This window comes from Rhodopirellula sp. J20-39 (assembly GCF_057365095.1).
In genome coordinates this window covers 1,027,574-1,085,244 of sequence record NZ_CP195123.1, presented here as the reverse complement: position 1 = coordinate 1,085,244, position 57,671 = coordinate 1,027,574, and the positions used below count along the sequence as shown (strand labels likewise).

Genomic DNA, 57,671 nt, shown 5'->3' with positions numbered 1-57,671 from the left:
TCGCTGCAATCACAGGCCAGGATCGACCGGTGTGTTTGCCTTCTTCGTAATACTCTCGCATCAAAGCGAGATTACGAGTGTTCGCTTTGAAAAACAAATCGAACACATTCCCCGCCACTGGAACTGTGCCGACGATGGCATCAACGATCACGTTGCCCAACATTCGAACTACCAATCGGAAGCTGGCACCATTTTTCGCCATTGTCGCGATCAGCAGACCGGACATCATTAAGCTGATTCCGTCACCCGCACCGGGTAATAAACCCAACAAGAAGTCGCCACCAAAGCGGATCTTCGTTCCTGGAATATGAAACTTGGTGTCCAACAAGTCAGTGAACCGGTCCACCCATCGCATTGGCGGCAACACAACCTTGTTGGCTGGATGCAGCCCGGGTACCGAATGGGATTCGCTAGACTTCAAAGCAAAAGACCTTCAAGAAATTGACAGCGAGACAAGTACTTGGCAGCCCGCCTTTACTTGGCAACCCGCCCTGTCGCTTCGTCGACCACCTGAAGATCAATCTTACCGAAACCACTAGGCAGCCCGTGCCACCGTCTTCGTCGCATGCATCTCGTCAACAACGGCACAAACATGCTCTACGCCAATCGCCCGCATCGCGCGATTGTCTGCGGCCCGTCGATGCCGTCGACTTCCCGATTCGTACTGCAACTGCAGTGCCACTTGCCCATAGGGACCGCTATCACCGGGCTTAGTCGCACCATACAAACCAATCGTCTTGGTCCCAACGGCAACGGACATATGCAGCGGCCCCGTATCACCACTGATAAACAAGTCCGCTGTTTTGATTAGCGCGGCGAGCGTTTTCAGTGACGTATCGGGTGCAAGCGAGACCGTTCCCTCGGAAAGCTCGACAATTTGCTCCGCCATCAACCGCTCTTCGAAGGTGCCCCAAACGACCAAACTGTGATAACCATAGCGATCCGCCAGATAACGTGCTGTGGACGCAAATCGATCAGGCTCCCAAAGCTTTGATGCCCAAGCACCACCCGGATTTAAAATCGCTACCTTCGATGACTTAATTTTGGATCGGAAATCATTCGCCCATTTTAGATCTGACTTTTCAATCGGCAATTCCCACTGAATCTTGGGATGGTGGATTCCCAACGGCGTGAGCAATTCCAACGCTCGATCCGTTTGGTGATGAAAGACCGGCGAGACCTTTTCGTTGTTGAGCATACCGCTCCAATCAAAAAAGTGCTTTCCACTGAATCCAATCCGCCGCGACGCACCACTCAGGTAGCACGCCAACGAAGAGCGAACACTGCCCTGGCAATCGATGGTGAGATCAAACTGCAAGTCTCGCAGGTGCTTTCGCGTTTCGGTCATCGATGACAACGATCGGTACCACCCCGATCGCAATTCAATGACCGTATCGAGAGCACGATGATGCTGAACGACGGGCACCACCTTCGACTCGACCGCCCAGCCGATGAAGGCGTCGGGGAAAGCTTCGCGAATGCAGCACACCACTGGCATGGTCAAAATTGCATCACCGATCGCACTAAGCCGAGAAACCAAAATCCGCGGTGCTTCCATCGGCGGCGCATCGGTGTCCCCTCGAAAGACCGACAAGCTAGGCGAAGATTTATCTTTAATCGACATTCGAGTGAATCTCCCGATACGTTCGTGCCAGCACCAATTGCACTGGCCCCTCATCTGTTGCCCTGGCGACGCGAGCAAAGGCGGCAGCTTTTAAACCGACCGCTCCTACCTACGCGACGTTCCAGGTTTCCCCTCGATAAAGAAAGCGAACCGGCGAGGTCTAGCTCAATCCGGATGCCACCGTCCGTTTGGCCCTGGTTAACTGATTTTCTCCACAATTCGAACGACGCTGAAGACGATAACATCGGATCGATATTGACAGTTTGGCTAACCAATTCGTATCCCCGGATCATCGGCGGATGATGTTGTTCGCTTAGATTCCGTTTCAAACACACCTCAAACTGTCGCGAACCGAACCATGGCGTTTTCCACCCTATTCGTTGAAGCCCAACGCAATCAAATGACCGCTCGCCATCCTCGACTCACCCGCTGCCTTGCCGCCGGTGTGTTGCTGCTAGGTACATCCGTGGGCTGCGGACAAAAAGAAGTCGCTAACAACGCACCGGCAACCGCCACCGCTCAACTCGCTCCCGCTGGCTCAGCCGAAGACGCCGAAGCCGTTGTCAGTCAGTTTCTCGATCGAATCCGTCGTGGGGGCGAAAACCATGACGCGATGTCGCTGCTAACCGACCGAGCACAAGCCGAACTGAAACGAGTTGGCCAAGTCGTCCAACCGATCGGATCGCCAGACGCCCGTTTCACCGTCACACGCAGCACCCCAATGCCCGTAGACCCAGCGGCCGGAACGAACGCCGCCAGCGGTCGCCTGGTTCACTGCATCTGGAGCGAACCTAACACGTCAGGTGACGCATCAGCCGCCGATGCATCCGAAAGCTATCAAGTCGTCTGGTCCGTCGTGATGCAAGGCGGCGAGTACAAAATTTCCGGTCTGATCCTCGAAATGGAACCTAATCAACCACCATTGGTTCTGGATTTCGAGAACGGCGACCTGATGGCTCAAGTGCTCGGAGGCCAACCTGAGGCTCGAACCGCACAAGGCCCGAATTCCACAGGCCCGAACGCGACAACACCAAGCGCCGCACGCTGATCCGGATAATTCCGCGATTTTTGAGCCCGCTGTTTGGACGTCCCAACGCCTTTACAGCGGTTTACCGCGGACGTGAAACAGCCGTGGTGCGACCAGGCCCCGCCAACCCGGGAACCACAGGCGCCCTTAAGTGGACCAAAAGACGCCATTCCTACCCTTAGGCGACTTGCCGGCCCGCTATAGGGACGGGTACACCCGTCCAAGTGCGTCCGGTCAGATCGAGTTCCTCCCCGACATGCCTAGTTGGAAGTTGTAATTTTGGGAACTCTAGGCAATTGACATCGGGTGACCTGGAGTTACTGTAACCCCGAACTCAACTCAGGCGGCAAAATCTCCGCAAATCCCCTTTTCTCACATTCGCATGGAGAGGGAACTGAGAATCGAGTTGGGAGCTGCGACAGCGTGTTGCGACTCCTAGTGAATCGAATCACAGGGGTGGACGGAATACACCTTTTTTAATTAGGTGTGCGAATACGGATCGCACCGAACACTCCGAACCTTTTGGGAGATGTACATGAATCGGAATTTGGTGAAAGGAACGGCCGCCTTCGCATTGGTCTTAGGCGCTTCGTTAATCTTCAGTGGTGCTGCTCAAGCCGGTGGTTGTGGTGGCGGCTTGTTCAGCAAGTTGTTCTCCAAGAACTGTGCTGGCGCTTCGTCGGGCGGCCTCTTCTCAGGTTTGAAGTCCCACGGTTGTGGTGGCGGCTTGCTTGCGAAGTTGAAGGCTAAGAAGGCTAGCTCATGCTGCGAACCAGTTTGCTGCGAACCAGCACCAGCTCCTTGCTGCGAACCAGCTCCAGAACCATGTGGTTGCGAAGCTGCTCCAGCTCCAGCCTGTGGTTGCGAAGCTGCACCAGCACCAGCTTGTGGCTGCGAAGCTGCTCCAGAACCAGCTTGCGGTTGCGAAGCTGCACCAGTTGCAGTCGAAGCAGCTCCTTGCTGCGGTGGCAGCGCTGCTCCAGTAATGGAAGGTTCCGTCATGGAATCGGCTCCAGTTAGCAGCGAAGGCTTCGAACTAGCTCCAGGCGAAACTTTGGTTCCTGGTAGCGTTTCGACCGGTGCTAGCGAAGCTGCTCCAGCAGCCGAAGCTGCCCCATCGGCTGGCGACGCTGTTCCTAGCAGCAGCGACCAAGCTCCTGCCGCTCCAGCTGCAGATCCTGCAGCAGACGCTGCCGCTGAAGAAGATGCTCCACCAGCACCTCCAGCTCCAACGCCAGATGCCAACACCGACATCTAGTCTGTGTTGAGTCTCTAGCGACTTAAATAAGAACCCTGTCTGATTCATCAGGCAGGGTTTTTTCATGCGCGGTTGAAATACCCCGAGCGAAAATGCGCCACTGAACACGCTAACAAACGCCGAAGAGCGAACCGGTCCAGCCCAGCAACGAGGGCCGCAATGAAACAAGCGTTCTGGCTCAAACCAGCCCAAACCGAGACAAAGCAACCATCAAACGCGTGAAGACCGCCGCGTGACCGCTTCCAGCCCGCCTGCTATTTCCACGTCTTCAGATCTGACCTAGAGATCCGATGCCAAACAGTGGCGGTTTGCCATGCTGATGCCACTGACGATGGCCCCGACGATGCCAACAAAGCCTTGATCGGTTCCGCACAGAAAGACGTTCGGCAAGTGCGTTGCGCCATCGAGCTGCTTATCGGGCGCACCATACACAGCACCGTTATCGTGCCAGGTGAAGCGACGAATCGTCTTGGGTGTAAAGACGTCTGTATCGATCACATTGGATCGAAAATCGGGCATGAATCGAACCGCCGATGCAACCGCCGAATCGTACTGCGTGATCTTCTGGGCTTGATATTGAGCCTCGGGAAGCTCACACCAACGATCGTGGTTTGCCAGCGTCGTGATCCGCACAATGCCGTCGGGCAATTGCCCTTCGTCATTGTCGTAGATGTAATTGTTCGGACTGCAAATCACACCGGTCCGTGCGTCACACAACGAGTCATCAGGTCGCTTCCAGTGGAAGTTTTCCGAATCGTTATAGAAGACAATCGTGCGATCGAAACCCAATTCCTTTGGATCCCGATCCAGCACACTAATGGACTCGATAAACGACAGCTTGCCGGCTTTGGCAACCTCGGGTGTCGTGATGTCGTCACACATCCGCATGGTTTCAATGTTGCCCGCGGACGACAGAATACGCTTCCCTTGAATCTCCGTTCCGTCATCAAGAACGACACCAACGGCCCGCCCGTTGTCGACGTGAATGTTTGACACACCGTGACGAAGCTTGAGTTCGCCGCCGAGACCGCGAAACTTCCGCACCAGGTTCTTCAAAATGACGCGGACACCCTTATACGGACGGCCGAAGCCTTCCAAATAACAGGCGCGGAACATGATGCAGAACTGGCCGAAGTCCATGTCGTTTTCACGAGCGTTGCCGTACCACATCAGCGGACAAATCAACATCTCGATCAACAAGGGATCGGTCAGATGCTCCGCCATCACTTCACGGGCACTGCGCATGAAGTCAGGGGCTCCCCCATCCATGTCGGAGTAGTCCAACAACGATGCACACAACGACCGGAAACCGTCGATCTGATCCGGGAACCGCTTCGTGATTTCGCTCTCGAGCATTTCAATATCGTTATTGAAGTCAAGCGAAACGCCGGGAAATCGAATCGACGAGCCGATCTGTTCGGCCAACTTGAAATCTTCCCAACCAAAACGGAGCTGCCGGATTAGCTTGGCCAGCGGGCCCCGCTTGTCGCCCTTGCGAGCAAAGTTGGTCATCGCATGCAGCCCGACGTCGTAATCGCGGCCGCCCATGCGGTAGAACGAATTCAATCCACCAATCGTGTAGTGGCGTTCGAGAATACAGACACGTTGGTCAAAGTGCGCCAGCCGAATTCCGGCCGCCAAACCGCTCATTCCCGCGCCAATGATGATGGTGTCGTACATATAAGCGATCAGCAAAAAGGGCCACAGGACCCCAGTGAACCGTCACTGTGGTCCTGTGGCCCTGATCTACCTTTCACACTCCTAGAGGTCTTTCATCTTGGGTTCAAGATAAGTCACCGTCGAATGCATGCTCGCCAGGTTGCCGTAGTCTTCTTCAGGAATCTGAACACGGTGACGTTTACGCAATTCCATCACGATATCAAGAAAGTCCATCGAATCGAGTTCGAGTTGATCACGGAATGCTTTCTGGTCGTCTAACCCGTCGAGATCCTCATCAGGAGAGATGTCGTCAAGAATGTCGATGATTTCAGCGCGGATTTCAGCGGGGGTCATGGATAGTGCGAGCAGGAGGAATTTTCTAGGAACACAAAAGTATTAACGTGGGGCAATAGTTTCGGCCCCGACGGGCTGTCGCACAAGCCCATCAAAGAAAGTTGCTAAAAGTAGCAGGTGGGAAACGCGGGCCACTCAGCCCGAATCACTAAACCCGGCCGACAATCACGACCGAATTGATGCCCAACATCCCGAACGAATTGTTCAAAACGTAGTCGACCTGAGGCTTGTCTTGAGGCTCGTTGAGCACCAAACCAGGCAGATCACAATTCGGGTCGAGATCATCTACGTTGATCGTCGGATGCACCACGTTGTCATGAAATGCCGCCAAATTACCGGCCAATTCCAACGCACCGGCCGCGCCCATGGCGTGACCGATGTAGCTCTTGGTGTTGTTGATGCGAGTATTCTTGCATTCACCAAAGACCTGACGAAGTGCCAAACACTCTTGCGAATCGCCACTCATCGTGCCCGTCGCGTGGGTGCTGACGATATCGATTTGATCCGCCGCTAAACCCGCTCGCTTCAACGCCATATTGACGCATTGGGTTTGCCGCTCGGGATTGGGCAGCACGAAATCGGTCGCGTCAGTGTTCATCGCGTAGCCGACCAGCTCGCCGTAAATCTCGGCCCCGCGAGCTTTCGCGTCACTGAAGCGTTCCAGCGTGTACAAACAACCTCCTTCGGCAACAACGATCCCGTTACGTTTCTTGTCAAACGGGCGTGACGCCTGTGTTGGATCCTCGTGAGTCGCCAACGCGTTTTGACTATTGAAGCTAGCGAAAATACCAAACGTGTGAATCGACTCGCTCGTCCCACCGGCGATCGCCAGATCACACTCACCAAGACGCAGCATTTGTGCCCCCTGGATGATGCCCGCGTTGCCCGCCGCACAGGCGGCTCCGATCGTGTAGTGAGGCCCGGTGACGCCCAGATTCAGTGCGATCTCGCCCGCTGGATTGTTGGCAACGGTCCGCGGATTGTGGTGGTGCGACCAACAACTGGTGTCGTAATCGAAGCCTTTGATCACAAAGATCTCGTTCTCGGTCTCCACGTTGCCGTGCTCGGTCACACCAACGTAGATCCCCACTCGCGAACGATCGACATTTTCCCAATCCAAGCCGGAATGGGCGATCGCTTCATTCGCGGTGTAGACCCCGACACTACCGGCACGGGTACCACGCCGAACGTCTTTTTTGGACTGATATTTCTTGACGTCGAAGTCGCAAACGCCAGCCAAAGTCTTGCCGAAATAGCGGATTTCATACGGCTGCACCCCACTACGTTTCTCCAGCAATGCTTGGCGAAAAGACTGCCAATCATTGCCGTTAGGGGCTGTCAGACCGATTCCAGTGATGACAATCCGCTGGTCATCGGGAAGCTGCGATGTGAGTGTGGGGGCGATCACGATACTTTGATTCCAAAACCAACGGACACAGGGAGTGTTCGTTCGATGAGTGTGCAATAGGACAGCAAAACGTAGCGTTCCAGCTCGATTTCCTCAACGCCCACGCGGGTTTTTGTGGTTCCCCATCTTCGGTTGCTGCCATCGTACAATCCTGCCATGACAACCTCCGTCCCACCGCCGAGCAGCCCCTCTGGCCCCAGAAAAAGGCTGCGATGGTCACTGCGATCGATGTTGATCAGCGGCACGATTTTGGCCCTGGTGGCGGGTAACGCCCTGTCGATCTGGCGGCTGCAGCGGACGCAAGGGGAACTGCACCGGCTTCGGCGACAAGTCGGCAACCTAGGCGAGGTTCCCGCCGATCAACTGGCCGCCGTGCGCGTCCCGACCGACACGCCACTGACGTACCGCTTCCGGGTTCACACGCCGTCACCCGCCAATCGGTGGAGCCAAAGCGTTCCTTCCGCATCACGCTACCGGATTGCTTACAGCACGCTGCTTCCTCAAGGGAAAACGCAACCCGAATGGTATTCAGCGATTGGCGTGCCCCCCGGGGAATCCATCGTCACGATCCGGATTGCAGAAGATCCCCGCGACGAACGCTGGAAAATCTCTACACTGGTGCGCAGCGACCATTCGAACCAACGAATGGGGACGATTTTGCCGGACGACCACACACTCGTCTTCCGCCAATCCCACGATGTCATTAGTACAGGCATCGCTCGAGATCGTGTCATCGTTGCCGCGGATCAATCCATTCGGCTGCTCGATGAACGTTGGCTCGTTGGCGAACAATCGCTTTTGCTATTCGGCGACAAGGCTCCGTCTGAAAACCAGATCGGTGTCTACGCCGAACTACAACCGGCCGACCAAACACTTCCCTAACACTCTAAGCACTTCATTTCGACCATGGCAAAAGACTTCCTCAAAGACGCCGCTGACGAGTACGACGTAGTGGTCATCGGTAGCGGTCTGGCCGGAATGACGTCGGCAAACATCTTGGGTCGCGCCGGGCACCGAGTGTTGCTACTTGAACAACATTACAAACTAGGCGGACTCGCGACGTGGTTCTTGCGACCCGGTGGTCACACGTTCGACATTTCGCTGCACGGTTTTCCCTATGGCATGGTCAAATCATGTCGTCGGTACTGGAGCCGCGATATCGCTGATCGCATCGTTCAGCTCAAAAACATTCGGTTCGACAACCCACAATTTTCGCTGACAACCACCTTCAACCGCGAAGACTTCACACGTCTGTTGGTTTCAAAGTTTGGCATCGAAGAGCCAACCGTCAACGAGTTCTTCGACACCGCCCGCGGCATGAACTTCTATGACGACCAATCGACCACCACGCGTCAATTGTTCGACCGTTTCTTCCCCGGACGCGACGATGTCGTCCGCTTGTTGATGGAACCGATCACCTACGCCAACGGCTCCACGCTGGAAGATCCGGCAATCACTTATGGGATCGTGTTCAGCAACTTCATGAACAAGGGCGTCTTCATCTATGAAGGCGGAACCGACGATCTGATCGCCCGCATGAAAAAGGAACTGACGGCCAACGGCGTCGACATTCGCATCAATTGCCCAGTGGAAGAAATTGAAGTTTCCAACAGCCCGATCAACGGCACCCGAGTGTCGGGAGTCAAGGTTCACGGACGCTCGATCAAATGCCGCGCCGTGGTAAGCAACGCTAACCTGCGTACCACCATCCTGAAGATGATCGGTACCGAAAAGCTGGACCGCGATTTCGTTGAACAAACCCAAGCTGTTCGACTGAACAACTCCAGCACCCAGGTCTACATGGCGCTCAAGCCAGGCGAGGAGATCGACGAATCCTCCGGCGACCTCTTCTTCACGTCGACGTCCAAAGAGTTCCGCACCGACCTGCTACTAAGCCGAGACATCACCTCACGAACCTTCAGCTTCTACTACCCACGAACGCGCCCAACCAAAAAAGAACGATACGCAATCGTCAGCAGTACCAATGCAAACTGGTCCGACTGGGCGGATCTGAATGAGGAAGACTACGCCGCCAGCAAACAAGACCTAGTCGACACCACGATCGATGCACTGGAGAAGTACATCCCCGGCATCCGCAACAAAATCGACCGCGCCGAGGCGGCTACACCTCGCACGTTCAAGCACTACACGATGCACGAATCCGGTGCAAGCTTTGGTACCAAGTTCGAAGGACTTGCCGTCAGTCGGGCCCTCTCGCAACAAATTACCGGCATGTACCACGCCGGAAGCGTCGGAATCATCATGAGCGGCTGGTTAGGCGCGATCAATTACGGCGTGATCGTCAGCAACGAGGTCGATCAATTACTGGTTAAAGAATCCACGGCGGTCTAGCGACGCAAGGAAGATAATTTTCGTTCACTCGCTCGCAAGACGTTCGGCGCCTCACGTCCGAATTTTTAGGAACGAATCAGAATCTTGCTGGTCTGACTTGCAACAAAGCGGCATCGATTGTGACTATGATGGGCGTCCCTTCCAAACCGGCAATCCCACCCCGTTTTGCAATCCATTGCAGGAGCCACCGTTGCTATCCAACCACTCCATTGACCGTCGTCGCATGTTCCAAGCCGCAGCCGCTTCCGTCGCTGCTGCGAGCGTTTTAAGCCAATCCGAAGCCGCATCGGCATTGGACGCGACAACCGCACAAGCGTCAGCTCAAACTGACAGTCAAACACTCAAGAAGACCGCGGTCATCCTGTTCCAAGGTGACTCGATCACCGATGCTGGACGCGACCGCAAGAATCAATCCGCCAACGCCCCCCGATCTCTGGGACGAGGCTACCCGCTGTTGATCGCTAGCGAACTCTTGCGAGACCAAGCCAGCCAAAACCTACAGATTCACAACCGGGGCATCAGCGGCCACAAAGTCCCTGACTTGGCCAAACGCTGGCAAGCCGATTGCATCGACCTAAAGCCCGATGTCCTTAGCATCTTGATCGGCGTCAACGATATCTGGCACAAGCTAAACGGTCGTTACGACGGCACGGTTGAGGATTACGAAAACGGCTACACGGAACTCATCAAAGAAACCCAATCCAAGCTGCCCGAGACCCGAATCGTGATCTGCGAACCGTTCGTCCTGCGATGCGGCGCGGTCAAAGACAACTGGTTCCCCGAGTTCACTGAGCGGCTTGAAGCAGCCCGACGAGTCGCCTCAAGCTTGTCTCTTGAACGCGTGCCGTTCCAAGAAATGTTTGACGAGGCCGTCAAGGTTGCCAAACCAAGCTATTGGGCAGGTGACGGTGTTCACCCCAGCCTAGCTGGCCACGCGTTGATGGCGAAAACATGGCGTGAAACTCTAAACATCTAGAGCCACCAGTAGCCGACGCCAACCACAAGTCGCAAGCCAGTCGCATAGGCACTGGCTGGAACTATCTTTGGGTGTCTAACAACAACCGGTGCTCCGAGGACAACACATCCTCGATCGGGGTCAGTTGGTCTGCTGACACATCCCGATGCAGGACGTCTGAATAGAAATCGAGCGTGCACTCCTGGCACGTTGCCGCCCAATTTCGGACCAGGTCCGAAGCCGGACGCTTGCAATCGAAGATGCCTGACTGGTTGGCTTGCCTGGCCGCGTTGACCCGGTCGCGAGTCGGCGGGTGCGTGTCGAACCGCTCTTCTCGTTCGTTTTGCTTCTGATCGGCAATCCGACGAATCACATCGATCGGCATGGTTTTGCCGATGTGAAGCATGAGCCGAGGAATGTTGTTCACCAGCACCCCGGTGCCGAGATAAAGCTCTCGCAGATTGTCGATCGTGATCGCATGAGCGACTCCGTACCTCTGCAGCATCGCCGAGGATTCAATAAAGTTCTTGGTGCCCGCCAAATACACCGCATGGCGATCGGCGTCAAACTCCATCTCGCGGGACAGCGACCCAGCCAACGCATGACCGGCCATCCCAAAACCAAGCATGATCTGGCGTCCCAAATATCCAATGAACGAGAAAATCGCGAGGAGTGAACTATTACTGTCCTCTGAATCTTGGCAGTAATTGATTACCTCGGCACGAAAGTGACCCCACTTTGCCCGCTGGATAAACCACCCCGTCATCGATCGAATGACGTAGTTGCTCCGCATAGCGCTGCCTTGCCGAAAGTGACCGAATTCATGCGCCAAAACGGAGGCAAGCTGGCCCACGTTTTGACACGCGATGAGCGGTATCCCTATCGTCAAAACAAGGTCGTCCTTACCGATGCTTGCCCAACCGCGGCGAAACGAGGCCGATGCGTTGAAGTCCGTGTCCAGCTCAATCTTTGTTGGCGCAGGTGCACCGACCTTTTGACAGACCTGGGTTACGAATTCATACATCACCGGCTGATTGTCCGGCGTCAACGTCCGTCGTGATGACGATTCTTCCGCGCCGTGCAATAAGACTGAAAGGGCCGCGTTAACCAGGTTGAATACCGGAATCCAAGCAGCCAACAACAAACACCATGCCAGCGGATACCAGACCAGGCCGCCGTACTTCAAAACAGTACCAAACTCAATCGGCATCCACCCCAAGGGCAGGCCCACCATCACGATCGTGATCAATAACACAGCGACCGAAAACATCATCGGCAAAACCAAAACGGCAAGTGCAACCGATAGCGAACGACCATTGACCGTGGCCGCGTGATCGAAGTCCACCATCTCGCCCCGGAACGCGTTTTGGATCTCGGGCACAGTCATCTTGGCAGCGATCGCGGCGCGGTCACGACGCTGCTGCTTTTGCAACGCGGCCGCAACCATCTCCTCCATCGTCGCATAGTCCGAAACCTCGTCAGACTCGGAAGCGGACGTCGTCGTGACCGCGGGATCGATACCACGACCAGCCGTTACTGCATCAAAAGCAACCGAGCCCACTCCTGCCGAATCGGCTTCCAATTGATCGATGCAATCATGCGATTGAGCCATCGCATCGCGAAAGTCGCTATCGGCCAAGCGTGGTTTCAACACAGCATGCTCCACCTGATGAAACTCCGGAAGACTGCCAAACAGATCATCGTTGTCACACGACGCCGGCGAAGCCACGCGAGGATCGACTGGCGATACATCTCTCTGATCAATTAGATCCTTCGGCGACGGAACCTTTAGCGGTGATGGGGCTGCCGCCAAATCCTCCGCCTTGATTGCCGGCGGGTTTGCCAAAGACTGCCTTGGATGCGGGGAAGGGATACGCATCGAAGTTTGACATTGCTTGCACCGGGCCTTCTTCCCCACATCGGAATCACGGGCACGCAATTCCGTCTGACATTGAGGACATTTAAATCGTACGGGCACCGGGAAACTCCCTTGCAAGCAGACCGAAGTGATTACTCAAGATACCAAATTCAAAACCACCCCACCCGACTGCAAAACGACCCAACATCAACACCAATCTGATCGCAAATACAATCGCTGCGGCCTCCAATCGCAAATCACTAATGCTGTAAGCGATTTCAAAAATCACCGTTGTCTCAGGAAGCAAATCCTTCAGGGCAACCGTTGGCAACAACGCAACGCCATGGCTTTAGGGAGCTATTTGCTTCAAGTGGATGACTCGTTTATCAGCATCCGATGACATGACCTCAGCCACCTGATTTTCTTTGATCCACTGCGTCAAGGCATCCACCGGCTGATCGTAGCGAATCCAAAGACGCAGTCGCCTTATCCCTCTTTGGGCCCGCATCTCGCCTACTGACATACTTTCGACCACGCGTTTCTGAATCGCTTCGGCCGCATCGGCGTCAACAAAATCCAGCCTGATCTCTACGACCGTACTTGGTGGCCCACCCAGCGAAATCGGCCCAGGGGCGAAGGGGGATTGAAACCCTGGCTTTGGCCCACGAGGCGAATGACCGGACAGATTCCCGTGCGGATTACCGTTGCGATAGGTGTCTTTATCACGCTCCATCCTAAGAGACTCCATCTCAGCGTTGTTCGAAAACCCTCTAGGGCCGACAGGTTTTCCGCTTGCGAGTTGAATCGTCAGCATCAAAAGCATGAACGAGCACTGCAACATAAACGCGATCGCGATCGCCCTGGCGATCCCGAGTAGATACCAAATCCCGATAACAATCGCGATGACCAGAGCGAACGCAACCAGCCCGCCAATGGCTGCCCCTACTCCCGACATCGACATGCCGCTGAGGTCAAGGTCTCCGGAACCGCCTTTGCGGCCAAGCCGAAACACCCCTTTGGTAATAGCCAGAATCGCAATCCCGGCAACACCAGCCGTTCCTAGTCCCGCAGCCGCCTGAGCGAACATCTTGCCAGTCTCTGAAACGGCGCCGAAGACGCGTTTCATCAGGTGCAAGCGAGGAATAAACAGCAACCCGATGACGATCGATGCGAGCACGCACTGGAACACTCCAACAATGAACAGAGGGTGCTCGCACAGCAAACTCACCACTAGAGTAACCAGCGTTAAGCCGGCAACGGCAAAGTGAAAACCAAATCGCATGAGGTCAACAGGCTTCGATCCACCGCCCGCACCGCGAACCCCGGCGGGACGTTTTGGCACTGCTCCACCCGCCAAAGGCGCATACCCCGATACTGGTCCTAGAGGCCCGTTTCCTAAGGGCGAGTTCGCTGCGCCGGACACCGCAACCGCGGGCAAATCGCCAAAGTCGAATCCTGTGGCGGCAGGCGTCACAGGCTGGCGTTTAGGTGCCGTGTTTTGAGCAGGTACTTTTTTCGTCGGTACTGTCTTCGCGGACCCTCGCGGACCTGGCTGCTTTTGAGTCGGCGGCGGCTTTGGCGAAACTTGCTTTGGCGACGCAGGCTTCCCCGGCGATTGACTCGAGGGCGTTTGACCTTTGGGCGATTGATTCGCGGCAATCGGCTTTGTTCCCGATGCTGCTTTCGTCGCCATCACCTTTTGGCAACTCGGGCACTTCACCCGCTTACCTAACAGCGTTGCAGAGATCTGCAGTTGCTTCTTACAGCCTGGACAAACAATCTTTACGACACCATCCGCCATCAACGTCGCCCCTATCTTTCAATTCAAACAGCCCCACCGAAACAACGCTCCGGCATCGAACATAAGTCCCGAAGAAAAGCACCCAACAATCCCAGCTTCACCACGCATCCGCGATAGGACGCGCATTTCACACCCCCAAGATTGTAGTGCAAGGCTCATCCCCGTTGGTGCAAGCAAATCAGCTTTCGAGGCCAAAACTGACGCAGTCTGCTTTGACGTACCAGGCAGTCACGAAGGTCCAATAAAAAACCCAGAGACGCGTGTTGCGAACTCTGGGTAAATGATTCGATGTCAGAATCGTTTTCGACTGGAGCGATGCCCGCTAGGCGTTCTTCATCGCCTTCACGACTGCGTCGCCCATCTCGGCTGGACTTGGTGCGACAACGATGCCAGCATCTTCAAGAGCGGCAACCTTTTCTTCCGCCGTTCCCTTGCCACCGCTGATGATCGCACCGGCGTGGCCCATTCGTTTGCCGGGAGGTGCGGTACGTCCAGCGATGAACGCAGCAACTGGTTTGGTGACATGTTCCTTGACGTAAGCAGCGGCTTCCTCTTCGGCACTGCCGCCGATTTCGCCGATCATCAAGATCGCCTCGGTTTGGTCATCTTCTTGGTACAGCTTGAACAAGTCGATGTAGTTCGTACCCACGATCGGGTCACCACCCAAGCCAACACAGGTGCTTTGGCCAAGCTTCAGGTTACTGGTTTGCCAAACCGCTTCGTACGTCAATGTACCGCTGCGGCTCATCACGCCGATTTTCCCAGGTGTGTGAATGTAACCAGGCATGATGCCGATCTTGCATTCGCCGGGTGTGATCAAACCGGGGCAGTTCGGTCCGATCAGGATCGAATTACTTGCTTTGACCTTTTCGTAAACCCGAACCATGTCGATGACGGGCACGCCTTCGGTAATTGCGGCAATGATGCGAATCCCCGCATCGACCGCTTCCAAAATCGCGTCGGCAGTGAACGGTGGCGGCACGAAAATCATCGTGGCATCAGCACCGGTTTGCTGCACGGCTTCTTCGACGGTATCAAAAACTGGCATGCCTTCGACGTCTTGGCCGCCCTTGCCCGGTGTGACACCGCCAACGAGTTGCGTGCCGTAATCTCGGCAACCCATCGCGTGGAACTTGCCCGCATTCCCCGTAATACCTTGGCAGATGACCTTGGTGTTCTTATCGACCAGAATACTCATGTTGGTAGCTTTTTAGCAGTTAGCGATTGGCCATTAGCGTCGAGCTAACAGCCGAGTTGAGAGTTGCATGATTTACAAAGCTAGCTAATAGCTGACTGCTAATAGCTAAATGGCTCCGCCGCTAGGCGGTGGCAGCGACAATCTTCTTCGCTGCGTCGGTAATATCGATCGCGGTGATGATGTCGACATCGCTGTCTTCCAGCATCTTGCGGCCTTCTTCGACCTCGGTGCCTTCCAATCGCACCACCAACGGCACGGTGAAACCGACTTCTTTGCTGGCCGTAATAATTGCGTCGGCGATCGTCGTGCAGCGAGCGATCCCGCCAAAGATGTTAACCAACACGCCCTTGCAGTTCGGGTCGGACAACAAGATGCGGAATGCTTCGGTGACTTGAGCCGCGTTGGCCCCGCCCCCGACGTCCAAGAAGTTGGCTGGCTCGCCGCCGTGGTATTTGATGATGTCCATCGTCGACATCGCGAGTCCCGCTCCGTTGACCAGGCAAGCGATGTTGCCGTCCAACTTGACGTAGCTTAGACCCGCTTTGCCCGCACGAATTTCGCTCTCTTCTTCTTCGCTCAGGTCACGCAGCGGCTCGAGGTCCTTGTGACGGAACATCGCGTTTTCGTCAAACGTGACCTTCGCGTCCAAAGCGACCATTTCGCCGTCACCGGTGATAACCAGCGGGTTCACTTCAGCGATCGCACAGTCGTACTTGACGAAGAACTTCGCCATGGCGGTCAAGAACTTGAACGCACTTTTGACGGCGGGGCCTTCGATTTGGAGCTTTTTGCAAAGCTTGCGAATTTGGAATGCTTCGAGCCCGATTGCGGGGTCAAAAGCTTCCTTGAAAATCAGTTCAGGTGTTTCTTCGGCAACCTTTTCGATCTCGACACCACCTTCGGTGCTGGCCATCAGCACAGGCTTGCATGTCGCCCGGTCGACGACGATCCCGAGGTAAAGCTCTCGAGCGATGTCGCAGCCCGATTCGACGAAAACTTTCGAAACAGTTTGGCCTTCGGGGCCGGTCTGGATCGTGACCAACTTGTTACCCAGCAAGCCAGCAGCAGCGGCTTTCGCCTCGTCAGCCGACTTGCAAAGGACCACGCCTTTTTGGTCCGGGTTGTCGATGATGTTGCCCTTACCGCGACCACCCGCGTGAATTTGAGCTTTCACGACGGCAATTTTGCCACCGAGTTTGTCGTAAGCGGCGGCAGCCTCGTCGGGCGACGTGACCATGATCCCTTCCAAAACGGGAACGCCAGCGGCGCGGAAGAGTTCTTTGCCTTGATACTCGTGAATTTTCATCAGGACGAATCCCGTGGGTCGGTCGATGGAGTGAAATTTGGCAATTCGCGACAGCGTCCTTCGCTGAAGCGGGCCACTGCTCGGGAATATAAACCTTCGGCCAAAAGGTCGCCACTAGGGCCAACCGCGTTTCACTGCGTCACACCAGCGCATCAGTCGATTTCAGCATGCCCCACCTGTGAATCGCAGAGGTGAAATCAGACAATCGCACGATCGAGCAAAGCCGCAGTGGCCCACATCCCAACGCCAACATCACACCACTGCTGACTGTCAACATTATTCATGCACTCGATTCGTAACCGTGAATGTGCATTTGCCCTAAGACAAAAATTCGTCGACCGCTTGCGTGTTGGCCACATCCGCCGCCGTCAGTCCACCACGGCGAGCTTGCTTGATGCCGAACCGCATCACCTCAAGCCCAAAAACACTGTGCGCGTCCGTGTTAATCACGATCGGGATCCCCATTCGTTTCGCCGCCGCCAAATGCACGTCGTTGAGATCTAGCCGGGCCGGGTTGGCGTTCAGTTCCAGGTATTTGCCGTGCTCCTTGGCCGCTTGCATGACCGCGTCCATATCCACATCGTAGGCATCGCGTCGATTCAACAAACGCCCCGTCGGGTGGGCAATGCAGTCGACATGCGGGTTCTCGACCGCCCCGAGAATTCGATCGGTGATCTGGTCTCGCGGTTGTTTTTGGCCGTAGTGAACACTCGCCAAGATCCAATCACCCTGTGACAGCACTTCATCGGGCAAATCCATTCCGCCCGCTTCCAGGATGTCGCATTCGATGCCTTTCAAAATCGTCAGTCGACCTTCGTACTCTTTACGAACTTCGTCAATGATTTCCCACTGAGCCAGCAGTTTTTCGCCGTCCAGTCCGCCTGCCATCGAAACCCGTTTACTGTGATCGGTGATCGCGATGTACTGCAACCCGCGAGCGATCGCGGCGTCGGCCATTTCACGAATCGTGTTTTGGCCATCGGTAGCACTAGTGTGCATGTGCAGGTCACCCAGCACGTCTTCGGTCTGAATCAACTCCGGAAGCTTCCCCTGACGCGCCCACTCGAACTCCTGCCGATCCTCACGCAACTCCGGCGCAATCTCCGGCAAACCAATCGCCGCGTAAACCTCTTCTTCGGTCGCACCGGCCACGCGAGTCTCATCTTCAATACGGAACACTCCGTATTCATTGACCTTCAGCCCGTGTTCCTTGGCAAGCCGACGCACATGAATGTTGTGAGCCTGGCTACCGGTGAAGTACTGCAGCGCCGCACCGAACTGATCCTGTTCGACTAGCCGCATATCGACCTGAAAGGCCTTCGCCACTCGAATCGAAATCTTCGTATCACCACGAACGATCGTGCTCGTTCGCGAGGAAAAAGCTTCAAAGTGGTCCATCGCAGCATCTCGGTCTCCCGCTACCGCCAAAAGGTCAAGATCACCCACCGTGTCTCGGCCGCGACGGTAACTGCCTGCCCACTGCATTTGAGAGACCGTATCACACTGCGACATGTGATCCGTCAAATCCTGCACCAATTCATCTGCTTTGGACCAATACAATCGACTCGCGGCAGCCTGGGCGATCGCCAGCCCATCCAGAATAGACGCTTCGGTTTTCTTTCCGAAACCTTTCAGTGAGGCGATTCGCCCCTCCCGACATGCGGCGGCCAAGTCCTCGAGAGACTCGATTCCCAGTTCCTCATACAGCTTGCTGGCCTTCTTGGCACCCAGTCCTGGGATACGTGACATCGAAATCACGACTTCAGGAACCGCCTGACGCAACTCAATCAACTGCGGCAACGCCCCGGTCTCTAACAACACCCCGATCTTTTCAGCGAGCGTTTTGCCGATTCCCGATAGCGCTGCCAAATTGCGACTCTCATCTTTCGCGATCTGGGCAATCGGCTCGTCCAGATCCCGAATCGCTCGTGCTCCGTTCTGATAGGCGCGAATTCGAAACGGATTCTCGCCACGAAACTCCAACAACTCAGCGAGTTCCTCAAAAACAGCAGCGATGGCGGCGTTGTCTAGCGTGGATGGGTTCATGAGTGTGTGCGTACAAAGACCGAAGCGAAGAAGCCCGAAAAGCGAACACGTAGGTTTAGCACCACGCCCCAGAATATCCAACCGGTATTGGAGGAAGGCCGTCAGTCGACCTCCGATGGCAATCCGCGAAAAGTGCCACGACTTGCTTCCAACTATTGCAGCCCCCAAAAACGTCTATCGATTCGATTCCATTCCACTCCCGACGAGAGGCACCGCATGCGACAGCAGGGAAGCCAGCACCCAGAGAATTAGAACTGAATAGGACCTGACAATGGATGGCTAACCGACGGAAATGCTAGCGTTCAGCTCCAAGGCTTTAGACCTCTCAACCTAAGAATCGCCTAGGAACTTAGCTTCAACCACTAACGTCACCGCCCCTCCTCAACGCCGAGGACGCCGATTCTACGGCTATTTACGAAGCCCATTATTTGCTCTCTTAATAGCCCCCAGTGCCCGTTCATGTTCTTCGCTGTGTTTGGTGACCTCAATGTTGATGATCAAACGACTCCTGTTTTGTCTTTCAGTCGCTGGGTTTCTCGGGGCTGGCATTCAAGCGAATCCGCCGCAGGATCTCGATGCCCGTTTGGTGGTCGCTGGCGAAAACCGAGCCGAGATCGAAAAGGCACTCCAGATGGTGCCGTCCAGTCAGCGAAAGGGCATGGAGTTTCTAATCGAAAACATGCCCGACGATGACTTGCGAACTCTGACAGCGGACTACTTATTGGAAAACACCGATCTGGCTTACCGGTCACGAACATCGGATCGGTGGGCCCAATCGATCCCGCTGGACATTTTCCACAACGACGTTTTGCCCTATGCCAGCATCAACGAGCGACGTGACAACTGGCGAGCCGACTTTCGAAAGCGGTTCCTGCCACTCGTCGCGGACGCCAAAACGACAAGCGAAGTCGCCGCGATCCTAAATCATAACATCTTCTCCATCCTCGGGGTACGGTACTCGACGAAACGAGCCAAGGCCGACCAAAGTCCCTATGAGTCGATCGAAGGAACCACCGCATCGTGCACCGGGCTATCGGTTCTGTTGATTGATGCATGCCGTGCTGTTGGCGTGCCCGCCCGTTTCGTCGGAACACCGCTATGGACGGACGGCAGCGGCAACCATTCTTGGGTTGAAATCTGGGACAACGGATGGCATTTCACCGGCGCGGCCGAACCAACAGGCGATCGTCTCAACGATGGTTGGTTTCTCAAACGAGCCGCATCCGCCACCGACGATCCACAACACGCGATCTATGCAGCCAGCTTCCGCAAGACCGAACTGTCTTTCCCTTGCGTTTGGAATCCAAAGCTGGACTGGATCCCCGCCGTCAATGTAACGCAGCGTTATTCCCAGCTTCGTCGTAGCCAAATCGACGCAAACGCGTCCGCGCATGCGATTTCACAAATGCAGTCGTGGCTGAAGACCAACGACAATTTGAAACCGCTTGCCATACAAGACTTTGCGAAAGTTCCGTTGACGAAAGCGGATTCGGTTACAGCACGAGAACTCCTTGCAGCGAGAAACCTGTCGATGCTTCGCGCCGAACGACAAGCTGAGATCAAAGCTCGCGTGATCCGCCATGGTGAATTGGCGATGCCGTTTTCGTACAAGACCTTTGGGAAAAAGCCGGCCGATGGCTGGAGCCTGTACATTTCTTTGCATGGCGGTGGAGGTGCTCCGGCAGCAGTCAATGATCGACAATGGGAAAACCAAAAGAACCTTTATTCCCTAAACAAAGGAATCTACGTCGCCCCGCGAGCCCCTACCGACACGTGGAACCTGTGGCATCAGGAACACATCGACATCATGCTGAAGCGACTGATCGAGGGCATGGTCGCGGTCGAAGACGTGAACTGGAACCGTGTTTACGTGATGGGCTACTCCGCCGGCGGCGATGGCGTTTATCAGCTCGCACCAAGAATGTCCGACTACTGGGCCGCCGCCGCAATGATGGCGGGACACCCCAACGAAACCATTGCCAAAGGTCTACGCAATGTGCCTTTCGCACTGCAGGTCGGTGGCAAGGACGCTGCATACAAACGCAATCAAATCGCCGTCCAATGGAAAGGCGAATTGGCGGCCTTACAGGCGGCGGACCAAGGCGGCTATCACCACTTCGCCAAAATCTATCCCGGCAAGGGCCACTGGATGGATCGCGAGGATGCAGTCGCGATTGATTGGATGGCCAAACAAGTTCGCAATCCCACCCCGACCCGGATCGTATGGGTACAAGACGACGTCACTCACAATGAATCCTATTGGCTAGCCGTCAACGACGCCAATTGCAGTCCACGCAGCGAGATTGTTGCGGAAGTAAAAGGGCAAACCATCACGCTTAGTGGAAAAGACGTTGAACAAGTTCAAGTGCGTCTCGACGATCGATTCATCGATTTGGACCGACCGGTCAAAATCATGAGTGAAGGAAAAACGCTCTACGAAGGTTTGGCTGAACGAACGATCGGTGAATTAGTACGGACCCTGACCCAACGCGGTGACCCAAACCTGGCCTTCCCGCACTCCGTCTCCGTCGATCTGCCGAAACCGTTCCCCCAAGCACTGATCGGTGACGCCGTCATCCCAAGTTACACGGCCATGAAAACGGCCAATCCCATCGTGGTCGATGGCAAACTCGACGAAGCAGTTTGGAATGCCGCCGCGAAAACAGAATCCTTCGTTGACATCGTTAGCGGGAAACCGACCAAGCACGAAACGCATGCATCGCTGCTATGGGACGATGAAAACTTGTACGTCGGCTTTCGAGTCACCGAACCAAACGTCACGGCCAAGTTCCTCGAGCGAGATGCCCCGATCTATAAGGACAACGACGTCGAGATTTTCATCGCCGGGAAGGACGCGTACTACGAATTTGAAATCAACGCTTACGGTACGGTCTATGAAGCATTCTTCGTTTGGCAAGACGCGTTCACAACCGACACCTACGCCGGCGATCGGCAACTCCAGCGTGGCCACCCAAAATCACAAAAGTTCAACGGCGTTGGCTTCACCAACCACCCCCGCGGCAAACGCGTTGCCTTCCTAGGTTACGACTTCCCCAACTTTCAATCTGCGGTTGAAATCCAGGGCACACTTAATGACAACTCCGACATCGATCGCGGCTGGACCGTCGAACTCGCGTTCCCCTGGAAAGAGATGACCGCGTTGGCTGCGGGTGACCAGCGATCACTTCCTCCCAAGCCAGGGGATCAGTGGAGGATCGAGCTGTTTCGATTCAACTCGTACAAAACCGATCCACCGGAGGCCGATTCGACTGGTTGGTCGGTGGGACGTCACGGCGTTTGGGATTCTCACATCCCTGAAATCTTCCAGGTTGTCACGTTCGCGGACTGATCCCAATTCAAGCGATTCTCTCAATGCAAACGAATCCAGTCACGCGACAAACGGATCCCGCACCGAGATCAAGAACTTGAATCGCTCTTCATAGCGACATGCTTTCACTGTTCTGATAAATCTTCTTCATCGGAAACTTCACCAGCGACCGGGATTTCATTCAGCGTGTAATACGCACTCGAGTGCAACAAACTGTCGCCGGTCGCGGACTTCATCTCTGGCAAATGAAAATCGTGCACGTGTCCCTGCACCAGACCGTCCACTTCAACGAGAACGCTCAACCCGTCGTCAGCCACGATCGCTTTCGTTGCACGCGGTGTGGTCTGATCCACTTCGGGACTACCGTAGCCTTGCCGATAGAGGTGCGTGAACGTTTTAAGTTGGTAGACATCGGGGTCCACTGCAATTTGCCGATCAACAGGCTTAGTGAACGTCAAATGAAACCCTTTGGGCCGCGCCGTGATTTCCTTAATTTCAAAGGGCATTTTCCCAGTCCAATCAAGACGCTGAATCGCGTACGCCTTTGGACCGCGTACCGGCCAACCTCGGTTCGTTCCGCCAGCAATCAAATTGCCATTGGGCGTGAACTGCACCGCCAGCAATCCCGTGGCAAAGCCCTCGCGAAACGGATAGCAAGCACCTTGCCAGACGCCATTGACCTGTTCCGTGGTCGCTCGCATCACAACGCCTAAACTGAAATCACCAATAAAAATCTGGTTCTCAAAAGGACCAAATTTCCCACCTGTGCGATCCACCATGAATCCGGAAATCGATCGGCCCATTCGCTTGTAAGGAAACACAACCGCGTAGGGCACCAATTCCTTCACCCGCTTGCGTTCAATCTCCAGTCGTGACGGCGTGTTGGGAACCACGGGGGCCTTGCCCAATTCCGGAGCCAGGTCATACCAGTTGAAGCTAACCGGATGGCCCATGAAGCCACCGGGCTGAAGCACTTTCAAACTGCACGAACCGTTCCACGGCCCTTGGCTCTCGGCATAAAACATGACGCCGTGCTCGTTGGGGCCAACACCACCGGGGCTACGCAGGCCGCTGCAAATCGGGATCACTTTCCCCTCCGGCGTGATCTTCAAACACCAGCCGCGAAACGGCACCTTGGAGTTATACGATTCCGAAAGACAAAGCGTGACCCAGATATTGCCCTCAGGATCTGGCTTGGACGCAAACGCAAACTCGTGATAGTTCCGAAATCCCCACACGTCACTGATCGTATCGAAGCGATCGGCACGACCGTCTCCGTCGATGTCCGTGATGCGAGTTACTTCGGTTTGCTGATTAACGATGAATGAACCGTTTTGGTACGCCATCCCAAAAACCTCATCCAGCCCCTCCGCAAACTTCTTAAATCGGGGCTGAGGGTGTTTCTGGAATACGCCTTCGGCAATCAAAATATCGCCTCGCCGCGTGGCAATCGCCAACCGGTCTTTGTCGGGCATCACCTCAAAACTACCCGCCTCCACCGCCAGTTCTTTAGGCAATGGAACATCGACCAACTCGTAGTATTCCGATTCCTTTTCACCCGAACCCCAGAACTCACCGAGCGGTTCTTGCTGAGGAGCACAGGCCATCGTGATCACCACAGAGAGTTTCAATAGTGATGTAAACATGCAGGTTGATCGCTAGCGAAGTGGTGTGTGGGGTAAAACAAGATGGTCGATCGAACGACTCAACAAAAAGTTGGCTCGCTTAGAATGTCCTCAGTCATTCCACTGGTATTCCAAAACCAGTTCCTGACTTTCCCTGGCACCCAAAGGCAACGCAACAAATGCCTGCTCCCCAGTGGTACCTTCCGTTATTGTCGCCGAATGATCCGACACGATGCGAATAGTTAGCCGAGCAGCAACAAGCTGTTTTGCGTCAGCCGACATTGCAATTTCGTCACCGGCCATCAAACGAAATCGCAAGGGCGAGGTTGGGTCGGCCACAGCGATGTCGCTGGAGGCCACTTTCAATTGGCGACGCAAAATGACTCGCCCCGTCGCTGGGTCTTTTGACTCAACGAAATAATCCTCAACGCCAACGTTGCCGACGGAGTATCTGAAGATGGGGCGTCTTTGTTCGTCGAGGACATAGCCCTTGAAATGATGGCCGGGCGGGCGCCCGTCATCGACAATCCAAGGCGATGATCCTTGATCTAACTCTGGTCCCGTCGCAAGCGAGATCGTCTTGCCCAATGGCAGAACGTTGCCATGCCCCTGTCCGTACCAAACGCCGCTGGGGTCCACGAACTGGCCCTTCCAAAGCGTAGCCAAACGCATCTGTTCGGCGTCAAAGGCAAGGTTGATTCCGCCTGGATAACCTACACCGATCCCACGCTTCCCGATCCCGGGATAGCTGCGGCGTAGCATCCGAGCCTCTTCGTTGACAACGATTTCAAGCGGTTCACGCATCACGCCACTGGGTGCTCGCGCCTGCCGACCGTCGATCAGATATTGCCACAACGCTTCGACCTGATGCTCCGGCGTGCCGGCAATGTCAGGCCGAATCGCCTCGCCGCTTGGCCAAAACGATGGCATCACGGTGTTGGGGCTGAATGTTTGTGGCGACAACATGTACTGATAGAACCAATCCTTCGTCAATCGCTCCGTCATCTCGGTCAGATCAACCGCCGGCATCGTATCGGAAATCTTGTATTGATAAGTATGGCAAGCGACGCAGTTGAGCCCCTTGTTACCGGCCAGATGCATCCCCAGTTCACGCATCTTCTTCTGGTCCTTGAACTCAGCAAACTCCGTTGCCGGAAGCCGGTCAGTTGACTGAAACAGTTCAACCAAGTGCCCGATATTCTGTTCCCCGTACTGCGGCATGCGTGTCTTCATGTACGGACGAATGGATCGGCCGTTGACCATCACATCTCGCATCCACTTCGGCTTCAACTTGGCACCCACACCGGTCAACGTCGGCGGAATCCGGCCTTGTTCACCGAGATTCTGATTGGTGGTTTTGAAATGAGCCGTACGCGCGTTGGTAACCCCACCAAGATCATCTCGATGGTGGCACGCGATGCAGTTGAAGTTCGCAAGATTAAAATCAATCGTTTTCTCAGGCTTCCACTTCGAAACATCGTCCTTCAAAGCCGCACGAATTTGCGAACATTCTTCATCGCTCAACTCGAAGCGTGGCCGAGATCCACCTGTAGCCGGGTCACTGGCCTCATCCGAAAGGCAACCTTGATCTAGATTCAAATCCGACATTGCCAGCGATGCCAGAGGTTTCGACGGCGAAGGATCAATCCCGGTGTGGCACTGGGCACAGTTCAGCGATTGAAATAACGACTTGCCCTCAGCAATCAACTCAGCGCTCGACATCGAATTGAACTGATCTTGCTTCGTTAGCTCTTGGTTGTCCTGCAACAGGTAGCTCGTTACGTCAACAGCTTCATGATGAGTCAGAAGCATGCTGGGCATCCGTCCCGACGGCCGTACCACATGCGGGTTTTCAAGAAACTGCACCAGGGAGGATGCAGAGTACTTCCCGGCCAACGTTCCCAGCGGAATCGATCCGGTGATTGGCTTTTCAACCGCCTTGTTATCGCGAGGTGCATGACAAGCAACGCAGCCAACCGAATGAAACAGATCGAATCCATTGGTGACCGAGGCGTCGCCGAATGTCTCGTCGGCAGGTTCTTGAAACGTGTTTCCTGTAACGGACACCAGATAGGCGACGATTGCGGAAGCCGCTTCCGATCTCTTCACAACATCCCAATGTGACATCATCTGAGGCATTGCGGTCCCCGGCTTCGACTGATGCGGATCCGCGATGAATTTCGTCAGATAATTTGGGTTCAGATGCTTCGCCGACCACCGTAAGTCCGGAGCCGAAATACCCAACAACTCTCGTTCTGCGTTCTCGCTTTGATGGCAGGCAACACAGTTGAGCTGCCGCATCAAAACGCGACCATGCAATTCCGGCGATAGTTCACGCTGCGTACTGACGGATTTCCCAGTCGCATTTTCGTCTGGACCACGTTGCTTTACATCAAGCACATACCGCAACAAATCCAGAAATTGCTGCGGGCCACTGAGTTGATCAGCAATCCCATCGGGCATCATGGACGTGGACTGCGAGAAAACCTCTTCCACGTCATCTTGCTTGATCGTGATCAACTGACTGACGTCGCTGAGACTGCGTAGCACGATGACATCATCATCTTGCTTGACCACAACTCCGCTAAACAGGTCTCCATCGACGCTCAGCACCCGAGTCGTTTGATATTCCTTTTTGACGACTTTGGAAGGCAGCAAAATCGATTCAACGATCGACTCATCGGTCACTTCGCTGCCCAGCCGACTCAAATCGGGGCCGATTCGATCCTTCTCTTCAAGAGGGCGGTGGCATTTCGCGCAGGCAATATTGCCTTGATGAAACAAAATCGCACCGCGAACGATATCCCCACTCTCGCGAGCCTGCAAAACAAGCTTCGCGGGAGATTCATCCAGTAGCTTCTGCGTCAGCGTTGGTGCTGGCGTCTGACCTGGCAACGAACGATTCGTCAGCAGCACAATCAGCAACGCCACTACGGTGTGGCGCCATCTATTCATCGTCATAAGATTTCCAATTGTACGATTCGCCTACGATTCCAACTCGATCGCAAGTCATCCTTGACGTGAACAATCGGAGTCCAGACGGGAACTACTGTGGGCCAGCAGGCAGATTATCGATCAAATATCGCAGGACCAGCATTCTGACGTGAACTCGTGTCCCTTCACCCTCGCTTAGACCATGATCACGATTCGGATAGACCATGTAATCGAATGGCTTTCCAAGTTTAATCAGTTTATCGACGAGTCCTTCGATGATCTGGATATGAGTATTCGTTTCACCTGATCCCGTGACGATCAACAAATTCCCCTTCAGCCCCTCGGCGAAATGAATGGGCGCCGATCGTTGGTAACCATCCGCGTTCACCTCACGGGTCCGCATGTAGATTTCCTGAAACCATGCATTGTAGAGCCAAGGCTGCGGCTTAGGGACTACTGCGATGCCAACATCATAAAGATCGGATTTTCGGAACATCGCGTTGAGCGTGTTGGAACCACCACCGCTCCATCCCCAAATCCCAACGCGAGACAAGTCGACATAGGATTTCATGTTTGCCAATTCGTGAAGTGCTGCGGCTTGCTCTTCGGTCGAGAGTGGCCCCAGACTTCCGAAGACACTACGTCGCCAAGCGGCACCCTTGGGACAAGGCGTGCCGCGGTTATCGATCGAGACAACCAAATACCCCATGTCAGCAATAACCCGATGGAAATCAATTTGGGCCGCACCCCAGCGATCTAGCACGGTCTGCAAGTAGGGTTCGCCGTACACGTAGACGAACACGGGGTACTTCTTTGTTTCGTCAAAATCGCTTGGCTTGGTGATTGATGCATCCATGACCACGCCATCGCCGATGTCGATCTGCACAAACTCGGTCGGTTGCACGATCCACTTCTCAGCCATCTTTTGCAACACGCTATTGGTTTCCAGAACACGAACCACGCGATGCCCTTCCAGTTCAACTAGATCGACGACTGGCGGACTGTTGAGAGTCGAATAGGTATGGACGGCCCACTTCGCGTCCGGTGAGAAGTCGTAGAGGTGCGTGCCGGGTTGGTCAGCGGGCGAAATTTGCTCGCGTTTTCCCGATCCGTCCAGCGGAACCCGATACAGATACTTCTGTGTTCCGTTTTCAGGCGACGCATAGAAGTAGTACCAACCGCCTTCTTCGTCGACGACCGCACGATCGATCATGTCGTACTCGCCGGTCGTTAACTTGACTTCCTCCCCGCCATCTCGCGAACACAGGTAGGCGTGTCGCCACCCATCTTTTTCGCTAACAACGATAAAAGCTTCCCCGTCGCGAATCCACGTTAACCCAGCATTAATCCCGTGGCTACCAACGGCCCACGCTTCATTTGTTTCGTGGTAGATGCGTTGCACGTCTCCACCGACCGAAGCCATCCAGAACGTGTGCTTGTCTCGGAACCGACTCATCATTTCGACCAGAACTTCCTGATCATTCCCGGCCCACTGAACCTGTCCCAGATAGAATCCTTCTTCGGGTCGTTCGATAGGCAACCACTGGGATTGCTTCCCATCACGACTAACGATTCCCACTCGCATCGCAGGGATCTTTTCACCCACTCTTGCGAATCGGTTCTCTTGAACTTTCGGAAAGGTCGGATCGCCCGGCACAAGAACGGGTCGTAGCTTAACGTCGGTTTGATCAACTTCGACAAACAACACGGACTCACCGTTTGGACTCCAGCTAAAGTCACGATGTGAGATCTCACGTCCTTCGACGTGCTTGGTCAATCGAGTTCGCTTCCCACTCTCGACATCGCGAACGAAAAGATCTCCATTGCGAACTTGCAGCAAACTTTTGCCGTCGGGCGAAAGATGCTTTTCACGACCCGCGGGTGTCACCGCGACCTCAGTCCGCTCTCCGCTTGGCAAACTGTATTGCCAACGAGTCGACTTCTTTGTCTGTTCACTCGTTTCGTGAACCGTAAAACCGGAACTGTCTTCGAGCCAATCTGGTTTCACCTCGATGGGCTTCCACTCCCCGCGTTCAAAGATCGCTTTCATCCTTGGTTCCGCTTGGTCGAACCAGGTTGGCTGATCTTGTGTTTCCGCATGAAGAACGCCGATGGCCCCCATGGAAGTGAGAGCCAGCAATAGGCTGGCGAATACGAGAGTTGATTGTGTTCTCATGTAGCTCATTTAAGTTTCCGGAAATTCTATATAGGTATCGAAACTCGCAAGTTGCTCGGCACCAAGCCGATCTTTCAAGAGCCTCGATAGACTTCCTAACGTCCAAGCGTGCATGCAAAGACGAACATCAAGGGCCCCAGACTCGGCATTGACAATCACCAACGGACATCAATGAACCTTTCGATCCTGTCACTGCCCGTACCGAAATACAATCATCAAAACACCAGTCGGTTGCCCCGTTTCAACGCATCAGCATCGTCCCAATTCTAGATACCCAAGGTGCAGGGTATTGGATGAAACCATCATCAATGGACCAATCAGCGCACAGTACAAAACGTCATAAAATGCGTGATGGAGGGCTTTCAGTAGCCAATCATGAAACGGACGGACGAAGTTCCTTCAGATAGATTGTCTCGAATGCTTCATCTCCACCCCCCCCTTGATTGGTGGCAACGACTAGGGTGATTCATCTTGCCCCTGAATTTTGGCGAGGTTATGGTAACCGCATGATTCCCCGCCTTGTCGCCCTCCTGTTGATCGTCAATTTGTTGGCGTGTCCCGTGCGTTGCCTTTCGTGTGAAACGAATGTGGCGATGGGGCAAGAATGCGTTCCAAACGCCTGCAGTTGCTGCTCGCATGACAACAGCACCCACCAGTCACATTCATCTGAATCACAATCACCCGAACCTTGCGATGGTGATTGCGATTGCCCAAACTGCATCTGCGAAGGTGCTGTGGTGGAGTCCGACGTAGAGTTACCCGACTCTGCCAATCAACGCGTGCAATGGATCCTGTCAGCGGAGCCTGCAAAGCCGACTTCGGCTTTCCTGAGCGAACGTCACCTGCAACGATCGCGTGCCTCATCGGCGCAACATCTTTGCGGTCGCGACGTGCGTATTGCCTACCAATCTTGGTTGATCTAAACCGATTGGATACTTCAGCAAGGCAGTGGCAATCTCTGCGTTTTCGATAGAAGAGCGATCGTTCTGCCGCAAAGTTTCTTAGTTTGTTCCCATTAAGTTCTCTGGCTCAATGCTGCGTGTGATGGTCATGCGTGGCTGAGCGATACTGTTTCGAATTACCTTTCCCACAGGAAGTTTTGATATGTCGAAGTTGTTACGCAGCACTGGTTTTGTAGCTGGTCTAGTATTACTCGCGGCCGCCGTATTCATGAATTCCCCTGCTCAGGCAGCGGACGTGAAAAGCTCTCACATCGTGATGACGGTAGGCGAGATGTGTGGCGGTTGCGCCAAGAAGATCACCAAACGTTTCGATGGCGTCGAGGGCATTGCGAAAGTGCAGTGCAGCATTGAGAAGAAGTCGGTGACCTTAATCCCAAAGCAAAATGTCCGCCTGAGCCCCAAGGGTATTTGGGAGATCATGGAAGGCATCGGCAAGACGCCAACGAAAATGATCACGCCGAGCGGCACATACACTTCCAAGCCGAAAGCTTAGAAGGATCGCCCAATCCAGGGACTAGCGAACAAAAAAATCTCTCGCAATCCCCGGCCCGGTATCAACCAACAAATGGGCTAATCTTGCTGCCTCAATGCCAGTCGGTGGCTACTGAAGCAACGACGCTTGCTCATCCTTTGCACGCCAAGACTCATGTAGAGTCTTGGCGTTTTTCGTTTTTGACATCTCTTGATTTTGATCGGCAACGAAGCGAGATCCGGTAGAATGTTTCAAGCGCCCCATTGGGTCGCATGAAGTAGCGAGTCTTCGAGGGATCACCAGGTCGGCGATGAACAACGATAGTTTTCCAATTCACGCCGAACCGTTGCGTGATCGCCTTTTGCCCATCCAAGACACTCCCTCGGCATGCCCCTACATCGACGGCGTAACAGCGAGGATGCCGCTCCTTTATCCCGTCGACACGCTAACGGGCGAGGACGTGGACCGACTGTTGGCATCCGGATTTCGTCGCAGTGGAAACTTGGTTTACTACACGCAATGCGCTCCCTGCCATGCGTGCGAACCCACTCGGCTCGATGTCGCGAACTTCCAAATGAGTTCCTCGTTCCGCCGGGTCTTGAAACGGGCGGCAAAAGACCTCACGTTGTCTTGGCGAATTCCGACTGTCGATGACGAACGTGTTCGACTCTACAACGCACATCGAGATGGACGTAAGCTCGGTTCGAGCCCGCCGATCGACGCACAAGACTATCAGGCTTTTCTTACCGAGACGTGTTGGCCCACACTTGAACTGGAGATGAAACATGCCGACAAGCTGGTCGGCATCTCCATCATGGATGTTGGACAAGAAAGTATCAGTGCGGTTTACACCCACTTCGATCCCGAAGCGTCACGCTACAGCCTTGGAACCTTAGCCGTGCTACTGCAAATCCAGTGGGCACGCCAGCATGGCCGCCGTTGGGTCTATCTTGGCTTGTATGTCGAATCCAATTCGCACCTGAACTACAAAGCACGCTATCAACCGCAAGAACGGCTGATCAACGGAAAGTGGCAAACCATCCAAGCGTAGCTAGCCGTTCGTTCCGGCCGTCACTAATACGACAGCCAAGGCAACGGTCATTGATCATCGATCGCTTACGGCCACACTCGATTGTGATCGCTCTAGCGTTTCACTCCGGTCATCAAACCCAGCCCCATTCGACTGGCGGCAATGAACGTGAACTGCACATTTTGGAAACCGGCCTTCTCGACACGCGATTGTGCCGTCGCTAGATCCGGCACAGTGCCTTGTTCGGTTTGCACTTGGACCCGCAACGATTCCAGCGACTCGGCCAGCGAAGGCCGATTAGGACCGCGAAACGAATCAATCACCATAAGCGTCCCACCCTCACGCAACGCGGCGTAAGCCCGAGCGAGAACCCGCTCGATTTGCTCCGCCGACAGCGAATGCAATCGCTGCGCTAGCACAACCCAGTCCATTGCGTTTTCGGGAAGCGGGCTGGTGAGCAGATCGCCTTCTTGAGTCGTAAAACGATCGCCCAGACCGATCGACGACGCGGTTGATTCGGCCGCCACGAGGGCAGGTGCAGTATCGATTGCCGTGATCTGCAACGTGGGATCGCGAAAGCCCATCGCACAGCTCCAAACCGCGGAGCCGCATCCAAGATCCAGTAATGTCTGAGGATTCGATTCAGTGGCTTCGTCTGGGTTTTCGCCAGGCCCAAAATCCAATATCTCCGCCGCCTGCATCGCTGCGGGCGTGTGAACCCACTGGGTCGCTGCGATCGAATCGAACCGCTGCTGTGGAACTGCACTTTCACCCGTCGTTGGCCGATCCTGACGAATCGTGTCCGCCAGTTTTTCCCAAGTGGCATCGTCCAGGTCCGCGTCGTACTGACACAACAAACGAGCGGTTGCCGAAAGAGCCAAATCGTCTTGGTATTGTTCGATGATTCCGATCGTGATCATGGTGTCGACCAGCAATGACAATCGCGAACCGGAAACGCCAAGTGCTTCGGTGAGTTGTTCGAGCGTCTTTTGACCTTTTCCCAATTCGTCGAACAATCCGATTTGGCGTCCCGCACGCAATACATGCGAGGTCGCGTTGATTGTCATCAACTCTTGGTAGTGGTCCAGTGTTCGATCTTGATTAGACAAAGAGAGCGTTCCTTTAAAAACTTTCGCCACGTAGACGGGCGATTTCCATTGCGTCCTTGTCTCCACGACCGGACAAGCAAATTACTAAGTGTTCTTTTTCTGACATCGTGGCGGCGACATCCATGGCCTTGGCAACAGCGTGTGCAGTTTCCAGTGCACAGAGAATGCCTTCGGTTTTCGCCAATTGCTCGAAAGCCTTCATCGCTTCGTCATCGCGGCAATCCACGTAGTCGACCCGCTTCGTATCTTTCCAATAACTGTGTTCCGGCCCGACACCTGGGTAGTCGAGTCCGGCACTCATCGAATGAACATCGCAAGTTTGCCCATCCTCGTCCTGCATCACGTAGCTGTACGTACCATGCAAAACGCCGGGGCTGCCGTAGGTCAGTGGCGATGCATGGTCGCCGGCTGAGTTCGAACGCCCGCCCGCTTCGACGCCAACCATCCGAACCCCTTCATCTTCGACGAACGGATAGAACATCCCCGCCGCATTCGAACCGCCACCGACACAAGCCACCACACAATCAGGCAATCGATCAAATGAGTCTCGACATTGCTCGCGAGTTTCGCGGCCGATGATCGCCTGAAAATCACGGACCATCATCGGAAACGGATGCGGACCAATCACACTGCCGATGATGTAGTGCGTGTCTTCGACCGACGACATCCAATCTCGCATCGCTTCGTTGACCGCGTCTCGCAGAGTACGAGAACCACTTTCGACGGGCGAGATCGTCGCACCGAGCAACTTCATGCTGAACACATTGGGCTTTTGGCGACGAATGTCTTCGGCCCCCATGTAAACCGTGCAGGGCAAACCGAAGTGGGCACATGCCGTTGCACTGGCCACACCGTGCTGGCCGGCTCCGGTTTCAGCGATCACGCGGGTCTTGCCCATCCGCAAGGTCAACAATGCCTGGCCGATGGTGTTGTTGATTTTGTGAGCACCGGTGTGATTGAGATCCTCACGCTTGAGCCAGATCTGGGCACCGCCGACACTCTCGCTCAGACGCTTGGCGTGATACAGAGGACTGGGGCGGCCGACGAATGTCTTGAGCAGTCCATCGAGTTCTCGCTGAAACTCAGGATCCTTCTTGGCTTTTTCGTACTCTTCGGACAATTCGTCGAGCGCACGGGTCAGTGTTTCAGGGACAAAACGACCACCGAAGTCGCCAAATCGGCCCTGTGGGTCTGGGACCTGGGCGTTTGCGGCAGCAGTGGGATCAGCGATGTTCATGGAAACTCTTGCGGGAATAGATGGGCTTAGGAGGGGCCAATTGTCACTGGGAAGGAAAACTTGGTCAACGCAAGCAAAGCTCGAAGTCGTATTTTTCGACGCCCTGGTTTTTCGACGCCCTGGCCCTGAATGCTCTGTTTCAACGTGTATTGGCTCGGAATGTCTTGGCCTGGAATGACTCGGTTCTGAATCACTATCGCGGCGAATCAATAGCGGCAGGCGATTGGATCAAGCGATCGGCCCCAGACGATATGCATCGGGCACATATCCGAAGGTTCCCGAGCCGCCGTACAAATTGCCGAATCGACATCCGGCGAAATAGATAAAGTTTGACGATTGAGCGGACGATAACAAGCGTGTGGTCGCTTTCTCAAGTTGGGAGACGACCGTTTATGCCTGCTCGACACGGATGTCCGCGATGCAACTCTTTAACAAATTACTTGTTTTGTCCGCCCTAGCGATGGTGTCGGTGGGATGCTGCGGACCGATGTGGAACCCAGGATGCGGAGCCGGTGGATGTGCAACAGGAAGCTGTGGCACGGGTTCTTGCGGGACAGGCACGTGTGGTGATGGTGGGTGTGGCCAGTGCGGTGGATGTGGAGAACTCTACATCGATCCTTGGATCAACCACCCCGCCGATTGCTGTGACCCTTGTGATTCATGTGGCAACTTCAACGGCCAATCTTGTGGCAAATGTCGAAGTGTGTTCGCGGGAGTCAAAAGTTTGTGGGGTTACCGCTGTGATGATGGATGCGGCTCTGGGAGTGGAGCCTGTGATTGCGGAGCCGGTGGATGTGATGGAGGTAGCTGTGGGGGCAGCGACTGTGGCTGTGGATCAGATCACTACAATGGTGAAGTGTTCCACGACGAATATCACGATGGTGCAATCATAGGCGGTGAAACGATTATCGAGGGACCGATCGGTTCGGGTATGTCATCGAACAGCTCGAATCCTCGGATCATCTCTCAACCCAGAGTCGCTCGGCAACCAACGCCGGCTCGGCAAATCTTCCAGCCACGCCGTGTGGACGAAGATCGCCAGCCGCTCGCTTACTAGCGAGTAGGGACGCCGTATCAGCCAGCCAAAAAACGCCGCGAATTCACTTCGCGGCGTTTTTCGTTGGTATTCCGTGATTACGCCGCAGCAAGGCAAAGATCCAGAGCCAGGAAATCGCAAGCGCAAGGCACGTCGCCCGGTCGACCACGACCTGAAAATGATCTAGTGCTGGGTAGGTGGCGTTCTGTTAAAGTGATGGTTCGTTGATGGATCCACGGTCAATTTGCCAACACCTGTCGCATGTCCGCATTGCCCCGCCGCCTAAAGTCGCTCGCCCGCCGAGCAGGCCTCGCCGCATCGGGGGCTAGCCGATCCAGCCAAGGTGCTGGTTCAGGACCTGTCGCGGCCAAACGTCCCACAACGATCAAGCCTCGGGACCCGGCAAGATTGACGGGACTGGCAGTTTGGATCCGCCAAAACCAGCCCTCCCAAGAGGAGATTCGCCGGACCCAAAAACGCATCCACGAGGAAATGCTGCAGCTAAGCCGGACGATCGATCGTCCGAATTTTCTGCGAGTGGGCCGTGAGGACTTGGTGCGACTGATCCACCTAATGGATGACGCGTTCTTTGGATCGCGAGTCCTGCCGATCGCCAAAGCGGAAGGCATCGACTTCAAATTCTCGTCGCGAATGACCAGCGCCGCTGGCAAACTGGTCACTCACTATCCCAACGGCTCACGAGATAAGCCGCGTAAATTCGACCTCATTCTCTCGTCGACGCTGCTTTTTCAAACATTCGAAGATGTCGACCGTCCCGTCATGGTGACCGGACGCCGATGCGTGGACCGCCTCGAAGCGATGCAGCGTGTCGCCGAACACGAGATGACGCACCTGATCGAGATGATGATCTGGAACGATGGCAATTGTTCTCAGCGACGCTTCCAGTCAATCGCCAAGTCGTTTTTCGGCCACACCGATTACCAGCACGACTTGATCACCCAACGTGAACGCGCCGCAGCGAAATTCAATATCCGCATCGGTGACATGGTCACGTTCCAAGGCCCAAGTGGCCGAGTCGTCGGCAAGGTGAACCGAATCACTCGCCGAGCGACCATCTTGGTCCAAGATCCCAAAGGCCAACTCTTCAACGATGGCCACCGCTATTCGCGGTTTTATGTGCCGCTGGAAAAGCTGCGTTTGGTTTCGTAGCGAACGCCCGAACGCGGTTAGATCGCCATCCGTCTGGCGGCCAATTTAGTGCTTTGAGGCCGTTGGCTTGAGTTTCCCCGCATGGACGAGGCAACGAGTCCTTTCGCCCGACTCATGTCAACGCAGCTCACGCGGACTCATCCAAGTCAACCGAACTTGTTGCGTCGCCCGTTACCCGGCAATTCAAACCGATTGAATCACTAGCGACTGCGACGAACATGTCGACGCTGTGGCTGGCTACTGGCGATGCTTGGTGCCGGGTAATCAGCAGCGATTCCGTACATGCGCCGATAGTACATCGCTAAGGATCGTAAGGCGTGCCCGCGATAACCCACCGCGGAATCGTCCATTCGAATCCGGTTCATCGCGTTGGTCAGAAACGCGATCGCTCGCGTCAGCCGTGGATCGGCTAGGTCGGCATCGGGCAAGTGAGTCAACAAGACCTCGACCATATGCCCCGTCGTTTGCACTTTTCGCTTTAGGTCACCGTTGTCTTCAGGCGACTCGTACCAATTGGTACTCATCGATCCGTCGCGGTTTTGAAGCGAATAGGTGTATTTGACGAAATCGTTCAGGAAGTCTTCCGCTCGCTGCCACTGACCGGTGATCGGCTGTCCTTCCAAACGTCGTTTACGCAAGGCGTGTGCAAATCCCATCAAGCGGTGAGTTCCACCGCAAGCTTCACCGACAATGGGCTTGGCCAATTCCGCAGCGATCAATCGATCGAAGTCCCAAGCTTCTCCGCCCACTCCTGCCCAAGTGGTGTCGGTATCAAGATAATGAGCCAATCCAATCAGCGTGAACGTCAACTCTTTCTCTTCATCGCAAGCTGCAGCTTCGACTTCCACCAAATCTTTGATGCTGAAGCGTTCATTACCGACATACAGCGGGTAGTTTGATGGAACGCCAGCTAAAGACATTACTGCCAAAAACTGGGCTTGGTGCCCCTGCAGTCCCGTGCCCTCGCGAATCTTGACTTTCCCGTTGGCCGAAGTCATCAAACGGCTGCCGCGGCAAATATTGTTTCCCGCGATCCATGCGATGGCGCTGTAATTGCGGCCACGTGCGATGATTCGGGTGTCAGCACCGTACACCATGATTTGATGCATCATGCCCCAATTGCTGCGAGAATCCGCATGCTCGGTTTGGGCGTGAAACTTCTGCAGCGTTCGCAAAATCGGCTGTCGAATTCGCAGGATCGATTGTCCCGGATTCTCAACCGCCTCGTCGCCGGAGTAAGTTTTAATTCGGCCGGTCGCGTCTAGCTGAGAGAGCCTGCCGACGGGTAACGGTTCGATGTCGTCCACGCCGGGTGTTTCACGCGGCGAAACCGACTTCTTGGCAACGCTGGATTCCTTGCGGACATCCTTCAACTCAATCTCAGATTCCGCCGACTTCAGCTCCGTGACTTCGTTGGAATCGGAAATCACCAGTGGCTTGATCTTCATCTTCGACAGACTGGGAAGCTCTTCCAAGTCATCGACGCTCTTGCGTGAAGGCTTGGCTACGAGATCGCCAGCACCCAACTCTTCGACCGAGTCATTCTCTTGATCGACAGCTTTTGAGGTGCTTGGGCGGAGGTCGTTTGGAGCATCGTTTGAATCTCCGAACTCCATGGGATCGGACTCTTCCAAGAGTCGCTCCATGCCCAAGTCCGCTGGAAGTTCCACGTGGGATGTTTCAGGCTCGGGACTCGTGTCCACACCAGTCTGGGAATCACCTTCGTTGTCGCCTTCCGTGTGCGAATAAGTCTCGCCAGACAACTTCGATTCCGGATTCGCTGGAGCCTGAAACTCCAGCTCCATCTCTAAATCGTTCTCTAGATTTTCTTCCAGATCTTCAAGCGAGGGCATCTCATCGATGGGAGCCAAAGTCGTCGTTGGCTTCTTTTGAATTACCGGGCGGCTTTCCTCGGGTTTCACGGGCGTCATTGTCTTCACGCCGCTACCAATCGCGGGCGAGTTCAACACACTTCCCGCAATCGGCGTGCGAATGGGTTCAGGGTCACGCAGTGGTTGCGGTGCGACTTGCGGGCTTTGCTTGGGTGACACAAACGACGGGAAATACTGTCGCTGGCCGACCGAACGGGCTGGTACACCGCTCGAAACGTTGGGCGGGAAAACGCTTGGTGCCCTCCATTGAATATCATTTGAATTCGCACTGGGTTTTGCGCCCGCTAGCTGACCAACAACTTCTCCAGGAATAACAGCAGGATCTCCTGCGGGTGCCGGAGCGTTTGGTGACGCCGCTCGCAACACCATCTCTGGCGCAGACTCGGTGATCACGGGGACGGCGGGCTGCCAGCTTTTTCGGAATCCCGAGATTTGTGCGTTGTCGCGGGTCACCAATCGTGCGGGGGCAGAGGCCTGCGGGACCTTCTTCACAGCCGCATCTTCGAGCGGTGCTGGCGGTGTAGGCTCTGGGGCAACTGCCAATTGTGGAGGCAACAATTCAATCGAAGTGCCCATCGGGCGACTGGCTGCGGTAGGCCCATGACCTTGTCGAATCCCCAGCACCGAATGCACCGTTTGCGTGGGAACACGCGAGGGCACCTTTTGGTTCGCATCTGTGGCTGAATCAACCGAACCGCTTTCGGCCCAACTTAATGGTTCGTTGGCACTTAAAGCGGGAGTGGTCCATTCCAAACCGTCGGCAACCGCAGAGCTGGGTAGTTCGCCAACACCCCCGATCAGGCCACCGGATACGCATCCCAACATCAACCATGCTGCCAGGCGTTCACGGTTGGAGCGAAAGGCATTGGGATTGCGACGATTCAGTACGGACACGACATATTCTCCGGGTGCTACGGGACCTAACGTAGCTATCGGATACCTGAGCCTATAAGTTCAGACAAATGTGTTTTGCGGGGCACTGATCTTTTTAAAGCATGGATTTACAGATTTGGCTCAAGTCGTTTTGGGGCTCCGGCGACTTGCCAGCACCAGCAATCCAACCATCGTTAGCAAGATCCCAGAGACCAAAGACTTCGTCAGAGGTTCAGAAAAAAGAATCACCCCGGCCGTTGCCGCCATCGCGACCTGAGATGCATTGAGCAGGTGCACAGCAACGATCGGCAACACTCGCATCGCAGTCGCGATCGCAATGAAGGCGATGAAGTTAAAGATCCCAGCGAGCGTCATCGAATACCACAAGCTCACCGGCAGGGCGGCTAATACATCCATGTCCGTTCGGTAAAACGTAACCATCAACAAGCAACACACGCCCACCGCACTGTTGATCCACATTGCCGTGGCGCTTTGCAATCCCTGCTGCATACTCAGCCGCATCGTGGAACTGAAAACGGCAAAACACATCCCTGAAAAAGCTGCGTAGGCTGCCCCCAGGAAAGGTCGCCAGATGCCAGCTCCTTTCATCTCAACGGTCTCGCCGGATTGAGACAACAGGACTACGGCACCAATCAAGATTGTGATCGCGACCATGGTCCGTCGCTGTACGGTTTCACCGAGCATCCAACGTCCAACAAACGCACTGGCAATCAGCAACGAACCCAAAGTGATTGGCACCGTCGCCGCCAATCCAATTTCGCCCAACGCCATTTGAAAGACGCCGTTGCCGCCGATCTGCCCCAGGACACTTACGAAGATAAAGCGAGGAACCAGATGTCGACTTACGACGATCGGCCGGCCGCTCATCTTGATGGTCAACAAGTAAGGCGTCAGAAAGAAGATCGCGGGCGCCGACTTAATCGCCGCCACGAAAAACGAATCCACCGCCACGGATTGCCGCAGGGCAATGTTTGCAAGCGTGTAGAACACCGCCGACACCAAGCCGCAAACAACCCCGGTCTTAATCCCCGGGTGTGTCGCACCTTCAACAAACCGCTGTATCCAGGATGGCGAGCGATGCTCCACGCTCGCCATTATACCGACGTAACCTCGGATCGCACTTCACCATCGTCGAGACGGCTAACAATGGTTTGTCCCGGCCGCAATTGTTGTGCGTTGCGAATCACCGTTCCGTCCTCGGCCTGAGTGACACTGTACCCACGAGCCAAAACACTGAGCGGCGATAACGCTGAAATCGCTGCTGCGGATTGTTTCAATTGACTTTCGCGTCGGCGCCATTGCCGCCACATCACTTCCTTGGCTCGCTGGTCAAGTTCATCGATATAGCGGCTTTTGTTTAAGACCAACTCCAACGGATTTTTGAAGATCGGTCGCGACTGAATCCAATTCAATCGTTCGCGTGAACGCTCAACACGCCGGAAGAGCGAACGCTTCATCGTCTCGTGCAACGCATCCAACACATCGACAAGTACTTCCCGATCCGGCAACACGCAACTTGCCGCATCGGTGGGTGTCAACGCGCGAACGTCGGCGACCAAGTCCGATAGCGTTACGTCAATTTCATGTCCCACCGCCGACACGGTTGGGATACGTGAAGCCGCGATGGTGCGCACTAACCGTTCATCATTAAACGACCACAAGTCTTCCAATGATCCACCGCCGCGCGACAAGATCAAAACATCAGGCCTTGGATCTAACTGATGCGCCGCGACCATGCCGGCGACCAACTGCTCAACACTTCCTGGCCCCTGCACGCTTGCAGGAATCACGACGATTTCGACACCCGCATGCCGAGATGCAGTCGCCTGCAGGAAGTCTCGGATAGCGGCTCCGGTCGGGCTGGTCACAATGGCAATACGCCGAGGCAGCCTGGGCAGAGGTCGTTTTCGCTCGACCGCAAACAAACCTTCCGCTTCCAACTTCGCTTGCAATTGAGCGAACGCCAATTGCAGTGATCCCATGCCCTGTGGCTGGCACTTGCGCACCACCAATTGCACCGATCCGCGAGCGGCATAGACCTCGACATCGCCAAAGCACAAAACGCTTTGCCCATCATCCAAGTCAAATGGCAATCGCTCAGCAACACTTCGCCACATCACCCCACGCAGTTGCGATCGTTCGTCCTTCAACGTGAAATAAAGGTGGCCACTGCGAGGTCGAGCGATGTCGGTGATCTCACCCGCCACCCAAACGCTCGACAGCGACGTTTCGACAGCCCGTTTGATCCGAGCGTTGATCTCACTAATGCTGATTGCATCTTCCGCCGTCGCCGCCTTGGGTTTCGGCTTCGGTGCAGCGGCAGCACTCTTCGCGGCGGCGTGTTTCTTCACCACTCGCTTAGCGGTCTTTTTTTTCGCAGTGCTCGCGGTCGGCTTGGCGACTTGCTCGTCGAGATCTTCGCCACCAAAGTCAAACGCAAACTGCTTGTCATCACCACTCATGAAGTCAATTTCGCCGAATCCGCAGACGAATCACTGGAAGTTTCATTTCGTCTGCGTCGGCGGCGACCCGTCGGTGCAAACTTCGCCCGGACATCTCGCACCGCTTGCAGGAAGGCATCCACTTCGTCGTCCGTGTTGTACAGATAACAACTCGCCCGCGCCGTTGCCGTGACACCCAACGCATTGTGAAGCGGCATCGTGCAGTGATGCCCAGCACGAACAGCCACGCCGCGCCCATCCAAGAACTGCGATACATCGTGTGAATGGACTCCCTGGATCACGAAACTATTGATCCCGCCCTTGTGCTCCGGTTGCGGTCCAATCACGCGAACACCCTCAATCTCTCGCAAACCTTGGTCACATCGCGTGCCCAATCGCTGCTCATGTTGATGGATGCGATCCATCCCCAGGTTTTGAAGGTAAGTCAGTGCCGCACCTAAACCGACCGCTTCCACGATCGGCGGCGTGCCGGCTTCAAACTTTTCGGGCAGTTCATGGGCGGTGAACCCATCAACCGTTACTCGTGAGATCATGCCTCCACCACCCAAGAAAGGCGGCGCCGCTTCAAGCAACGCCTCCTTGCCGTAAAGCACACCGATGCCAGTGGGACCACATACCTTGTGACCGCTAAAGACAACGAAATCTGCATCCCACGCTTGCACGTCGATCGCCCAGTGTGGAGCCGCCTGGGCTGCGTCAACCAAAACGGTGGCACCTGCATCGTGCCCCATCTTCGTCCATCGCTGCACCGGGTATTCCGTCCCCAAGGTGTTGCTAGCGGCACCAAACGCAAACAACTTCGGTTGGTAGTCCTCGAGATACTTCGCAATGACTTCGTCACGAATCAAGAAGTCATCATCGATCGGGACAAACTTGACCTGGCAACCTGTGCGTTCAGCAAGTTGATGCCAAGGAACGATGTTGGCGTGATGCTCGCTGATCAACAGCAAAATCACATCGCCTTTGCCGATGTTAGCATCACCCCAGGAACGCGCTACTGTGTTAATTGCTGCGGTGGTGCCAGCAGCAAAAATGACTTCGCGTGTCGAAGCCGCATTCAGAAAATTAGCAGTGATCTGCCTGGCCGCCTCGTATGCACGCGTCGACTCTTCGCTAAGCGTGTGAATGCCCCGGTGCACATTGCTGTAGTAATGACGATAGCAGTCGTTCATCGCTTCGATCACCGCAACGGGCCGCTGAGTGCTGGCCGCGTTGTCGAGGTAAATCAAGCGTTCACCGCTATCCGTATCTCGCTCTAAGACTGGAAAGTCTGCACGAATTGATTGAACGTCTAGGGGAGCGGTCATTGCTCTTCACCAAGCGACGGTCCGCCAAAGGAAGATGACATGTCTTCCTCTTCATCGCTGCCTTCGCCCACGGGACTGTGCAGTGCCGACTGAACCACCTTCCAAACCAATAAGCAGCATTTCTGGCGATTAGGAGTCAGCTTGGGACCAAACAGGTCCAGCATCTCGTTAGCTGAAAACGCTTTGACCTCTTCGATTGTTTTTCCCTCAATCGCTTCGATCAACATCGAGGCCGACGCTTGACTGATCACACACCCGTCCCCATCGAACCATGCTTCGGCAACCCGCCCGCTGTCGTCGAGTCGCAAATCCACATGGATCTTGTCGCCGCACAACGGATTGTTTCCTGCATGCGCGTGAGTCGCGTCATCGCACAAACCACGATGGTAAGGATCCTCGTAGTGATCCAAAACGTGTTCTTCGTAGATGTCTTGCTCGCTGGCCATGAGCGGTCAAATGTCGGTTGAGAGGTCAATTGCGGATGGATGAAACGACCGCGAAACCGGACTTTCGGTTGCGGGTCGCTATTTAACTCTACGCAAGCTGTCAAAAAAAGGAACGCCCCATTGAAAACAGCCAGCCCGATTCTGGAAAGAATCAGGCTGGCTGCCGGGTTAAAAGATCGTCCGTTGACTTACCCTTCCATCTTTTTGCCCGCCCGGGGATAGCTACAAGCCCAAAAAACCTACGGGCGGGGGGATTCGTCACTGCCTACTGAGCCCATCAACCACACAAGAAATTGGGCCGCAAACTCAATGCGAGCTAGCTGTTGGAAACCGATTCGGTGTCTTCGACCGCTTCCTCGTCATCCAATTCCTCAGCTTCCAGCGGCTCCATGTAACCGCCGGCGGCAAGCACCTTATGCTTGATCTCGTCTCGAATGTCCGGATTTTCGATCAGGAAGTTACGAGCCTTCTCCTTACCTTGTCCCAAATAGGTTTCACCGTATTTGAACCAAGCACCGCTACGATTGACGACCTTGTGTTCCGTCCCCAGATCCAGCAAGTCCCCTTCGAAACTGATGCCACAGGAGTGCATCATGTCGAATTCCGCGATCCGGAACGGAGGAGCCACCTTGTTCTTGACGATCTTGGCTTTGACTCGCTGACCGACCTGTTCTTCACCATCCTTCAAAGCACCAATTCGGCGGACATCGATCCGGCACGAACAATAGAACTTCAACGCACGACCGCCGGGGGTGGTTTCGGGGCTACCGAACATCACACCGACCTTCTCGCGAATTTGGTTGATGAAGACAACCGCAGACTTGCTCTTGGCGATCGCACCCGTCAATTTCCGCATCGATTGGCTCATCAACCGAGCTTGCAGACCAACGTGGCTGTCTCCGATCTCGCCTTCCAATTCGGCCTTTGGCACCAGTGCCGCAACCGAGTCAATGATGATGACATCGACGGCGTTACTCTTGACCAACATCTCGCAAATCTGCATCGCTTCTTCACCGCTGCTGGGCTGGCTGACCAGCAAGCTATCCAGCTCTACACCCAACTTTTTCGCCCAACTGGGGTCAAACGCGTGTTCGGCGTCGATGATCGCTGCAATACCGCCCATTTTCTGGGCTTCGGCACCGATGTGCAGTGCCAGCGTTGTCTTACCACTCGATTCAGGTCCGAAGACTTCAATGATCCGGCCACGAGGAATCCCTTGACCGCCGAGGGCCATGTCAAGCGAAAGCGATCCCGTTGGAATGCCATCGATCGATAGCTTGTGAGACGCCCCCAGAGGCATGATCGCCCCATCGCCAAACGACTTTTCAATCTGCTGTAGTGTCGTCTTCAGACCAGGTTCTTTCTCCAGAATCCGTTTCATGCCCGGATCGAGCTTAACACCTTTGGAAGCCGCTGCAGTTGCCATGCGTGGTTTCTTAGCCATATCCCTAGTTCCTTTTATGCTTTCCCTAGTCCAGTAATATGGGTGGCAATGCAAACCACGCATCCTGAACAAACCCGTAAGATGTCGGCAGTCGATGGTATCGCTATGGAAAGGGTTGGACAATGAAAAACGCTAATAAATCAGCCAATTTCGATTGCAATTCCAGACACTTTCTCAACAGCAGCCCTTTAATGCCGCGTGAGTCACGTTTGGCTCACACAAGTAGTATTCGCCAGACAGTGGACACGTTTGGTCACGGGTGCCAAAAGAAATAGGCCAGCAACAACCAGCGGCCCTCACTCCTTGCTAACGCTGTTTCCGAAAAACCCGGACATAGTCCACCGACGCGCGAGACATTTCCCGCATCTTGTCGGTTTCCTTGACAAATGGACCTTCTGTACGACCGTCGCCTTGGTTGGGATCCCAAGAATCTGGCTTAAATTCCATTGTCAACAACATCATCATGTCGACGGGATCCGAAGGAATGTTCTCGGTGAACGTGTAGTAGAGCTTGCCGTCGACGTAACACTTCATCGAATCTGTCGACCATTCCAATCCGTAAGTGTGGTACTGGTTGTCGTTAACATCGACGTAGCTCTGGGGACGGGGTCGAGAGGCCGCGTTGAACTGCTTGGATTCTGAACTGCCACTCTTGCCCCAATGGTTGGCGACGTTGAAGCAGTACTTCATATAGTCGGGCTCACCCTTGACGATTTCGACAATATCGACTTCTGTCCCGTTGGCGGGCTCGTCGTTGTAGGCACGCGTTTCGGTGAACAACCAAAATGCAAACCAGGTCGAATAACCGAGAACTTGGTCCGTGCGAACACTGGCACTCACATAAAGCGGTCCCTCTTTTGGACTGACGAATTTCCCGGCCCACTTCACGTTGTTCGGTTCGGTGTTGTCCCATTTATCGGGATAGCCTGACAACAAGTAAGCCGCGTTGACCTTGGGACCGTGCTCGTTGGTTTGGGTCTTGTCGGCAGTAATGCGAAGCACAAGTTGCCCGGAACCATTGAGAACATGGTTGCCTGTTTTCGTGCTGTACATCCACGCGGACTCTTCCGTCGCACCGCTCCAACGAAGCCCTTTCGCATCGTTCTTCTTGAACGCCTCGGGGTCATACCCCAACATCGGATACCACTTTTCAGGCATGCCGGTGCCAGAGAACTCGTCCGCCCACGACAATTCCCAGTTCCCCTCTGGAACCCATTGCGATGACGCTTCCGGATTGTCAGCCGACGCAACGACCTTTCCGGCAGGCGCGACTTCGACCGCACCATCCTCACCAGGGCTATCAGCGCCTGCGGCGGTCAACGACAGACAAGCGGGACTGGCAAAGAAACCACCTAACAGGATGGCAGTTGCAAGTCGAAGTTTGACAGACATGTATCAGTCGCTATCTAAAGGGCCGGCGGATTTACGCTTGATCATCGTAATCTCGTTTCCGGCTTCGTTGTGATGAACTTCGTCCATAAAAGCATTAATCAATAGAAGGCCACGCCCCCCAATGCTTTCCAGGTTCGCGGGGTCGTCCGGGTCAGGGATTTGCGACAAATCGAACCCCGGTCCTTCATCACGAATGACAAACACAGCTTGGTTTCGTGTGGCGGTTAACGTGACGAATGTACGACGTTCGGCATAGGGTGAATTTTCACGTCGCTCTGTGATCAGGTCCCAATAGGCTTTGCCATCTTCAACCTCTCGCAGACTGGATTCAACCTCCAGGTTCCCATGAATCATCGCGTTGAGAATCGCTTCATCCAACGCCATCGCAACTTGGGTCCAAACCATCTCATCGAACAAATCAAGCTGCTCGGCGGTCTGTTCCAACTTCGCGATCACCGACGGCACGAGCGATTCCTGGCTAGGCAGAATGAGCTCCAGCTTCGTTCTAGAAACGCATTGTTCCAGATCCGTTGCATTGATCGCGTTGCGTCCCACCGCGATCACCTGACCGACGGTGTCGACAAGCGCCGTCTCCACCAAACTTTCCGGAACATAGGACGCCGCACTTCGCAGCAACGCTTCACAAGCGACGTGCTCGGCGCCGGGCCGGGTAAGCAAGACGATGGGCAGGTGTGGTGTCTTCTTACGAAGTTCTTCCATCCAACGATTCAGCGGTGCCGCGTCTACGGCGGCGGAGTCTGCTCCAGCGTCCGGTGCACCGCTAACTGCGGGAACACTGACGGGTGCACCCGCGTGATCGGTTATTTGCGTGGAACGGCGGCGGCCCGAAGACGCAGGAACTTCCGTCACCATTAAGTCAATTTGCTCGTCATCCAAAAACTGCAATGCCATCGCTTGCGTTGCCGCAGCGAGACACCGGTACCCTCCAGCCGAAAGTGTAGACACTAGCTTGGCGAGGACGACTGGGTCCGATTCGAAGATCAGGACGCAAGCACTCAAAGAAGTCTCCGCGTTAATTGCTTGGGGAAAAATCGAGCGAAGCCGCGAAGGACGTTAATAAGGCGAAGCAATGGGCCCCCAACATTGTAACCACTTTAGGTGTCTTGATGTGCGGCTGAAAGTCCCTGCAACCTTACCGCCATTTAAGCGGGTGGGTTAATTGACACTAAACTTGGGTGGGAACTGGTCATTCGAATCCGAGTTAGCCGCGTCCGGCAGATCGAGTTCTTGCTCAGTCACACTGACCGACTTCAGTTCGATGTCACCACGATTCATCAATGTGATCAAATGCTCGGCGCGGGCATCGACGTCACTCATTTCCAATAAATGCAGCTTATCGGCAGGCTCAAAGGGCAGCGTATACGCGATGATATCCGTAATCGGCCCCACTCCCATTGGCCCAGCCAACAAGTCATGAAGGCTTTTCTGGGATCCGGCCGACGCTGGAATAATTCCACCAAAAGCATTCAACAGCCGACGTTTCAACTCGCCTCGCTTCGCCGTCGCCGCGGGCAAATAGAAGTCATCAATTAGATCCACCTGAGCGATTCGAAATGAACGAGTGGTTTCAAGTTCGTGCCGAATTGTGGCCCGGCGAACACCCACCAGAAGCACATTGTGCCGGTCATCATCCAGCTCCGTGTGCGAGATCACCTTCCCAATACAAACGGTGCGAGCCACCGGCGGACATGCCGCTTGGGATGCCACGTTGGAATCCAGTAATGTCGCCATCGAGATCAGTTGATCCGTCGCCAACGATTCTCGCAGCATCTCAACGTACCGCGGTTCAAATATCTGCAGCGGTTGCATCGCGTGCGGGAACATCACCAATCCCGGCAACGGAAACAAACGCACCTTCCCGTCAAAATCGTCGGGAAGTTGCGTCACAGCAGACAATGGATTCATACCAGATCCCGGGTTGAGCTTCAGTCGTCTGACGAAAACGCCATCAAGATGCGAAGGACATAATAGAACAACAACGCAACCGACGCGAACAACGCCAGCGACGCGGCCACATGTTGGCTGGTGTTGTAATGATGCAGGACATTGGAGGTATCGTACAGAATGTAACCGCAAGCCAGTGCGACCATCGCGGCGCTAAAGAACAGCCCTAACGAGAAGCCAAACAACACGCCTGCGACCACCACTCCCATCGCGACCAACCCACCCATGAACAGGTAAGTTCCCCACGACGCAAGATCGACCCGCGTCATGAACACGAACGCCGTTAACCCCGCGAAACATACGCTAGTGATGATCGCGGCAAGGATCGGAATGTTCGGCTGTTTCATTACGACGATGGCAACATACAGCGCGGGCAGCAAAATCACCGCCTCGGCGATCACATAAAGGCCCAGCCCGGCATACTGCTTACCAATCGAACCACCGCTGGTGGCCCACGACCGTGCGATCCAACTGACACCCATGAAGGCGCCCAGCACGATCAACCATCCGTACCCGCTCAACATCGTTCGCACGAGGCCGGTCATGGTGTCGCGAGGCACGACGGTGAAGAGCACGAACTCAATCGCCATCAATGCAAACACAGCACCGGTTAAGTGGCTGTAAGTACGACGAATGAAGGCCGTCCGCGCGGACTCTTCCGCAAACGCTGCTGGTCCGAACGCGGATCCACCCATGGGGTCGTTTGTCGCGTATGGGTTGACTTGGCTCATCGAAAACAATCCTAGGTGGGAAATTGAGAGGGCTGAAGAACGAAAATATACCGGATTCTGGCACGGGAAGTCCAAACCGAATCACCAAACCCGCTAAATTGACAACGCGCGTCCGGAAGCTTCCTCGGTCTCATGAATTGCCTCGACCATGATATTATCCAGCGAACAGATTTTACAGCGATTAGGCGACGAATTGAGGATCGAGCCCTTCGATCCGAAGCGTCTAAACCCGAACAGCTACAACCTGTCATTGCACGATGAATTGCTGGTTTACGAGGAAGTAGTCCTCGATTCGGCTTCTCCCAACCGCTACCGACGACTGGAAATCCCCGCCGAAGGAATCACATTGCAACCCGGCGTGCTGTATCTCGGGCGCACCGTCGAGCTCACCGAAACACGAGGCTTGGTGCCGATTTTGCACGCTCGGTCGTCACTGGGAAGGCTTGGTTTAGTCCTCAATCCCGGTGGCAGCATCGGCCAGGCTGGCTATTGCGGCACCTGGACACTTGAAATGCATTGCGTCCAACCGGTCAAAATCTATCCCGGACTGCAGGTCTGCCAGATTTCGTATCACGAACTTATCGGTGAGTGCGACGACCATGACAGCAGCAAGTACCACAACAGCACCGACATCCAACCAAGCCTGCTGCATCGCGAACTGGGCTACGACGACCGCGACACGCAACTGGAACTGAGCTTCGAAGAGGCCATCCGCTCGGCTCAGTAACCTCTAGTCAGCCAGCTACCGCAAACGACGAGACACAAAAAAACCCCCGCGATTGCTCGCGAGGGTTCCTATTAAAATCCGATTGAGTCTTATCGACTGATCGGCCTAGTACATGTCGTGGTCGCCACCGTGACCGGCTTTGCCACCTTCTTTTGGCTTTTCAGCGATCAATGCATCGCTAGTTAGCAACAACGTTGCAACCGAAGCGGCGTTACCCAATGCGGTGCGAGTCACCTTGGTTGGGTCGATAACACCAGCCTTGACGAGGTCTTCGTAGACGTCGGTCAACGCGTTGTAACCTTCGTTGCCCTTCATGCCGAGGACCTTCTCGCACACGATGCCACCGTCTTGGCCAGCGTTTTCGCTGATCATGGTCAACGGTGCACGGCACGAGCGAAGAACGATGTTGTAACCGACCTTTTGGTCGTCGGTCAGCGTGTCTGCTGGGGTTACCTTGCCTGAGGCACGCAGCAAAGCCACACCACCACCAGGAAGAATGCCTTCTTCAACCGCAGCGCGAGTCGCGTGCAGAGCGTCTTCGACGCGAGCCTTCTTTTCCTTCATTTCCGATTCGGTTGCCGCACCGACGTTTACCTTGGCAACACCACCGGCCAGCTTAGCCAATCGTTCTTCCAGCTTTTCGCGATCGTAATCGCTGGTGCAAAGTTCGATTTCGCGGCGGATTTGACCGATACGAGCTTGGATGTCAGCGGTCTTGCCGGCACCTTCGATGATTGTGGTGTTGTCCTTGTCGATGATGACCTTCTTGGCACGTCCCAGTTGTGGCAAGTCGACGCTGTCGAGCTTCACACCGAGTGCTTCGAAGATGGCTTGGCCACCGGTCAAGATCGCGATGTCTTCCATCATGGCCTTGCGACGGTCGCCGTAACCAGGAGCCTTCACAGCGGCAACGGTGAACGTGCCACGCAAGCGGTTGATCACCAAAGTTGCAAGTGCTTCGCCATCGACGTCTTCAGCGATGATCAAGAGTGGCTTGCCCTGTTGGACAACCTTCTCAAGCATCGGCACCATGTCTTTAATGTTGCTGATCTTCTTTTCGTAAACCAAGACGTAAGCGTCTTCGAGGACGACTTCCATGCTGGTTGGATCAGTAACGAAGTACGGCGAAAGATAGCCGCGATCGAACTGCATCCCTTCGACCCACTCTTGCTCGGTTTGCAGGCTCTTGCCTTCGTCGACGGTGATCACGCCGTCCTTGCCAACCTTGCTCATCGCGTCAGCCAACAAGTTACCGATTTCGCGGTCGTTGTTACTGGCGATAGTCGCAACGTTTGCCATTGCTTCTTGATCTTTGACCTTCACGGCCATTTTGTGAAGTTGCTCGGTGATGTCGGCAACTGCGGTTTCGATCCCGCTCTTCATTTGGATTGGGTTCACGCCAGCAACAACAGCCTTCAGGCCTTCGTTGAAGATCGCTTCGGCCATCACGGTGGCGGTGGTCGTTCCGTCACCAGCAACATCGCTGGTCTTCGACGCAACTTCGCGGACCATTCGTGCACCCATGTTTTCGTATGGGTCTTCCAGATCGATTTCCTTAGCGACAGTCACGCCGTCCTTGGTCACGGTGGGGCTACCGAAGCTCTTTTGCAAGATAACGTTACGGCCCTTAGGACCGAGAGTGACCTTAACGGTACGAGCTAGCTTGCTGACGCCGCGGCGAATCGCTTCACGGGCTTCTTGGTCGAAAGCAATGATTTTTGGCATGGTTATTTTATTTGAATGTTAGAGGGTGGGCGTTTGACAAAAACCGAAAACGTCTAGCCAATCACGGCCAAAACGTCGTCTTCACGCATTAGAAGGTACTCAGCGTCGTCAATTTCAACGGTTTCGCCGGCGTAGCTGCTGAACAAGACGCGATCGCCAGTTTCAAGCTGACTTGGTGCACGAGTGCCGTCGTCGAGTTGCTTGCCGGTGCCGATTGCGACCACGGTGCCGCGTGCTGGCTTGTCTTTAGCCGAGTCGGGCAGCACGATGCCGCCAGCGGTGGTGCTTTCGCTTTCATCACGCTGAACGACAATTCGCTCACCGAGGGGTTGCAGACGAATCTTGGAAGCCTTTTTCGTGGCAGTTGCCATGTCTGTGACACCTTTCTTTTCGAAACGGTTGATTGAGTGGGTGGATAGATGATCGGGGGCGAAGCTGACGCCAAACGTCAATGTGGCAGCCAGCATCGGTTCTCACCACCCTTTGAGCAATCCGCGTGCCGCAACCCAAAACCAGCACGTAAGTCTTTATTCAACTGACACTTACACCAAACCGAACGATCCCTGGACCAGCCTGCCAAACTGGTCTTGGCAGACGGGATCACAAGCCTCCCAATATCCGCCCAGGCGTGGGTTTCAGGATTCCGCAGATTCGACCGCCAGCATGACCCGGCGAAACCCCACCTGGCGAGCCAAATCGAACACTTCGACCGCATCGGCAACCGAGATCACGCTATCGGGATCTATGATGATCATCGTCTCGATCGGCAAACCAGCGATGACCGCCAACTTTTCTCTCACGGCTGCGAGCGTTGGCAACGAAACCGCGCCGACCTGGTAACTCAGTTGCCCTGCGTTGTCGACAATCCGAACCACAATTTCCGACGAGCGAGTGATTTCGGATTCTGGGGACGTCGTCGTCGACGAAACAGATCGCTCCTGGGGCGAATCAGCCAACGCGATCGCGCCGGGCAATTCGGTCTCCGGCAGATCGAAACTGCTGGTCCAGACGAAAAAGACGAGCAGCAAAAACACCACGTCAATCATGGATGTCATGGCGAGCTCATCGTTGGCGCGACCCCGTACCGATTGTTTTGGCGATTTCATGGGCGACCGCCTGGGGACGCTGAGCCGGCGGGAGCCCGGTTGGTCACGATCGCGACGTCATCGATCCCGGACGCGGTCAGTACACCAAGTAATCGCTCGAGGTGCTCGTACGCAATCTCACGATCCACTCGCAAACGAATCGCCGGTGACTCTTGACTGGGCCCGTCTTGCCTGGGCCGGTTTCGCCTAGGCCCATCTTGATCGGGCTCGCCATCTGACACCGAGATCTGCCTCAAACGCGAACTGAGCGACTCGAGCGAGATCTCTTCACCGGCCAAATACAAACGCAATTGCGCATCGAGGGTCAAGGTCAGCCCCGCATCGGTGATCTCTCCCTGTGCACCCGTTTGAGCATCCGCCAACGAAACCGGCAGCCGGTTTTCCCGTCGCGACAGGTGACTGGAAACCAGGAAAAAAATGATCAGCAAGAAGACCACGTCAATCATCGGCGTCATCGTCACGCGATCAGGCGTGCGTCGATGTCCGGCAAGATGGTTACTGGGTGATCGCATGTTGAGACGAGCTTAGTTACGAAGCCCACACAAGCCAAGACGCTCAACCAAGTCGTCCGCCAACAGCGCGCGATGATCGATCAACAAAACCTGCTGGGCGAGCAGTGCAGAAAACGGAAGCGGTACTGGCTTACGAACACGGCGGGCACTCATTCGATCCGCACTTCGAAAGCCTGTCCCCACTGGCACGCCGATGCTTTCGAGACTTCTTGTAAGCTCACTTCGGCAATCTGCATCCTCGACTCGAACCGCAAACTTGTAGTGACACGATCGGACCGACAAATCCGTTCTTGATAACGGCTCGCCACCAACACGCTTCCAATCCAACCGCTGCAACTGACGAACCGCTTCGGATCGCTGGCGGTTCATCTCATCGAGCGCCGCAAGTTGCGGAAGCAAGACCGCGCACTGCAATGGCGACATCGCCGGGGTATCGCTTGGACGATCAGCGAACGCGCGAATACGAGACGCGATAGCGTCTTGTCTGGTTAACACCGCCCCACCACAACCGGCCGTCAACGGCTTACTGCCGCCAAAACTAAGCGTGGTAGCATCGGCCCATTTGCCCACAGGTTCAAATTGCCCTTTCTCCAGCGTTCCGGCACCGGGAACCTGACAAGCGTCTTCGATCAATGCCCAACCACGTTCGTCGCAGATCTTCCGGATCGCTTTCATATCGGCAAGTTGGCCGTATAAATGCGAAACAACGACAGCCTTAATCGCGTCGCCAGTCACTTTCCGCAACGATTGCGGACACATCGTCATCCCGCCGACCTGCACATCGACCAAAACCGGTTTCGCCGACAACAACTCGACACACCGGAGATTACCTGGGTAGTCATAGGCACAAAGTGCGACTTCATCCCCGGCTTGCACTCCAACGCCTCTGAGTGCCAACTCCACCGCCATCGTGCCACTGCAGCAAAGCCGCACATGAGCCTTCGACGGCGACAAACTACCAACCAAACCACTCTGCCACCAAGCCGAGATTGCCTGACAACATTGATCGGCCAGGTTGCTGTGATAGCGTCCCCAGTCGCCGCTTTCCCAAGCCTGCCGCAATGAATCAAAGATCGCCGGGTCAGCCGGCGGCCATATCGGCCACCCCTGTTCGTCTCGATTCAAATGAGTCATCGGCATCCCGCCTCCTTCAGGGTCGCGATCAGATTAGCGGAATGACAAACACAACAAACGACTACAAGCCTTCCGTGGGAGCCAAACCAAACATGACGTTCATGTTCTGAATCGCGGCGCCACTGGCCCCCTTCGTCAGATTGTCAATTGCACACACGATAACGGCTCGCCCCGGAGCATCTTCAGTCCCCGATACACGAACGGTCATTTGCACGTGGTTCGTCGTCGCAACATGCTTCGTCGACGGCAGGTGATCGACGACATGAATGAACGGTTCACTCGCATAAGTTTCGCGGAGCGTTTCCATCATCTTCGCCTGGATCTCTAATGGATTCCGTCCCGACGTAGCCGCAGGGCGGACATAGATCGTTGATAAAATACCGCGATCCATTGGCGTCAAATGAGGCGTGAATAGCACCTCGACGGTTTGACCACTAATCCGATGAATCAGATCCTGCATCTCCGGTCCATGCCGATGCGATGCGATGGCATAGGCGGCAATCTGTTCGTTCGCTTCGCAGTACAACGTGCCCAGTTTAGGCGATCGGCCGGCGCCACTGACGCCGCTTTTAGAATCGACGATGATGTCGCTGCACTCGATCAAACCGGCCCGAACCAAAGGTGCGAGCGGCATGATTGCCGAGGTCGGGTAACAGCCGGGATTGGCGACGACATCCGCACTTGCGATTTGGTCAGCGAAGAACTCGGGCATTCCGTAAACGACGTTACCAACCCGCTCGGGCCAAGGATGCTTCACGCCGTACCAGTGCTCATACAGCTCGACGCTAGACAAACGAAAATCGGCGCTGAAGTCGACAACCCGCAATCCCGCGTCGACAAGGTCCTTAACGCTTTGCGCGGACGCGCCATGCGGCAAGCAGCACATCGCGATGTCCGCCTGCTTGGCGATTTCCTCGGGTTCAAACTGCGTCAACGAAATGTCACACCGCCCCGCGAGGCTTGGATGAATTTCGGAAAGCGGCTTACCTTCATCCGATCGGCTCGTCGCGACCGTCAGTTCGGCTTCCCGGTGGGCAGCCAACAAACGTGCGACTTCCAGTGCGGTGTATCCGGTCGAACCGATCAGGGCAACGCGTAACATGTTTTAGTCTAGAGCGAGAGAAATAAGAGTAAGCAGCCCACCGGCGGTGTCCGCTAAATGACGATTGAAGCGGGAGATGCCAGTAGGCCTAAAATCAATGAGCCGGCGTGAGCTCAAGTAGACTGCTAATTAGCGGCAGGAGTTGCTTTTTGCGGCTGACCACGTTGTCAAGCTTGTAAAGCATGTCTTCGAGTTGGGGATAGTTGATTTCCTCCCAACCTTCCGGCTCGCTGCTCATCAACAACAGACTTCCATTGCTGGAAATATCGGTGACCAACAAGGCTGAAAACTCGACATTCAGGTCCTTAGACAGACGCTCCAAAGCTTTGGCAAGTTCGTGCTGACGCTGCCAAAACAGGTCGAAACCGATTTCTTCGATTTGGGAGATCGAAAAACGCTTCCCTCCCTCTTCGAACTGCTTGCAGTCTTCTCGAACCACTTTTTCGGGAGTGCACGTGCGGAGCGCCGAGCCAACCTGAAAGAAGTCCGTCGCGAACTGCTCCAAGGAAGGCTTACAGAATGTTTGCAACCAATCCAGGATGTCACGGTCCACGTCGGTTGTCGTCGGCGACCGCAAATACAGCGTGTCGCTGATGATCCCCGACGCCATGCAAAGCGCGATCCCGGGCCCAGGATCAATCTGGCTCTGACGGAACATTCGAGCGACAAGCGTGCAGGTTGAGCCGACCGGATCCATCGTGAACCGCATCGGCCCAGTCGATTTGAGCGAACCGCCCAAGCGATGGTGATCGAGCACTTCGATGATGTCAGCCTCATCCGCGCCTTCCACGGCCTGTCCAAGCTCGTTGTGATCCACCAGAACCAATTGCGGGCGGGGCGGATGGATCAGATCACTTTTGCTGAGCACGCCGATCAGCTTGTTATTGTCGGTGACCGGGAAAACAGCTTGGTTGGATCGCACGACTTGCTGCTTCGCTTCGGTTACCGGCATCTTTGCCGACAACTTCATGAATTCACGATCGATCGCGTTTTCGATGATTTGCGCCGCTTTAATTCGCATGGTCGTAGTGGCGGTATCAAGCGGGCTGGTGATGATCGCCACGCCGCGATTACGAGCCAGTTCGATCAGACCGCTGGAAAGCTCAAATCCACCGGTGACGACCAAGGCTCGAACCCCCATTTCAAGGGCAGGCAACTGAATCGTGGGCCGGTCACCACTGACGACCAGCAATCGTTCGGGTGGATACTTCTTGAGTCGTTCAGTGAACCCACCGGCACTCATAGCACCGACCGTCACGACCAAATCTTCGGCCTCGTGGGAATCCACTTCATGCTGAAAATGGCCACCTAAGACTTTGACGATACTATCGAGCGTCGAACGGACACCCCGTGAACTTTCGGGATCGACACCACCGCGAAACACAAGTTCCAACAGATTCAGTAGAGTCACCAAACCAAGTAGGTGATCGTCATCGTCCAAGACAGGGATCGCACGCAGCCCGTGTTCATTCATCCGTTTGTAGACGTCGTAAAACACGTCTGTGGGACGAGCAAAAATCACCTCGCGTTTACAGATATCCTCCAGCTCCGGACGCACATCCATGATGATGCGAGGCAACGAGATACCAGCTTGTCGCAGTGCGAATTCAGTCCGTTCATTAGGGGCACCGCAACAGGCGGCAATGGCGTCAGGCCGAGTAGTTCGGCGTAGGTAGTCCGCATAAGCGATCGCACTGCAGATAGCGTCAGTGTCTGGGTTGCGGTGACCGAAGACGTGAACCGTCATGGGAAAGAAATCAGGCGATAAGGTTGGACAAGAGGGCAACGCCCACGCTGGGCGATCGCGAACAGCGAGCTACGACTGGCCAAAAATTTCCGTAACTGCCGCCAGGATCTTAGCGGGTTCACTCATCCGACCAATACCCTGAACACGGCAACTGAGCCAACCTTTTTCAGGTCCCACGATCTGGCAACCATCTTCAGCCAAAATTGCGACATTGCGTCGCACGCTAGGCTTATTCCACATCGGGTCGCTCATTGCCGGGGCGAGTAAAACAGGTGCTGTATTTTGAAGATAGAGCGTGCTAAGCAAGTCGTCGGCCGCGCCATGTGCGAACCGTGACAACACCGATGCAGTAGCCGGTGCGACCACCATCGCATCGATGTCCTTCGCCAGTTCGATGTGCGGCCCCAGCGGGAACCGACCATCGAACGATTCGGTCACGACGGGGCGGCCCGACAAAGCCGCCAATGTCGCTTCACCAATAAAATGAGTGGCGCCGGTCGTCATCACAACCTGCACCTGGTGTCCCGCTTGGGCTAGCTTGCTGCACAAGTCCGCAGCTTTGTAAGCCGCAATACCACCAGCAATTCCCAGCAGGATGCGTTTTTGTGTCATCGGTGCGATGTCAGAATCAGGCAAGTTGACGACCAACTCGTTCGAGCAACTTCTTGCTGGCAATGATACCTTCGTCTTCGCTGAGCTCGTGACCTTCGTACTCAATCCCAACGTAGCCGTGGTAACCAGCGGCCAACACGATCTTCATCATCTTGACGTAATCGGTTGAGGTCTCGTTACCGTCCGCATCGAAGGCATGCGTCTTCGCGCTGACCGCTTTGGCGTACGGCATCAAAGCTTGTACGCCATGATAACGATCGAACAGATCCGGGTTCTTGCCTCGGGAAATGTAGAAGTTGCCAAAGTCAGGCAACGTGCCGCAGTTGTCCATCCCGACTCGCTCCATCACAACCGCCAACCAAGCCGCGTTGCTGCTCAAGCCGCCATGGTTTTCGACGATCACACCGATGTCTTGCTTTGCGGCGTATTCGCTAAGTTGACGCAACCCGTCGGCAGCGTAGTCCAACTGCTCGGTATAGGTTCCGCTACTCGCGGCGTTAACACGGATGGAGTGACAACCGAGGAACTTTGCCGCGTCGACCCACTGG

47 protein-coding genes (2 of these 47 running past the window's edge) are annotated in these 57,671 nt (G+C 55.0%); 11 read left to right on the top strand and 36 right to left on the bottom strand.

The window, feature by feature from the left end:
• Nucleotides 1-421, bottom strand: partial view of a DUF4112 domain-containing protein gene (locus ACR3ZL_RS03770; protein ID WP_473649228.1) — the 5' portion only. Its footprint begins 86 nt before the window's first position; 421 of the gene's 507 nt are visible here — the first part of the coding sequence; it begins with the start codon at nucleotides 419-421; its stop codon lies beyond the left edge, outside the window.
• A gap of 114 nt (nucleotides 422-535) precedes the next feature.
• Nucleotides 536-1,624, bottom strand: a complete 1,089-nt coding sequence (locus tag ACR3ZL_RS03765) for a glycosyltransferase family 9 protein (RefSeq protein WP_473649229.1) — start codon at nucleotides 1,622-1,624, stop codon at nucleotides 536-538.
• A 358-nt stretch (nucleotides 1,625-1,982) separates the two neighbouring features.
• On the opposite strand from ACR3ZL_RS03765, the gene ACR3ZL_RS03760 reads away from it, so the two are divergent.
• Nucleotides 1,983-2,672 (top strand): hypothetical protein, encoded by a 690-nt coding sequence (locus ACR3ZL_RS03760; protein ID WP_473649230.1) that lies wholly within the window; start codon nucleotides 1,983-1,985, stop codon nucleotides 2,670-2,672.
• A 734-nt stretch (nucleotides 2,673-3,406) separates the two neighbouring features.
• Here the strand turns inward: ACR3ZL_RS03760 and ACR3ZL_RS03755 are convergent.
• Nucleotides 3,407-3,586, bottom strand: a complete 180-nt coding sequence (locus tag ACR3ZL_RS03755; protein ID WP_473649231.1) for a hypothetical protein — start codon at nucleotides 3,584-3,586, stop codon at nucleotides 3,407-3,409.
• Between the two features lie 65 nt (nucleotides 3,587-3,651).
• On the opposite strand from ACR3ZL_RS03755, the gene ACR3ZL_RS03750 reads away from it, so the two are divergent.
• Nucleotides 3,652-3,909 carry a hypothetical protein gene (locus tag ACR3ZL_RS03750; protein WP_473649232.1) on the top strand — a complete coding sequence of 86 codons (258 nt, stop codon included), beginning with the start codon at nucleotides 3,652-3,654 and terminating at the stop codon, nucleotides 3,907-3,909.
• A gap of 279 nt (nucleotides 3,910-4,188) precedes the next feature.
• Here the strand turns inward: ACR3ZL_RS03750 and ACR3ZL_RS03745 are convergent, their stop codons facing one another.
• From ACR3ZL_RS03745 to ACR3ZL_RS03735, 3 genes are all read right to left on the bottom strand, one after another.
• On the bottom strand, nucleotides 4,189-5,589 hold the full coding sequence (locus ACR3ZL_RS03745; protein ID WP_486173215.1) for a phytoene desaturase family protein: 1,401 nt from the start codon (nucleotides 5,587-5,589) through the stop codon (nucleotides 4,189-4,191).
• A gap of 81 nt (nucleotides 5,590-5,670) precedes the next feature.
• Entirely contained in the window at nucleotides 5,671-5,922 is a 252-nt protein-coding gene (locus ACR3ZL_RS03740; protein WP_283431771.1) for an acyl carrier protein, read from the bottom strand.
• 148 nt (nucleotides 5,923-6,070) lie between these two features.
• Nucleotides 6,071-7,330: a beta-ketoacyl-[acyl-carrier-protein] synthase family protein gene (locus tag ACR3ZL_RS03735; protein ID WP_473649234.1), complete on the bottom strand. Its 1,260-nt coding sequence runs from the start codon at nucleotides 7,328-7,330 to the stop codon at nucleotides 6,071-6,073.
• Between the two features lie 156 nt (nucleotides 7,331-7,486).
• Between ACR3ZL_RS03735 and ACR3ZL_RS03730 the strand changes: the two genes are divergently transcribed.
• The 3 genes from ACR3ZL_RS03730 to ACR3ZL_RS03720 all read left to right on the top strand — a co-directional run bounded on the left by ACR3ZL_RS03730 (nucleotide 7,487) and on the right by ACR3ZL_RS03720 (nucleotide 10,658).
• Nucleotides 7,487-8,212 carry a hypothetical protein gene (locus ACR3ZL_RS03730; protein WP_473649235.1) on the top strand — a complete coding sequence of 242 codons (726 nt, stop codon included), beginning with the start codon at nucleotides 7,487-7,489 and terminating at the stop codon, nucleotides 8,210-8,212.
• A 15-nt stretch (nucleotides 8,213-8,227) separates the two neighbouring features.
• Complete coding sequence (locus ACR3ZL_RS03725; RefSeq protein WP_473653408.1) at nucleotides 8,228-9,682, top strand: phytoene desaturase family protein; 1,455 nt, start codon at nucleotides 8,228-8,230, stop codon at nucleotides 9,680-9,682.
• Between the two features lie 97 nt (nucleotides 9,683-9,779).
• Nucleotides 9,780-10,658 (top strand): SGNH/GDSL hydrolase family protein, encoded by an 879-nt coding sequence (locus tag ACR3ZL_RS03720; protein WP_473649236.1) that lies wholly within the window; start codon nucleotides 9,780-9,782, stop codon nucleotides 10,656-10,658.
• A 61-nt stretch (nucleotides 10,659-10,719) separates the two neighbouring features.
• On the opposite strand, the gene ACR3ZL_RS03715 is transcribed toward ACR3ZL_RS03720, so the two are convergent.
• The 6 genes from ACR3ZL_RS03715 to polX form a co-directional block, all read right to left on the bottom strand.
• Entirely contained in the window at nucleotides 10,720-12,516 is a 1,797-nt protein-coding gene (locus ACR3ZL_RS03715) for a M48 family metallopeptidase (RefSeq protein WP_486173214.1), read from the bottom strand.
• 82 nt (nucleotides 12,517-12,598) lie between these two features.
• The gene (locus ACR3ZL_RS03710; protein ID WP_486173213.1) at nucleotides 12,599-12,784 is read right to left on the bottom strand and encodes a hypothetical protein; all 186 of its coding nucleotides are present in this window, start codon (nucleotides 12,782-12,784) and stop codon (nucleotides 12,599-12,601) included.
• A 60-nt stretch (nucleotides 12,785-12,844) separates the two neighbouring features.
• A complete protein-coding gene (locus ACR3ZL_RS03705; protein ID WP_473649239.1) occupies nucleotides 12,845-14,296 on the bottom strand; it encodes a zinc ribbon domain-containing protein in 1,452 nt (483 codons plus the stop codon).
• 322 nt (nucleotides 14,297-14,618) lie between these two features.
• Nucleotides 14,619-15,494 carry a succinate--CoA ligase subunit alpha gene (sucD, locus tag ACR3ZL_RS03700; protein ID WP_473649240.1) on the bottom strand — a complete coding sequence of 292 codons (876 nt, stop codon included), beginning with the start codon at nucleotides 15,492-15,494 and terminating at the stop codon, nucleotides 14,619-14,621.
• A 121-nt stretch (nucleotides 15,495-15,615) separates the two neighbouring features.
• Entirely contained in the window at nucleotides 15,616-16,800 is a 1,185-nt protein-coding gene (gene sucC / locus ACR3ZL_RS03695) for an ADP-forming succinate--CoA ligase subunit beta (protein ID WP_473649241.1), read from the bottom strand.
• A 318-nt stretch (nucleotides 16,801-17,118) separates the two neighbouring features.
• Nucleotides 17,119-18,846, bottom strand: a complete 1,728-nt coding sequence (gene polX / locus ACR3ZL_RS03690; protein WP_486173212.1) for a DNA polymerase/3'-5' exonuclease PolX — start codon at nucleotides 18,844-18,846, stop codon at nucleotides 17,119-17,121.
• Nucleotides 18,847-19,339: 493 nt separating this feature from the next.
• On the opposite strand from polX, the gene ACR3ZL_RS03685 reads away from it, so the two are divergent.
• Entirely contained in the window at nucleotides 19,340-22,195 is a 2,856-nt protein-coding gene (locus ACR3ZL_RS03685; protein WP_473649242.1) for a transglutaminase domain-containing protein, read from the top strand.
• 104 nt (nucleotides 22,196-22,299) lie between these two features.
• Here the strand turns inward: ACR3ZL_RS03685 and ACR3ZL_RS03680 are convergent, their stop codons facing one another.
• From ACR3ZL_RS03680 to ACR3ZL_RS03670, 3 genes are all read right to left on the bottom strand, one after another.
• Nucleotides 22,300-23,820, bottom strand: coding sequence for a DUF7133 domain-containing protein (locus ACR3ZL_RS03680; protein ID WP_473649243.1), 1,521 nt, complete (start codon nucleotides 23,818-23,820; stop codon nucleotides 22,300-22,302).
• Between the two features lie 90 nt (nucleotides 23,821-23,910).
• Nucleotides 23,911-26,754 carry a c-type cytochrome gene (locus ACR3ZL_RS03675; RefSeq protein ID WP_473649244.1) on the bottom strand — a complete coding sequence of 948 codons (2,844 nt, stop codon included), beginning with the start codon at nucleotides 26,752-26,754 and terminating at the stop codon, nucleotides 23,911-23,913.
• A 91-nt stretch (nucleotides 26,755-26,845) separates the two neighbouring features.
• Nucleotides 26,846-28,909: a S9 family peptidase gene (locus tag ACR3ZL_RS03670; protein ID WP_473649245.1), complete on the bottom strand. Its 2,064-nt coding sequence runs from the start codon at nucleotides 28,907-28,909 to the stop codon at nucleotides 26,846-26,848.
• Between the two features lie 1,170 nt (nucleotides 28,910-30,079).
• Between ACR3ZL_RS03670 and ACR3ZL_RS03665 the strand changes: the two genes are divergently transcribed.
• Nucleotides 30,080-30,364: a heavy-metal-associated domain-containing protein gene (locus ACR3ZL_RS03665; protein ID WP_473653409.1), complete on the top strand. Its 285-nt coding sequence runs from the start codon at nucleotides 30,080-30,082 to the stop codon at nucleotides 30,362-30,364.
• 289 nt (nucleotides 30,365-30,653) lie between these two features.
• Nucleotides 30,654-31,394 (top strand): arginyltransferase, encoded by a 741-nt coding sequence (locus ACR3ZL_RS03660; protein ID WP_473649246.1) that lies wholly within the window; start codon nucleotides 30,654-30,656, stop codon nucleotides 31,392-31,394.
• Nucleotides 31,395-31,486: 92 nt separating this feature from the next.
• Here the strand turns inward: ACR3ZL_RS03660 and ACR3ZL_RS03655 are convergent, their stop codons facing one another.
• Together ACR3ZL_RS03655 and trpB are read right to left on the bottom strand one after the other, a co-directional pair.
• Nucleotides 31,487-32,482, bottom strand: coding sequence for a class I SAM-dependent methyltransferase (locus tag ACR3ZL_RS03655; RefSeq protein ID WP_473649247.1), 996 nt, complete (start codon nucleotides 32,480-32,482; stop codon nucleotides 31,487-31,489).
• Nucleotides 32,483-32,495: 13 nt separating this feature from the next.
• Complete coding sequence (trpB, locus tag ACR3ZL_RS03650) at nucleotides 32,496-33,719, bottom strand: tryptophan synthase subunit beta (RefSeq protein WP_473649248.1); 1,224 nt, start codon at nucleotides 33,717-33,719, stop codon at nucleotides 32,496-32,498.
• 512 nt (nucleotides 33,720-34,231) lie between these two features.
• Between trpB and ACR3ZL_RS03645 the strand changes: the two genes are divergently transcribed.
• Complete coding sequence (locus ACR3ZL_RS03645; protein ID WP_473649249.1) at nucleotides 34,232-34,612, top strand: hypothetical protein; 381 nt, start codon at nucleotides 34,232-34,234, stop codon at nucleotides 34,610-34,612.
• A 404-nt stretch (nucleotides 34,613-35,016) separates the two neighbouring features.
• A complete protein-coding gene (locus tag ACR3ZL_RS03640) occupies nucleotides 35,017-35,925 on the top strand; it encodes a hypothetical protein (protein ID WP_473649250.1) in 909 nt (302 codons plus the stop codon).
• Nucleotides 35,926-36,125: 200 nt separating this feature from the next.
• Here ACR3ZL_RS03640 and ACR3ZL_RS03635 read toward each other — a convergent pair whose 3' ends face one another.
• The 10 genes from ACR3ZL_RS03635 to ACR3ZL_RS03590 form a co-directional block, all read right to left on the bottom strand.
• On the bottom strand, nucleotides 36,126-38,711 hold the full coding sequence (locus ACR3ZL_RS03635; RefSeq protein ID WP_473649251.1) for an ADP-ribosylation factor-directed GTPase activating protein isoform b: 2,586 nt from the start codon (nucleotides 38,709-38,711) through the stop codon (nucleotides 36,126-36,128).
• A gap of 120 nt (nucleotides 38,712-38,831) precedes the next feature.
• Complete coding sequence (locus ACR3ZL_RS03630) at nucleotides 38,832-39,806, bottom strand: DMT family transporter (RefSeq protein ID WP_473649252.1); 975 nt, start codon at nucleotides 39,804-39,806, stop codon at nucleotides 38,832-38,834.
• Complete coding sequence (xseA, locus tag ACR3ZL_RS03625) at nucleotides 39,806-41,173, bottom strand: exodeoxyribonuclease VII large subunit (RefSeq protein ID WP_486173211.1); 1,368 nt, start codon at nucleotides 41,171-41,173, stop codon at nucleotides 39,806-39,808. Before xseA ends, ACR3ZL_RS03630 begins: the two co-directional genes overlap by 1 nt.
• Nucleotides 41,170-42,480: an aminotransferase class V-fold PLP-dependent enzyme gene (locus ACR3ZL_RS03620; protein ID WP_473649253.1), complete on the bottom strand. Its 1,311-nt coding sequence runs from the start codon at nucleotides 42,478-42,480 to the stop codon at nucleotides 41,170-41,172. Before ACR3ZL_RS03620 ends, xseA begins: the two co-directional genes overlap by 4 nt.
• Complete coding sequence (sufU, locus tag ACR3ZL_RS03615; RefSeq protein WP_473649254.1) at nucleotides 42,477-42,926, bottom strand: Fe-S cluster assembly sulfur transfer protein SufU; 450 nt, start codon at nucleotides 42,924-42,926, stop codon at nucleotides 42,477-42,479. The genes ACR3ZL_RS03620 and sufU overlap by 4 nt, the downstream gene beginning before the upstream one ends.
• 316 nt (nucleotides 42,927-43,242) lie before the next feature.
• Nucleotides 43,243-44,370, bottom strand: a complete 1,128-nt coding sequence (gene recA, locus ACR3ZL_RS03610) for a recombinase RecA (RefSeq protein ID WP_473649255.1) — start codon at nucleotides 44,368-44,370, stop codon at nucleotides 43,243-43,245.
• Nucleotides 44,371-44,676: 306 nt separating this feature from the next.
• Entirely contained in the window at nucleotides 44,677-45,762 is a 1,086-nt protein-coding gene (locus ACR3ZL_RS03605; RefSeq protein ID WP_473649256.1) for a glycoside hydrolase family 16 protein, read from the bottom strand.
• A 3-nt stretch (nucleotides 45,763-45,765) separates the two neighbouring features.
• Complete coding sequence (locus ACR3ZL_RS03600) at nucleotides 45,766-46,782, bottom strand: ATP-binding protein (RefSeq protein ID WP_473649257.1); 1,017 nt, start codon at nucleotides 46,780-46,782, stop codon at nucleotides 45,766-45,768.
• Nucleotides 46,783-46,938: 156 nt separating this feature from the next.
• A complete protein-coding gene (locus ACR3ZL_RS03595; protein WP_473649259.1) occupies nucleotides 46,939-47,688 on the bottom strand; it encodes an LON peptidase substrate-binding domain-containing protein in 750 nt (249 codons plus the stop codon).
• Between the two features lie 20 nt (nucleotides 47,689-47,708).
• On the bottom strand, nucleotides 47,709-48,458 hold the full coding sequence (locus tag ACR3ZL_RS03590) for a Bax inhibitor-1/YccA family protein (RefSeq protein ID WP_473649260.1): 750 nt from the start codon (nucleotides 48,456-48,458) through the stop codon (nucleotides 47,709-47,711).
• A gap of 148 nt (nucleotides 48,459-48,606) precedes the next feature.
• Between ACR3ZL_RS03590 and ACR3ZL_RS03585 the strand changes: the two genes are divergently transcribed.
• Nucleotides 48,607-49,185, top strand: coding sequence for a dCTP deaminase (locus ACR3ZL_RS03585; RefSeq protein ID WP_473649261.1), 579 nt, complete (start codon nucleotides 48,607-48,609; stop codon nucleotides 49,183-49,185).
• A 105-nt stretch (nucleotides 49,186-49,290) separates the two neighbouring features.
• Here ACR3ZL_RS03585 and groL read toward each other — a convergent pair whose 3' ends face one another.
• The 9 genes from groL to ACR3ZL_RS03540 form a co-directional block, all read right to left on the bottom strand.
• Nucleotides 49,291-50,910, bottom strand: coding sequence for a chaperonin GroEL (groL, locus tag ACR3ZL_RS03580; RefSeq protein WP_473649262.1), 1,620 nt, complete (start codon nucleotides 50,908-50,910; stop codon nucleotides 49,291-49,293).
• A gap of 53 nt (nucleotides 50,911-50,963) precedes the next feature.
• Complete coding sequence (locus ACR3ZL_RS03575; RefSeq protein ID WP_473653410.1) at nucleotides 50,964-51,281, bottom strand: co-chaperone GroES; 318 nt, start codon at nucleotides 51,279-51,281, stop codon at nucleotides 50,964-50,966.
• A gap of 264 nt (nucleotides 51,282-51,545) precedes the next feature.
• Nucleotides 51,546-52,016: a biopolymer transporter ExbD gene (locus ACR3ZL_RS03570; RefSeq protein ID WP_473649263.1), complete on the bottom strand. Its 471-nt coding sequence runs from the start codon at nucleotides 52,014-52,016 to the stop codon at nucleotides 51,546-51,548.
• Nucleotides 52,013-52,528: an ExbD/TolR family protein gene (locus ACR3ZL_RS03565; RefSeq protein ID WP_473649264.1), complete on the bottom strand. Its 516-nt coding sequence runs from the start codon at nucleotides 52,526-52,528 to the stop codon at nucleotides 52,013-52,015. Before ACR3ZL_RS03565 ends, ACR3ZL_RS03570 begins: the two co-directional genes overlap by 4 nt.
• Before the next feature lie 12 nt (nucleotides 52,529-52,540).
• Nucleotides 52,541-53,662, bottom strand: a complete 1,122-nt coding sequence (locus ACR3ZL_RS03560; protein WP_473649265.1) for a DegT/DnrJ/EryC1/StrS family aminotransferase — start codon at nucleotides 53,660-53,662, stop codon at nucleotides 52,541-52,543.
• A gap of 61 nt (nucleotides 53,663-53,723) precedes the next feature.
• Entirely contained in the window at nucleotides 53,724-54,764 is a 1,041-nt protein-coding gene (gene argC, locus ACR3ZL_RS03555) for an N-acetyl-gamma-glutamyl-phosphate reductase (RefSeq protein WP_473649266.1), read from the bottom strand.
• A 94-nt stretch (nucleotides 54,765-54,858) separates the two neighbouring features.
• A complete protein-coding gene (locus ACR3ZL_RS03550) occupies nucleotides 54,859-56,511 on the bottom strand; it encodes a putative manganese-dependent inorganic diphosphatase (RefSeq protein ID WP_473649267.1) in 1,653 nt (550 codons plus the stop codon).
• 69 nt (nucleotides 56,512-56,580) lie between these two features.
• On the bottom strand, nucleotides 56,581-57,123 hold the full coding sequence (locus tag ACR3ZL_RS03545; RefSeq protein ID WP_473653411.1) for a flavoprotein: 543 nt from the start codon (nucleotides 57,121-57,123) through the stop codon (nucleotides 56,581-56,583).
• A 16-nt stretch (nucleotides 57,124-57,139) separates the two neighbouring features.
• Nucleotides 57,140-57,671 carry the 3' portion of a sugar phosphate isomerase/epimerase family protein gene (locus ACR3ZL_RS03540; RefSeq protein WP_486173210.1) on the bottom strand. Its footprint extends 428 nt past the window's final position, so only the last 532 of its 960 coding nucleotides appear in the window; its start codon lies off the right edge, out of view; its stop codon occupies nucleotides 57,140-57,142.

Excerpts from the sequence above, each read along its gene's own strand:
- xseA (WP_486173211.1), bottom strand. The coding sequence starts at position 41,173 with ATGAGTGGTGATGACAAGCAGTTTGCGTTTGACTTTGGTGGCGAAGAT.
- ACR3ZL_RS03550 (WP_473649267.1), bottom strand. The coding sequence starts at position 56,511 with ATGACGGTTCACGTCTTCGGTCACCGCAACCCAGACACTGACGCTATC.
- ACR3ZL_RS03630 (WP_473649252.1), bottom strand. The coding sequence starts at position 39,806 with ATGGCGAGCGTGGAGCATCGCTCGCCATCCTGGATACAGCGGTTTGTT.
- ACR3ZL_RS03560 (WP_473649265.1), bottom strand. The coding sequence starts at position 53,662 with ATGACTCATTTGAATCGAGACGAACAGGGGTGGCCGATATGGCCGCCG.
- ACR3ZL_RS03575 (WP_473653410.1), bottom strand. The coding sequence starts at position 51,281 with ATGGCAACTGCCACGAAAAAGGCTTCCAAGATTCGTCTGCAACCCCTC.
- ACR3ZL_RS03680 (WP_473649243.1), bottom strand. The coding sequence starts at position 23,820 with ATGTTTACATCACTATTGAAACTCTCTGTGGTGATCACGATGGCCTGT.
- ACR3ZL_RS03760 (WP_473649230.1), top strand. The coding sequence starts at position 1,983 with ATGGCGTTTTCCACCCTATTCGTTGAAGCCCAACGCAATCAAATGACC.
- sucC (WP_473649241.1), bottom strand. The coding sequence starts at position 16,800 with ATGAAAATTCACGAGTATCAAGGCAAAGAACTCTTCCGCGCCGCTGGC.
- ACR3ZL_RS03675 (WP_473649244.1), bottom strand. The coding sequence starts at position 26,754 with ATGAATAGATGGCGCCACACCGTAGTGGCGTTGCTGATTGTGCTGCTG.
- groL (WP_473649262.1), bottom strand. The coding sequence starts at position 50,910 with ATGCCAAAAATCATTGCTTTCGACCAAGAAGCCCGTGAAGCGATTCGC.
- ACR3ZL_RS03605 (WP_473649256.1), bottom strand. The coding sequence starts at position 45,762 with ATGTCTGTCAAACTTCGACTTGCAACTGCCATCCTGTTAGGTGGTTTC.
- ACR3ZL_RS03590 (WP_473649260.1), bottom strand. The coding sequence starts at position 48,458 with ATGAGCCAAGTCAACCCATACGCGACAAACGACCCCATGGGTGGATCC.
- ACR3ZL_RS03640 (WP_473649250.1), top strand. The coding sequence starts at position 35,017 with ATGTCCGCATTGCCCCGCCGCCTAAAGTCGCTCGCCCGCCGAGCAGGC.
- ACR3ZL_RS03585 (WP_473649261.1), top strand. The coding sequence starts at position 48,607 with ATGATATTATCCAGCGAACAGATTTTACAGCGATTAGGCGACGAATTG.
- ACR3ZL_RS03765 (WP_473649229.1), bottom strand. The coding sequence starts at position 1,624 with ATGTCGATTAAAGATAAATCTTCGCCTAGCTTGTCGGTCTTTCGAGGG.
- polX (WP_486173212.1), bottom strand. The coding sequence starts at position 18,846 with ATGAACCCATCCACGCTAGACAACGCCGCCATCGCTGCTGTTTTTGAG.
- recA (WP_473649255.1), bottom strand. The coding sequence starts at position 44,370 with ATGGCTAAGAAACCACGCATGGCAACTGCAGCGGCTTCCAAAGGTGTT.
- ACR3ZL_RS03565 (WP_473649264.1), bottom strand. The coding sequence starts at position 52,528 with ATGCGATCACCCAGTAACCATCTTGCCGGACATCGACGCACGCCTGAT.
- ACR3ZL_RS03620 (WP_473649253.1), bottom strand. The coding sequence starts at position 42,480 with ATGACCGCTCCCCTAGACGTTCAATCAATTCGTGCAGACTTTCCAGTC.
- ACR3ZL_RS03740 (WP_283431771.1), bottom strand. The coding sequence starts at position 5,922 with ATGACCCCCGCTGAAATCCGCGCTGAAATCATCGACATTCTTGACGAC.
- ACR3ZL_RS03595 (WP_473649259.1), bottom strand. The coding sequence starts at position 47,688 with ATGAATCCATTGTCTGCTGTGACGCAACTTCCCGACGATTTTGACGGG.
- ACR3ZL_RS03660 (WP_473649246.1), top strand. The coding sequence starts at position 30,654 with ATGAACAACGATAGTTTTCCAATTCACGCCGAACCGTTGCGTGATCGC.
- sufU (WP_473649254.1), bottom strand. The coding sequence starts at position 42,926 with ATGGCCAGCGAGCAAGACATCTACGAAGAACACGTTTTGGATCACTAC.
- sucD (WP_473649240.1), bottom strand. The coding sequence starts at position 15,494 with ATGAGTATTCTGGTCGATAAGAACACCAAGGTCATCTGCCAAGGTATT.
- ACR3ZL_RS03685 (WP_473649242.1), top strand. The coding sequence starts at position 19,340 with ATGATCAAACGACTCCTGTTTTGTCTTTCAGTCGCTGGGTTTCTCGGG.
- ACR3ZL_RS03730 (WP_473649235.1), top strand. The coding sequence starts at position 7,487 with ATGACAACCTCCGTCCCACCGCCGAGCAGCCCCTCTGGCCCCAGAAAA.
- ACR3ZL_RS03750 (WP_473649232.1), top strand. The coding sequence starts at position 3,652 with ATGGAATCGGCTCCAGTTAGCAGCGAAGGCTTCGAACTAGCTCCAGGC.
- ACR3ZL_RS03570 (WP_473649263.1), bottom strand. The coding sequence starts at position 52,016 with ATGAAATCGCCAAAACAATCGGTACGGGGTCGCGCCAACGATGAGCTC.
- ACR3ZL_RS03665 (WP_473653409.1), top strand. The coding sequence starts at position 30,080 with ATGAATTCCCCTGCTCAGGCAGCGGACGTGAAAAGCTCTCACATCGTG.
- argC (WP_473649266.1), bottom strand. The coding sequence starts at position 54,764 with ATGTTACGCGTTGCCCTGATCGGTTCGACCGGATACACCGCACTGGAA.
- ACR3ZL_RS03670 (WP_473649245.1), bottom strand. The coding sequence starts at position 28,909 with ATGAGAACACAATCAACTCTCGTATTCGCCAGCCTATTGCTGGCTCTC.
- ACR3ZL_RS03545 (WP_473653411.1), bottom strand. The coding sequence starts at position 57,123 with ATGACACAAAAACGCATCCTGCTGGGAATTGCTGGTGGTATTGCGGCT.
- trpB (WP_473649248.1), bottom strand. The coding sequence starts at position 33,719 with ATGAACATCGCTGATCCCACTGCTGCCGCAAACGCCCAGGTCCCAGAC.
- ACR3ZL_RS03705 (WP_473649239.1), bottom strand. The coding sequence starts at position 14,296 with ATGGCGGATGGTGTCGTAAAGATTGTTTGTCCAGGCTGTAAGAAGCAA.
- ACR3ZL_RS03715 (WP_486173214.1), bottom strand. The coding sequence starts at position 12,516 with ATGCGTATCCCTTCCCCGCATCCAAGGCAGTCTTTGGCAAACCCGCCG.
- ACR3ZL_RS03745 (WP_486173215.1), bottom strand. The coding sequence starts at position 5,589 with ATGTACGACACCATCATCATTGGCGCGGGAATGAGCGGTTTGGCGGCC.